Origin of the sequence: Ferruginibacter sp. (assembly GCF_014377975.1) — a bacterium.
Taxonomy (GTDB): Bacteria; Bacteroidota; Bacteroidia; order Chitinophagales; family Chitinophagaceae; genus Ferruginibacter.
Map to the genome: position 1 here is coordinate 1 of NZ_JACMOO010000089.1, position 52,260 is coordinate 52,260.

At 38.1% G+C, this 52,260-nt stretch carries 48 protein-coding genes; 39 read left to right on the forward strand and 9 right to left on the reverse strand.

What is annotated here, in order from left to right; translation table 11 throughout:
• Positions 1-353 precede the first annotated feature (353 nt).
• The 14 genes from H7254_RS04975 to H7254_RS05040 all read left to right on the forward strand — a co-directional run bounded on the left by H7254_RS04975 (position 354) and on the right by H7254_RS05040 (position 13,320).
• Complete coding sequence (locus H7254_RS04975) at positions 354-1,964, forward strand: hypothetical protein (protein ID WP_301931939.1); 1,611 nt, start codon at positions 354-356, stop codon at positions 1,962-1,964.
• A gap of 169 nt (positions 1,965-2,133) precedes the next feature.
• A complete protein-coding gene (locus H7254_RS04980; RefSeq protein ID WP_301931940.1) occupies positions 2,134-2,937 on the forward strand; it encodes an outer membrane protein assembly factor BamD in 804 nt (267 codons plus the stop codon).
• On the forward strand, positions 2,934-3,275 hold the full coding sequence (locus H7254_RS04985) for a DNA-directed RNA polymerase subunit omega (RefSeq protein ID WP_301920803.1): 342 nt from the start codon (positions 2,934-2,936) through the stop codon (positions 3,273-3,275). Before H7254_RS04980 ends, H7254_RS04985 begins: the two co-directional genes overlap by 4 nt.
• A 72-nt stretch (positions 3,276-3,347) precedes the next feature.
• Positions 3,348-4,532 (forward strand): bifunctional phosphopantothenoylcysteine decarboxylase/phosphopantothenate--cysteine ligase CoaBC, encoded by a 1,185-nt coding sequence (gene coaBC, locus H7254_RS04990; RefSeq protein WP_301931941.1) that lies wholly within the window; start codon positions 3,348-3,350, stop codon positions 4,530-4,532.
• Positions 4,533-4,554: 22 nt separating this feature from the next.
• Positions 4,555-5,457, forward strand: a complete 903-nt coding sequence (locus H7254_RS04995) for a DUF4835 family protein (protein WP_301931942.1) — start codon at positions 4,555-4,557, stop codon at positions 5,455-5,457.
• Entirely contained in the window at positions 5,457-5,951 is a 495-nt protein-coding gene (locus H7254_RS05000; protein WP_301931943.1) for a DUF4296 domain-containing protein, read from the forward strand. The genes H7254_RS04995 and H7254_RS05000 overlap by 1 nt, the downstream gene beginning before the upstream one ends.
• Positions 5,952-5,966: 15 nt before the next feature.
• Complete coding sequence (locus H7254_RS05005) at positions 5,967-6,668, forward strand: CoA transferase subunit A (RefSeq protein ID WP_301920807.1); 702 nt, start codon at positions 5,967-5,969, stop codon at positions 6,666-6,668.
• A gap of 94 nt (positions 6,669-6,762) precedes the next feature.
• Entirely contained in the window at positions 6,763-7,416 is a 654-nt protein-coding gene (locus H7254_RS05010; protein WP_301931944.1) for a 3-oxoacid CoA-transferase subunit B, read from the forward strand.
• Positions 7,417-7,588: 172 nt separating this feature from the next.
• Entirely contained in the window at positions 7,589-8,881 is a 1,293-nt protein-coding gene (locus H7254_RS05015) for an aminopeptidase P family protein (RefSeq protein WP_301931945.1), read from the forward strand.
• 7 nt (positions 8,882-8,888) lie between these two features.
• Positions 8,889-9,659 carry a phosphatidylcholine/phosphatidylserine synthase gene (locus H7254_RS05020; protein ID WP_301931946.1) on the forward strand — a complete coding sequence of 257 codons (771 nt, stop codon included), beginning with the start codon at positions 8,889-8,891 and terminating at the stop codon, positions 9,657-9,659.
• Entirely contained in the window at positions 9,656-9,901 is a 246-nt protein-coding gene (purS, locus tag H7254_RS05025; protein WP_301931947.1) for a phosphoribosylformylglycinamidine synthase subunit PurS, read from the forward strand. Before H7254_RS05020 ends, purS begins: the two co-directional genes overlap by 4 nt.
• Positions 9,902-9,998: 97 nt before the next feature.
• Positions 9,999-10,664, forward strand: coding sequence for a 16S rRNA (cytidine(1402)-2'-O)-methyltransferase (rsmI, locus tag H7254_RS05030; protein WP_301931948.1), 666 nt, complete (start codon positions 9,999-10,001; stop codon positions 10,662-10,664).
• Positions 10,665-10,841: 177 nt separating this feature from the next.
• Entirely contained in the window at positions 10,842-12,767 is a 1,926-nt protein-coding gene (locus H7254_RS05035; RefSeq protein ID WP_301931949.1) for a M1 family metallopeptidase, read from the forward strand.
• Between the two features lie 28 nt (positions 12,768-12,795).
• Positions 12,796-13,320 carry a GNAT family N-acetyltransferase gene (locus H7254_RS05040; RefSeq protein ID WP_301931950.1) on the forward strand — a complete coding sequence of 175 codons (525 nt, stop codon included), beginning with the start codon at positions 12,796-12,798 and terminating at the stop codon, positions 13,318-13,320.
• Between the two features lie 55 nt (positions 13,321-13,375).
• On the opposite strand, the gene H7254_RS05045 is transcribed toward H7254_RS05040, so the two are convergent.
• From H7254_RS05045 to H7254_RS05060, 4 genes are all read right to left on the reverse strand, one after another.
• On the reverse strand, positions 13,376-14,011 hold the full coding sequence (locus H7254_RS05045) for a response regulator transcription factor (protein ID WP_301931951.1): 636 nt from the start codon (positions 14,009-14,011) through the stop codon (positions 13,376-13,378).
• A gap of 124 nt (positions 14,012-14,135) precedes the next feature.
• Positions 14,136-14,750, reverse strand: a complete 615-nt coding sequence (rsmG, locus tag H7254_RS05050; RefSeq protein WP_301931952.1) for a 16S rRNA (guanine(527)-N(7))-methyltransferase RsmG — start codon at positions 14,748-14,750, stop codon at positions 14,136-14,138.
• 105 nt (positions 14,751-14,855) lie between these two features.
• Entirely contained in the window at positions 14,856-15,989 is a 1,134-nt protein-coding gene (locus tag H7254_RS05055) for a glycosyltransferase (RefSeq protein WP_301931953.1), read from the reverse strand.
• 621 nt (positions 15,990-16,610) lie between these two features.
• Entirely contained in the window at positions 16,611-19,103 is a 2,493-nt protein-coding gene (locus tag H7254_RS05060) for a TonB-dependent receptor (protein ID WP_301931954.1), read from the reverse strand.
• Positions 19,104-19,185: 82 nt separating this feature from the next.
• Here H7254_RS05060 and H7254_RS05065 point away from each other — a divergent pair, with 82 nt between their 5' ends.
• A complete protein-coding gene (locus H7254_RS05065) occupies positions 19,186-20,049 on the forward strand; it encodes a hypothetical protein (RefSeq protein WP_301931955.1) in 864 nt (287 codons plus the stop codon).
• Here H7254_RS05065 and rpe read toward each other — a convergent pair.
• The 3 genes from rpe to H7254_RS05080 form a co-directional block, all read right to left on the reverse strand.
• Positions 20,042-20,689: a ribulose-phosphate 3-epimerase gene (gene rpe, locus H7254_RS05070; protein ID WP_301931956.1), complete on the reverse strand. Its 648-nt coding sequence runs from the start codon at positions 20,687-20,689 to the stop codon at positions 20,042-20,044. The genes H7254_RS05065 and rpe overlap by 8 nt on opposite strands.
• A gap of 188 nt (positions 20,690-20,877) precedes the next feature.
• Positions 20,878-21,666, reverse strand: a complete 789-nt coding sequence (locus H7254_RS05075) for a lipopolysaccharide assembly protein LapB (protein ID WP_301931957.1) — start codon at positions 21,664-21,666, stop codon at positions 20,878-20,880.
• 345 nt (positions 21,667-22,011) lie between these two features.
• A complete protein-coding gene (locus H7254_RS05080; RefSeq protein ID WP_301920822.1) occupies positions 22,012-22,503 on the reverse strand; it encodes a metallophosphoesterase in 492 nt (163 codons plus the stop codon).
• Between the two features lie 163 nt (positions 22,504-22,666).
• Between H7254_RS05080 and H7254_RS05085 the strand changes: the two genes are divergently transcribed.
• Both H7254_RS05085 and H7254_RS05090 read left to right on the forward strand, forming a co-directional pair.
• Positions 22,667-23,824, forward strand: a complete 1,158-nt coding sequence (locus tag H7254_RS05085) for a homogentisate 1,2-dioxygenase (RefSeq protein ID WP_301931958.1) — start codon at positions 22,667-22,669, stop codon at positions 23,822-23,824.
• A gap of 238 nt (positions 23,825-24,062) precedes the next feature.
• Positions 24,063-24,470 carry a hypothetical protein gene (locus H7254_RS05090; RefSeq protein ID WP_301920824.1) on the forward strand — a complete coding sequence of 136 codons (408 nt, stop codon included), beginning with the start codon at positions 24,063-24,065 and terminating at the stop codon, positions 24,468-24,470.
• A 66-nt stretch (positions 24,471-24,536) separates the two neighbouring features.
• On the opposite strand, the gene H7254_RS05095 is transcribed toward H7254_RS05090, so the two are convergent.
• Positions 24,537-25,217: a hypothetical protein gene (locus tag H7254_RS05095; protein WP_301931959.1), complete on the reverse strand. Its 681-nt coding sequence runs from the start codon at positions 25,215-25,217 to the stop codon at positions 24,537-24,539.
• Between the two features lie 88 nt (positions 25,218-25,305).
• Here H7254_RS05095 and infA point away from each other — a divergent pair, with 88 nt between their 5' ends.
• The 9 genes from infA (at position 25,306) to H7254_RS05140 (ending at position 30,999) form a co-directional block, all read left to right on the forward strand.
• On the forward strand, positions 25,306-25,524 hold the full coding sequence (gene infA / locus H7254_RS05100; protein WP_229760653.1) for a translation initiation factor IF-1: 219 nt from the start codon (positions 25,306-25,308) through the stop codon (positions 25,522-25,524).
• Between the two features lie 28 nt (positions 25,525-25,552).
• Entirely contained in the window at positions 25,553-25,669 is a 117-nt protein-coding gene (gene rpmJ, locus H7254_RS05105) for a 50S ribosomal protein L36 (RefSeq protein WP_290335922.1), read from the forward strand.
• A gap of 37 nt (positions 25,670-25,706) precedes the next feature.
• Entirely contained in the window at positions 25,707-26,087 is a 381-nt protein-coding gene (rpsM, locus tag H7254_RS05110) for a 30S ribosomal protein S13 (RefSeq protein ID WP_301920826.1), read from the forward strand.
• Positions 26,088-26,240: 153 nt separating this feature from the next.
• On the forward strand, positions 26,241-26,648 hold the full coding sequence (rpsK, locus tag H7254_RS05115; protein WP_301920827.1) for a 30S ribosomal protein S11: 408 nt from the start codon (positions 26,241-26,243) through the stop codon (positions 26,646-26,648).
• A gap of 153 nt (positions 26,649-26,801) precedes the next feature.
• Entirely contained in the window at positions 26,802-27,407 is a 606-nt protein-coding gene (gene rpsD / locus H7254_RS05120) for a 30S ribosomal protein S4 (protein WP_301920828.1), read from the forward strand.
• A 108-nt stretch (positions 27,408-27,515) separates the two neighbouring features.
• The gene (locus tag H7254_RS05125) at positions 27,516-28,511 is read left to right on the forward strand and encodes a DNA-directed RNA polymerase subunit alpha (RefSeq protein WP_301920829.1); all 996 of its coding nucleotides are present in this window, start codon (positions 27,516-27,518) and stop codon (positions 28,509-28,511) included.
• 136 nt (positions 28,512-28,647) lie between these two features.
• Positions 28,648-29,187, forward strand: a complete 540-nt coding sequence (rplQ, locus tag H7254_RS05130) for a 50S ribosomal protein L17 (RefSeq protein WP_301931960.1) — start codon at positions 28,648-28,650, stop codon at positions 29,185-29,187.
• A gap of 170 nt (positions 29,188-29,357) precedes the next feature.
• Positions 29,358-30,464, forward strand: coding sequence for a glutamine-hydrolyzing carbamoyl-phosphate synthase small subunit (gene carA, locus H7254_RS05135; protein ID WP_301931961.1), 1,107 nt, complete (start codon positions 29,358-29,360; stop codon positions 30,462-30,464).
• A 121-nt stretch (positions 30,465-30,585) separates the two neighbouring features.
• Positions 30,586-30,999, forward strand: coding sequence for a type II 3-dehydroquinate dehydratase (locus H7254_RS05140; RefSeq protein WP_301931962.1), 414 nt, complete (start codon positions 30,586-30,588; stop codon positions 30,997-30,999).
• A 2-nt stretch (positions 31,000-31,001) separates the two neighbouring features.
• On the opposite strand, the gene H7254_RS05145 is transcribed toward H7254_RS05140, so the two are convergent.
• Entirely contained in the window at positions 31,002-32,549 is a 1,548-nt protein-coding gene (locus tag H7254_RS05145) for a hypothetical protein (RefSeq protein WP_301931963.1), read from the reverse strand.
• Between the two features lie 202 nt (positions 32,550-32,751).
• Here H7254_RS05145 and H7254_RS05150 point away from each other — a divergent pair, with 202 nt between their 5' ends.
• From H7254_RS05150 to H7254_RS05210, 13 genes are all read left to right on the forward strand, one after another.
• The gene (locus H7254_RS05150; protein ID WP_301931964.1) at positions 32,752-33,918 is read left to right on the forward strand and encodes a 2-isopropylmalate synthase; all 1,167 of its coding nucleotides are present in this window, start codon (positions 32,752-32,754) and stop codon (positions 33,916-33,918) included.
• A gap of 142 nt (positions 33,919-34,060) precedes the next feature.
• Positions 34,061-35,176 (forward strand): 3-isopropylmalate dehydrogenase, encoded by a 1,116-nt coding sequence (gene leuB, locus H7254_RS05155; protein WP_301931965.1) that lies wholly within the window; start codon positions 34,061-34,063, stop codon positions 35,174-35,176.
• 329 nt (positions 35,177-35,505) lie between these two features.
• The gene (gene ilvD, locus H7254_RS05160; RefSeq protein WP_301920836.1) at positions 35,506-37,185 is read left to right on the forward strand and encodes a dihydroxy-acid dehydratase; all 1,680 of its coding nucleotides are present in this window, start codon (positions 35,506-35,508) and stop codon (positions 37,183-37,185) included.
• 10 nt (positions 37,186-37,195) lie between these two features.
• Complete coding sequence (locus H7254_RS05165; RefSeq protein WP_301931966.1) at positions 37,196-37,693, forward strand: DinB family protein; 498 nt, start codon at positions 37,196-37,198, stop codon at positions 37,691-37,693.
• A gap of 83 nt (positions 37,694-37,776) precedes the next feature.
• A complete protein-coding gene (gene ilvB, locus H7254_RS05170) occupies positions 37,777-39,516 on the forward strand; it encodes a biosynthetic-type acetolactate synthase large subunit (RefSeq protein ID WP_301931967.1) in 1,740 nt (579 codons plus the stop codon).
• Between the two features lie 19 nt (positions 39,517-39,535).
• Positions 39,536-40,009, forward strand: a complete 474-nt coding sequence (locus H7254_RS05175) for a DinB family protein (RefSeq protein WP_301931968.1) — start codon at positions 39,536-39,538, stop codon at positions 40,007-40,009.
• Complete coding sequence (locus H7254_RS05180; protein ID WP_301931969.1) at positions 40,009-40,782, forward strand: trans-aconitate 2-methyltransferase; 774 nt, start codon at positions 40,009-40,011, stop codon at positions 40,780-40,782. Before H7254_RS05175 ends, H7254_RS05180 begins: the two co-directional genes overlap by 1 nt.
• Before the next feature lie 37 nt (positions 40,783-40,819).
• Complete coding sequence (gene ilvN, locus H7254_RS05185) at positions 40,820-41,407, forward strand: acetolactate synthase small subunit (protein ID WP_301931970.1); 588 nt, start codon at positions 40,820-40,822, stop codon at positions 41,405-41,407.
• 142 nt (positions 41,408-41,549) lie between these two features.
• Positions 41,550-43,034 carry a ketol-acid reductoisomerase gene (gene ilvC / locus H7254_RS05190; RefSeq protein ID WP_301931971.1) on the forward strand — a complete coding sequence of 495 codons (1,485 nt, stop codon included), beginning with the start codon at positions 41,550-41,552 and terminating at the stop codon, positions 43,032-43,034.
• A gap of 24 nt (positions 43,035-43,058) precedes the next feature.
• On the forward strand, positions 43,059-44,480 hold the full coding sequence (gene ilvA / locus H7254_RS05195) for a threonine ammonia-lyase (protein WP_301931972.1): 1,422 nt from the start codon (positions 43,059-43,061) through the stop codon (positions 44,478-44,480).
• A 75-nt stretch (positions 44,481-44,555) separates the two neighbouring features.
• Positions 44,556-49,139 carry a glutamate synthase large subunit gene (gltB, locus tag H7254_RS05200; protein WP_301931973.1) on the forward strand — a complete coding sequence of 1,528 codons (4,584 nt, stop codon included), beginning with the start codon at positions 44,556-44,558 and terminating at the stop codon, positions 49,137-49,139.
• Positions 49,140-49,187: 48 nt separating this feature from the next.
• Positions 49,188-50,663 carry a glutamate synthase subunit beta gene (locus tag H7254_RS05205; protein ID WP_301920845.1) on the forward strand — a complete coding sequence of 492 codons (1,476 nt, stop codon included), beginning with the start codon at positions 49,188-49,190 and terminating at the stop codon, positions 50,661-50,663.
• Between the two features lie 272 nt (positions 50,664-50,935).
• Positions 50,936-52,260 (forward strand): ammonium transporter (locus H7254_RS05210; protein WP_301931974.1); only part of this gene is annotated, 1,325 nt, incomplete at its 3' end.

Sequence of the window (52,260 nt, forward strand, 5' to 3'; positions counted from 1 at the left end):
GGTGTTTGACTTTTGACAGATTCAGCAAACTTTTTTTCAAAAGTATTCAGCTCCTCACCTATGATGTTTTTTATAAATTCCATTTTCAAAAAATACGGCAATATAGTGCAGTAAGCAACGGCTTCAAAGTAATTATTTTTCAGGAGCAGAATATTGTTTTATTTAAAATCCTGAATTATTTTCAATCAAAGCAGTAAAATAATAAATATTAAAATTGTAATTTGCAAAGTATATTATAATACTAAGGGGTTAATAACTTAAATATATCTTAAAAAAATTTGGTTATTAATTCTCATTATCTAATTTTGTATGTGAAAGCTTTTAAATTTTAGAATTTTAATAATCAATAAGTTATGGCAAACAAAAAGTACAAATTAATTTTAGGGCTCATTACCTTAATGACAACTACATCTTTTGCGCAAATGGGATCAGGATATAGTGTGTTTGATTCATCGGTAATTTCTGCGAAGAAACAACCGCAGCAAAATGAATTCTTAAATAACACTTACAATTTTCCGGCAAAACCACGCAACATGCTTGAAGTGGGTGTTTCGCTTGGCAGTATGGCAATAAACGGTGATGTAGATGCAAGAATACCAAGATTAGGTTTTGAAGCGCATGTGAGAAAAGCATTAGGATATGTTTTCTCTTTAAGATTGCAGTATGTAAATGGATCGCCAGAAGGATTGAACTGGAAACCATCCTATAATTATGGACATAATACGGCATTGACGTCTACTGCCAACGGCGGTAGTCTTACTCCTACCCAGGCATACAAGCCGGGTGTAGATCCAGTTTTTTATAATTATAAAACTCATATCCAGGATTTAGGAATTCAGGGAATTTTTACCTTGAACAATATCCGTTTTCACAAGCAAAAAACAGGGGTTACTGTATATGCCGGCGGCGGTGTTAGTGCAACCTGGTTTAATGTAAAGATCAATGCACTGGATGCTTCGGGTAATAATTACTCAACACTTTTTAATAGTATAGCCAATGGAGGTGATATTACTTACAGCAATAGAAGAAATATTATTAAAAGGTTAAAAGAAGGTATGGATAATACCTACGAAACAGTAGGAGAATCTGAAGGAGGAATCAGCCGCCCAAAATTTGGTAAAAACACATTGATGCCCTCTGGTAACTTACTTGCTGGTGTAGCATTTAAATTAAGCAACCGGGTTAATCTGGCATTGGAAGATCGTCAAACCTTTATTAAGACCGATTTATTGGATGGTCAGCGCTGGCAAGAGCATCCTGCCGGCGATGCTGCATTAACATCGGATTTCGATTCTTATAACTATTTATCACTAGGTATTAATTTTAACCTGGGTGGTAAATCGGTTGAGCCTTTGTGGTGGCTGAACCCATTGGATTATGCCTACAGCGAAATCAACAATCCAAAGCACATGAAATTGCCTAAGCCTATTTTGGATGATACAGATGGCGATGGTGTAACGGATCAATTTGACAGAGAGCCCAATACGCCCGCCGGTTGTCCTGTGGATACTCACGGAGTAACAAGAGATACTGACGGTGATGGTGTTCCTGATTGTAAGGATAAGCAATTGATTACTCCTACAGAATGTCAGCCGGTAGACGCAGACGGTGTTGGTAAATGTCCTGATCCTGCATGTTGTAAAGCAATAGCAGATAGTATGGTATCTAAAAATGCATGTGCGGGTGATTATCCAAGCCTGTCTTTGAAAACAGCTTCTTTATCAGCAGATACAAAAGCCTTACTTGCAAGTGTTGCTACTAAATTAAAAGATAAACCAAATTGTACTATTACAATTACAGCGTATCCTGCAGCGTCAAAAAAAGAACAATCTTTGGCCGACAAAAAGCTGGATGCTGTTAAAAAGTACCTGGTAGAAAAACTAGGCATTAGCGGCGACAGAGTGAACGTTGATAAAGTAATTGGCGGTGGAGACTCTAACACAATTGACATTAAGTCAAATTAATTAATAATATTTATTGTTTAAAAAAGACCCTTCCAGCAAGAAGGGTCTTTTAACGTAAATAAAGAATAGAAATGGTTGACCGGTTTATCAAAATCTTAACGGACTCTTTTTTGCCATTTGATAATTACAACTGATTTTTGACTTAAAATCATTAATTTCGTACTTGTTTATGAATTTTATAAAAGTATTTTTATCAGCAGCCATTTTGATAGCATCATTTTCATCTTGTAGTAAGTATGCGAAAGTGATGAAAAGTAAAGACACTGAATATAAGCTAACTATGGCTGATAAGTTTTTTTCAGAAAAAAAATATCGTATGGCTCAGCAATTATATGAGGAATTGTATCCTGTATACAAGGGGACTGATAAATTTGAAGAATTGTATTATAAAGATGCTTATTGTTTTTATTATTTAAAAGAATACAAGGATGCAGAGAACTTCTTTAAAGGCTTTTTAGAAGTTTTTCCTAACAGCAGCAAATCAGAAGAAGTTGATTATATGCATGCATTGTGTTTTTATAAACAAGTATCTAAAGTTGAATTGGATCAGACAAATACCTCTAAGTCGATTGGAGTAATGCAAACGTTTATAAATTCACATCCGGGATCATCCAAAATCAAAGAAGCAACCGAAATAATTGATAAAAACAGGATTAGGCTGGAAATGAAAGAAGTAAGGGCTGCAGATTTATATTATAAAGTGGGCCAATACCGGGCAGCAGCTTTATGTTATAGTAATTTATTGGGAGATTATCCAGAATCTTTAAATGGCGATTTGTACAAATTAAAATCGTTGGTTTCTTATTATAAATTTGCTAAGCTTAGCGTAGTTGATAAACAAACAGAAAGATTTACAAAGGTGGTTACGGAGTTTCAGGATTTTGCTGACCGGTTTCCTCAAAGTACGCACTTAAAAGAAGCACAGGAATATAATAATTTAAGTTTAAATAAAATTAAAGAAATACAATTATGAGTAAACTAAGACGCCAGCTCAGTTCCAGTACAAGTAATGTAGTAGAACCAAAAAATCTTTTTGATTTTAAGCAAAAAACAGGTAACCTGTATCAATCTATTGCAATCATAGCAAAACGGGCTAACCAGATCAATATTGCAATAAAAGAAGAGTTGCATAACAAACTGGAAGAATTTGCAAGCCATACAGACAGCCTGGAAGAAATACACGAAAATAAGGAGCAGATAGAAATATCAAAGGCGTATGAGAGAATGCCCAATCCGGCATTACTTGCGTCGCAGGAATTTATGGAAGATAAAATTTATTTCCGTAAAAATGAGGAGGATTTATTTAGTTAATTTTTAGTTTTATTTAATCAATGTTAAACAAGAAGTTTTATTTTTAAGGACGGCAAAAGCCGTCTTTTTTTTATGTTGCAAAATAAAAAAATACTATTAGGCATATCGGGTAGCATTGCTGCTTATAAAACGGCTGTATTGGTGCGCTTATTAATTAAAGCAGGTGCAGCCGTAAAAGTAGTAATGACTCCTGCTGCTAAAGATTTTGTTTCTCCATTAACCTTGTCAACCTTATCTAAAAATCAGGTATTGTCCGATCTTTCCAATAACGATTCCTGGAGTAATCATGTGATGCTGGGCAGATGGGCAGATGTAATGTTAATAGCTCCTTTGAGTTGTAATTCTCTGGCAAAAATGGCACATGGTATTTGCGATAATTTATTAACTGCTGTTTATCTTTCTTCAACATGCCCCGTTATTGTTGCTCCGGCAATGGATGAAGACATGTGGCTTCATCCTGCTGTACAAAATAACCTGCAAATAATACAGCAATTCGGCAACCAGGTTATACCTGTTGAAAATGGTGAACTGGCCAGCGGGTTAACCGGAGACGGAAGAATGGCGGAGCCGGAAACGATCCTCAGTAAACTAGAAGATTTTTTTTTATACACCAAGGAATTAGCGGGTAAAAAAGTATTGGTTACTGCGGGTCCAACTTATGAAGCGCTTGATCCGGTGCGGTTTATAGGTAACCATTCCTCTGGTAAAATGGGTATTGCCATTGCAACTGAATTTCAAAAAAGAGGTGCAACCGTTACGCTTGTTTTAGGACCATCAGCCATAGCTGCACCTGCAGGTATGAAGGTAGTACATGTACAATCTGCAAATGAAATGTTTACTGCCTGTACAACAGTTTTTGATAAAATGGACATAGCAGTCATGAGTGCCGCAGTGGCAGATTATACGCCGGTTACAGTTACGGAAGAAAAAATAAAAAAGTCGGACGATTTTTTTTCTGTAGAATTTAAAAAAACAAAAGATATTTTAAAACACCTTGGCACTGTTAAAAAAGAAGGACAGATACTGGTTGGTTTTGCTTTGGAAACCCACGATGAAATAAATAATGCGCTAAAAAAACTGGTTGATAAAAATGCGGATTTAATTATATTGAATTCTTTAAATGACACTGGGGCTGGTTTTGGAACCGACACTAACAAAATTACTATTTTTGATAAAAATGGCGGGGAACATCAGTTTGAAACTAAGTTAAAAACAGCGGTAGCTGCTGATATTGTTAATACCATTATCCGTTTGTAATATGCATTATACTAAATTAAAATTGCTGTTATTTTTTGTACTGTTTGCGAATACTGCAGGTGCGCAGGAATTAAATGCAAGGGTAACTGTTAACAGCAGCAGGGTAGGAACTACTGTAAATAAAAGTACTTTTCAAACCTTGCAAACTGCATTAAATACTTTTTTAAATAACCATAAATGGACAACGGATAATTTTTTAGTAAATGAAAAAATTGATTGTAATTTTTTATTAAATCTGCAGCCGGGTACCGATGCAAATGTGTACACAGCTTCTCTTACTATACAGGCAGGCAGACCTATTTTTAATTCATCCTATTTATCTCCCATTATTAATTACCAGGATGCGGATATAACTTTTAAATATGTAGAGTTTCAACAACTGGAGTTTAATGAAAACAGGGTTTCCGGCTCAGACGGACTGGTATCTAACCTAACGGCTGTATTTGCTTATTATGCTTACATGATTATAGCATTTGATTACGATTCTTATTCCCAACGGGGCGGTGTTCCTTATTTTTTAAAGGCGCAGAATATCGTAAATAATGCACCTGAGGCAAGGGGTATTTCTGGCTGGAAAGCATTTGACGGCAGCCGCAACCGTTACTGGCTGGTAGAAAACATGCAAAACAGCCGTTATGCAATTATGCATGATATTTATTATGGCTATTATAGAAAAGCTGCCGATAAAATGGTTGAAAATGAAACCTCTGCAAGGGCAGAAATGCTAAATGTTCTTAACCTGCTAAGTAATTTTAATGCTGACAATACCAATACAATGATCAACCAGTTTTTCTTTCAGGGAAAAGCGAATGAGCTGATTAAATTTTTTGCAAAAGCTCCTCCACAGGATAAAGCGAGGGCATCTGAGTTATTACAAAAAATGGATATTACCAATGCAAACAGGTATAAAGACGAATTAAAATAATGAAAATAGCTACAATTATTATATCGATGATTGGCATGGCGGGTTGCGCAAATAAGGATGGGTTACCATCCGGTATTTTACGGGCAAATCAGATGCAGGCTGTGCTTTGGGATGTAATCCGCGCCGAAACCTATACAGCTCAATACATAAAAAAAGATAGTCTGAAAAATGCAGATTTGGAAAATGCAAAACTTCAGCAGCAGATTTTTGCCACACACAATATAAGCCGGGAAGATTTTTATGATAGTTATCAGTACTATAATAAACATACAGAACTGATGCGTATACTACTTGACAGTATCACTACCAGGGGCGAAAGAGAAAGATATACAACACTCTACAGTAAAAGAAGTGAGGTAAAAACCTTTTCATTGATGCCGCTGCCACCGGAGCCTCCTGTACTGCCAATACCAACATTTAAACCAATAACAGTTCCAATAACTGACTCAACACAAAAATCAACTCATAAGTTCTTACCTGTGCCGGTACCTTAATAAACGATTTTATTTATGAATAAAGTATATGCAAATGCAAGCGCAGCACTAACAGATATGTTTGATGGAGCCACAGCAATGTTTGGCGGTTTTGGTTTGTGCGGCATTCCTGAAAATTGTATAGCAGCCATTGTACAAAAGGGTACAAAAAACTTAACCTGTATCGCCAACAATGCAGGCGTAGATGATTTTGGCATTGGTTTACTGTTGCAAAGAAAGCAGGTAAAAAAAATGATCTCTTCTTATGTAGGTGAAAATGCGGAATTTGAAAGGCAATTACTAAGCGGCGAACTGGAAGTAGAACTTATACCACAGGGAACTTTGGCTACCAGGTGCCTGGCTGCTGGTTATGGAATGCCCGCCATATTTACACCAGCAGGAGTAGGTACAGAAGTTGCAACCGGCAAGGAAGTAAGATCATTCAATAACAAAGAATATTTATTGGAATATGCTTTTGATGCTGATTTTGCTTTTGTAAAAGCCTGGAAAGGCGATACAGAAGGTAACCTTATCTATAAAGAAACAGCCCGTAATTTTAACCCGGTAATGGCAATGGCAGGTAAAGTAACTATTGCCGAAGTAGAAGAATTAGTGGCTGCCGGTGAACTGGATCCCAACCAGATTCATACGCCCGGCATTTATATTCACCGTATTTTTAAAGGGGTTAATTATGAAAAAAGAATTGAACAACGAACAGTAAGAAAATTACCCGCATAGCCATATACTGGCATCTTTTTTCATTACTGTTTTAATATGGTTTTAAATTTTGTGAAGTAATCATTAACCAATCTCACATCGGCAAATTAAATGTATGCTTGATAAAAACCAGATAGCGCAACGGTTGGCAAAAGAATTAAAAGATGGATTCTATGTTAATCTTGGCATTGGTATTCCAACTCTGGTAGCCAATTATATTCCTGCGGGCATAAAGGTAGTACTGCAAAGTGAAAATGGTTTGCTCGGCATGGGGCCTTTTCCTTTTGAAGGTGAAGAAGATCCGGATTTAATTAATGCAGGTAAACAAACAATCACTACCGTGCCAGGGTCTTCATTTTTTGACAGTGCCATGAGCTTTGGAATGATCAGGGCCGGCAAGGTTAATCTTACTATTTTGGGCGCTATGGAAGTAAGCGATACCGGTGATATTGCCAACTGGAAAATACCAGGTAAAATGGTAAAAGGTATGGGCGGCGCAATGGATCTTGTTGCAAGCGCGAAAAATATTATTGTTGCAATGATGCATACCAATCCAAAGGGCGAATCGAAACTACTGCCTCGTTGTATGTTACCACTCACTGGTATTGGTTGTGTAAAAAAGATAGTAACTGATTTGGCCGTGTTGGATGTAACAAGGGAGGGCTTTAAATTACTGGAAAGGGCACCCGGCGTTAGTGTAGATGAGATTGTTGCAAAAACTGCCGGCAGGCTGGTTGTGGAAGGTGAAATACAGGAAATGCAATTTTGATAGCGTTCAATATTTACACGCATCACTTTTAATAAGCCTTCCCTTCAACGAAGTGGCATTTTTTATTTTTAGTAATTCATCCTTGTTATTTTGTTTCTAAAAGTATTAGCAGTAAACAGCATTTTTATGCAAGGTTTTAAAAATGTATATTGCAACTGCTAAAAAAATATTCATGAAATATCTTCCTTTAAACGCCGGCATATTTATCCAGAACAGAAAACGTTTTGTTGAAAGAATGGAAAAAAACGGCATTGCGGTTTTTAACAGCAATGATGAGCTGCCTTCCAACGGCGACGCCGTATATCGCTTTAAACAAAATGCAGACTTGGTGTGGCTAACAGGCATTGAACAGGAAGACACCATGCTGGTATTATTTCCGGACAATCCTGATCCAAAATATAGGGAAGTGTTGGTGTTGGTAAGGCCAAATGAATTGAAAGAAAAATGGGATGGGCACAGGTTGAGAGTGAAAGAAGCAACAGAAATCTCCGGCATTACCACAATAGTCTGGCTGGATGTATTGGATGGTTTGTTACAACCCTGGATTCATCTTGCCACTACCATTTATTTAAACACCAATGAGAATGACCGTAAAGCCAATCTGGTACCGGTTAGAGATTACCGCTATGCAGAAATGATGAGGGCACGTTACCCTTTGCACCAATACAAGCGCAGTGCAGTTATATTAAAAGAACTGAGGGCTGTTAAAACAATATTGGAAGTAGAAGTTATACAAAAGGCCATCGACATTACCGATGCTGCCTTCAGGCACTTGCTCCGCTTTATTAAGCCAGGTGTAATGGAATATGAAATAGAAGCGGAGATCGTTCATTCTTTTTTATCGCAAAGGGCAACCGGGGAAGCTTATGGATCAATCATTGCCTGTGGCGACAGGGCAAGAACGTTGCATTACGTAGAAAATAACCAAGAGTGTAAAGACGGTGAAATGATACTGATGGATTTTGGTGCAGGCTATGGAAATTACTGTGCTGATTTAACCAGAACTGTACCAGTAAATGGCAAGTTTTCCAAAAGACAAAAAGAAGTCTATAACGCCTGTTTGCAATTACATCAATATTGCGCCGGTATTTTAAAGCCCGGTATCAGCATCATGGATTATACTGAAAAAGCAGGGGATGAAGCTACCGCCATTTTCCAAAAAATCGGGCTTTTAAATAAGGCAGATGTAAAGAATGAGGACCCGGATAACAAAGCTTACCGTAAATATTTATACCACGGCATCTCTCATCATTTAGGCATTGATGTACATGACCTTGGTACCCGTACGGAACCTGTAAAAGCCGGTATGATGTTTACCATTGAACCAGGTATTTACATTGAAGAAGAACAAATGGGCGTTAGGATAGAAAATAATTTCTGGATCACAAAAAGTGGTAATAAAGACCTGATGAAAAATATTCCAATAACGGTTGATGAAATTGAATCATTGATGAAAAAGAGATAACTAAAAAATGAAAAGACACATTTCCAATTTATTTACACTGCTCAATTTATTTTTTGGCTGCATAGCTATTGTTTTTGCATTGCAAAATGGCATAGACATTATCTATACAAAAGAAGGAGAGCAGTTTATAAAACTGAAAGAAAATATTTGCCTGGCTTCTTTGTTTATTGCAATAGCAGCTGTAGTAGACTTTCTGGATGGTTTTGTGGCAAGAGCACTCAACATTTGTTCCGAGATGGGAAAGCAATTAGATTCACTGGCCGATATGGTAAGCTTTGGTGTTGCACCCGGAATAATTTTATACCAGTTTTTAAGGATGGGATTTATAAAAGATGCAGATGGAATAGATGCTTCAACGCTGGTATTGCTTCCTGCATTCATTTTTACCTGTGCCGGGGCTTACCGGCTGGCCAGGTTTAATCTTGATACAACACAGGCTTATGGGTTTAAAGGAGTACCTATACCGGCAGCAGGCCTGGTGGTGGCTTCACTGCCTTTAATTTATTGGTACAGCAATTCAGATGTTATTTATAACCTGATATTAAACAAATGGTTTTTATATGCAATCATCATTTTATTAAGCTGGCTGATGGTAAGTAAACTGCCCATTATGGCCATGAAATTTAAAGATTACAGTATAAAAAATAATATGCCTAAAATAATATTGGCAGCAATTACTATACTTTCTGCCGTTTTATTAAAATGGCTTGCAGTACCGGTTATTTTCATTGCGTACATTATTTTATCTTTGGCAATTAAAAGTAAAACTACAACATGATATTCACAGCACAGGTAAAAGTAATGCCCTTAAAAGAATTGTTAGATCCCCAGGGCAAAGCCGTAATGGGAGGCCTCGCAAACCTGGGCTTACACGGCATACAGGACGTTCGGATAGGTAAAAATATTACCCTCCAGATTGAAGCCGACAGCGCAGTAACTGCAACAAAAATAGCCGAAGAAGCCGCCAGAAAGTTACTAGCCAACCAGGTAATGGAAATGTTTGAAATAACAATCAACTAATTAGAAAATGTGAAAGTTTAAAAATGTAAAAATGGATCCGGACGGGGTCCGATCATTTTCATATTTTCTAATTGTAGAATTTTCGAATTTTCAAATTATGCTTTACATCGTTCCTACACCAATCGGTAACCTGGGGGATATTACCTTCAGGGCAATAGAAGTTTTAAAATCGGTTGATTTAATATTGGCAGAAGATACCCGTACATCGGCTGTATTGTTACAGCATTACCAGATTCACAAACCACTCACTCCTTATCACCAGCACAACGAGCATAAAATTATTCATCATTTGGCAGAACAATTGCAGGGTGGTAAAACAATGGCATTGCTTACAGACGCCGGTACGCCCGGTATTAGCGATCCGGCTTTTTTATTGGTAAGAGAATGTGTAAAGAACGATATAAAGGTAGAATGCCTTCCGGGGGCAACGGCTTTTGTGCCTGCATTGGTAAACAGTGGTTTACCCCTCAGCAGCTTTTGTTTTGAAGGATTTTTACCTTTAAAAAAAGGCAGGCAAACATTTTTAAAAAAGATGGCTCAGGAAGAACGTACCATGGTTTTTTACGAAAGCCCGGTGCGGCTGGTAAAAACTTTAAACGACTTTGTGGAATACTTTGGAGCAGAACGCCCCTGTTGTGTTAGCCGGGAACTCACCAAAAAATTTGAAGAAAATAAAAGAGGCACTTTGCAACAGGTGCATGATCATTTTAATGCAAAACCCGTAAAAGGTGAAATAGTGATTGTGGTTCAGGGCATAGCTTGAACATGGCTGTTTAGCTGTTTAAATTTTATTTTAATAATGGTACAGCAGTACATCTAAAACCATAAATGATAATGAGTTGTTTACTCATTAGGTATAGTCTTTTTGTTTAAGAAGGCCTGAACATTAAAAAGGCCAATAATACTAAACGGATCAAGCATTTTAAAAATCCAAATTAATATGAATAAGTGTTTCATTTTTATTTTTTTATTATCCGCAGTTTGTCAGCTATCCTTTGCACAATCAGACAGATGGCAACAGCGTGTTAAATATACCATGAATGTGGATGTAGATGCCGTTACCAATCGTTTTACGGGCCAACAAAAATTAGTGTATACTAATAACTCGCCCGATATATTGAAGAAGGTTTTTTATCATCTTTACTTCAACGCCTTTCAGCCCAACAGTAGTATGGATGTTCGCAGCCAGGAGTTAGGAAAAACGATTATAAACGGAAAGCCCGACTGGGATAGCAGGGTAAAAGACCGCATCAGCAAATTAAACGATAACGAAATTGGCTATCAGAAAATTATTTCATTAAAAATGAACGGCATTGCCCAGCCATTTAAATACCATGAAACCATTTTGGAAGTTGACCTTACAAAGACCATCCCCCCAAAAGCAAACGTAGTTTTTGATATGGAGTTTGAGGCACAAATACCTTTGCAGATACGCAGGAGCGGAAGGGATAACCCTGCTACCGGTGTGCGGTACAGCATGAGCCAGTGGTATCCAAAATTGTGTGAATACGATTACGAGGGCTGGCATCCCACGCCCTATGTTGCCCGGGAATTTTATGGTGTGTGGGGCGATTTTGATGTTACCATACATATTGATAAAAGTTATAAATTAGGCGGTAGCGGAGTACTGGTAAATGCGGGTGAAATTGGATGGGGCTATGATGTACCAGGTTCTGAACTGAAGCCAACGGTTAAGGCTAAACGTAGTTGGCATTTTATAGCAAACAATGTACATGATTTTGTATGGGCCGCAGATCCGGATTACAAACATCTGGTGCGTAAAATCCCCAATGGCGGCCCTGTCATCAACGTTATTTACAATTATAAGGACAACGATGCAGCAAACGATGCCGCCTGGGAAACAGTAGCAGATGGGGCTGTAACTGTATTGCCCTTTATTGAAAGTAAATTTGGTAAATATCCTTATCCGCAATATTCATTTATACAAGGGGGCGACGGCGGTATGGAGTATCCAATGGCAACACTGATTAGCGGCCCGGGACTGGGTACTGTTTTTCACGAGTGGATGCATAGCTGGTACCAGATGATGCTGGGCACCAACGAAAGCATGTATGCGTGGATGGACGAAGGCTTCACTGAATACGCCGCCGACCTGGTAGCAGGATACTACAGGGATAAAGTGAGCAGGGTAAAAAACGCCTCCAATCCAGCTTATATTAAAGCGCTTGATTCTGCGGCTGCATTACTGCCGCTGGAACATGCCGCCAATTACAGATCTTATTATTTTATTGCCAAAAGTGATTGGGAAGAACCACTGACAACGCATGCAGATCATTTTAATACCAACGTAGGATACAGCGTAGCAGCTTACAGTAAAGGCTGCGTGTTTATGGAGCAACTGGGATATATTACCGGTGCTGCCACAAGAGATAAAATACTGCTGGAATATTATAAACAGTGGCGGTTTAAGCACCCCAATGCAAGTGATTTTATAAAACTGGCTGAAGATGTAAGCGGTATAAAATTAGACTGGTACAAAGAATACTGGTGCAGTACAACCAAAAAAATAGACTACTCCATTGATAGTTTGTGGGAAGAAAACGGGGTTTCAAAAATCAGGTTAAAAAGAATTGGGCAAATGCCCATGCCTATTGATTTGCAGCTTAGTTTTAAAGATGGAACAACCGAACTGCATTATGTGCCTCTTAACCTGATGTTTGGTGAAAAGCCTGCAGAAAATAATGCATCCAACAGGATAGTGCACGAAGAATGGAGGTGGACACATCCAACGTATATAGTTGAATTTAAACACCGGCTGATAGATTTAAAAAAAGTAGAAATTGATCCTACAAAAAGGATGGCAGATACCGATCAGAAAAATAATATTTTAGAATTAAACTGGTAAATTTTTAACGAATACCGAAGTTATTATTATGGAAATTACCATCAGGAGAATATTGCTGCAGGATGCACCGGTACTGGCCCAAATGTCGAGGCAAACATTTTATGATACTTTTACGGGTACTTGTACAGAACCAGATATGCAGCTATTTCTGGAGCACTATTATAACCTTACCCAGGTGCAGCAGGAATTAGACAATGCAGCGAATTTATTTTTTTTTGCAGAAGTAAATGGTGAACCGGTTGGCTATATCCGCTTTATGGAAGATTATAGTGGCTGGCCGCTTGTACAGCAATGGAAAGCGCTTGAATTAAAAAGATTGTATGTGTTAAAAGAATTTCATGGTAAAAAAATAGCTCAGGAGTTGATGGATTATTTTATTGAGTACGCAACAAAAAATAAATACGCATGTGTGTGGTTAGGTGTTTGGGAACATAATATGCGGGCTCAGAAATTTTATGCTAAATACGGCTTCGTAAATTCTGGCTATACACATGATTTCCCTATTGGTGATACGCCACAGACAGATTGGTGGTTTTGGAGATTTTTACAATAAAAAATACCCTTTTTTTAAGAAGGTTGTGGTGGTTGTAACAAGGCATATTTTTCAGTCATCTTCCAAAATATTTATTTACTGCCTGTATGCGGTTTCCTACATGCAGTTTCTCGTAAATATGGTAAACATGTTTGCGAACTGTTTGCGGACTGATAAACAATTCCTCTCCAATTTCCTTGTACAGCAAGCCTTTTGATAAAGCAGTCAGTATTTCAATTTCTCTTTTTGATAATACATCCAATGAATCGCTGGATACAGTAAAAGCAGGTTTATTTTTAAAGGCTGCAACAACTTTGCTCGCAATCTGGCTGCTCATAGGTGCTCCTCCTTCGCTTAATTCTTTAATAGAACTGAGTAATTTATCCGGCGTAGTTTTTTTAAGTATGTAACCATTGGCACCTGCGCTTAAAGCCTCAAAAATTTTTTCATCTTCTTCATAAACCGTACACATCATGAACAAAATTTGAGGATATTTTTCTTTTAAAATTTTAACGCATTCTATACCACTAATACCGCCCAGGCTAATGTCCATCAAAACAACTGAAGGGTTTAAAGTAGGTATTTTAATTAAGGCTTCTTCCCCATTGATGCAGGAGCCTGCCAGGGTGTATCCTTCGGCCATAGTTATAATTTGTTCCAGTGCCTGCCGGATATCATTGTTATCTTCAACTATTGCTACTGATATATCCATAGGTTACAAAGGTTGCTAAAAAATGATACAATCCAATACCCTAAAGTGGTAGTTTTTTACGAGTATGGGAGTTTTACTATAAATAGATTATACCCTGTAAAGGATGTTCTGACAAGAGCTTTTATTACAGCGGAATATGAAGCAAAAATTTTTCTGTAAAAAACGCCCCGGTAAAAATTTTTTCAACTTCCCATATCCTCGGCCTGCAGTTACTTTCAGATATTTCTTTTGTAAGATCACCTCCCTTAAGGCAAATGAGTCCATTAGGTGATACACCTTTTTTTAGCAATGGTTTAGCCCACCACCACAAATCTTTTATGGGAGCAACGGCCCTGGATACCACCACATCAAATTTTCTGTTCTTAATATCTTCGGCTCTGGTGTGCTGGGTTGACAGATTTTGCAGACCGATGGCCGCAGCAATTTCGCTGGCTACTTTCAATTTTTTATTAATGCTGTCCACCAGGTGAAATTGAGTATCCGGAAAAAAGATTGCCAGGGGAATACCGGGAAATCCGCCACCACTGCCAAGGTCCATTATTTCGCTCCCTTTTTTAAATTCAAATTGCGTTGCTATCACCAGCGAATGCAGTACATGATGTTCATAAAAATTTTCCATGTCTTTACGGGAAATCACATTTATTTTTTCATTCCATTCTTTGTACAAATCTTTTAAGGCTGCAAATTGCTGCAATTGTATATCCGTAAAATCAGTGAAATATTTAGTGAGTATTTCCATACAAAGGAGGATTAGTTATTAAATTTTTGTTGGCTGAAATATACACCGCCAATAATATAATTTCTATCATTTAAAAAAGTCCTTATTTTATTTAAGACATACCCGTTAATTCCAGGATGCTCCTGGTTTTTTAATTAATGCAACCGAAAATATCAGGTAATAAAAAAACATCCAGATATCTAAAAATACAAACCACGGATAGAGGTCCTGTTCCTGTAATTTTTTCATAGCCGGGTAAAATACCAATGCTTGTATTACTAACCGTATTGCAAATACCAGTAAGGTAAGTTGCCAGTTAAAAAATAAAAAACTGATTACAAGCAGTGGGAAAAATACAAAATGGGTAAAAGAATAAAGGCCTAATAAAAATTGGTGTAATGGCTTATAATACTTGCTGGTGGTGTAATGACGGGCTTTTTGTTTCTTCCATTTTGCCCAGGTGTTTACCGGTTCACTAAAGGTAAAAGCATCAGCATCAATATTTATTTTTGTATTATTTTTTGTTGCTGCAGTATTTATAAAAAGATCATCATCGCCGCTGGGAATATTGTTGTGCGACGAAAACCCTTTGTGCCTGAAAAAAATTGCTTTTTTATAACTTAAGTTTCTACCCACGCCCATGTAAGGAATTCCAGCCAGTGCATAACTAAAGTATTGTAGTGCGGTATGAAATGTTTCCCATCTTACTAATTTATTTAAAAGTCCCCTTTTTTTATTATAAGCACCATATCCCAAAACAATCTCAGTACCGTCATCATAGGTTTGCTGCATATTGTTGATCCAGTTTTCTGAAGCAGGCACACAGTCGGCATCGGTCAATAATACAATTTCGTATTTTGCTGTTTTAATACCAATACTTAAGGGAAATTTTTTTCCGGTAATCATTTTTGCTTCCTGCTTCAATTCAATCACGTGCAACTGCTTAAAAGTTTTCTGAAACTCTTCCAGCAGATATTTGCTATCATCAAAAGAATTGTCATCTACCACAATTATTTCGTGGGATGTTGGGTATTGTTGTACCAGCGAGCCGGGAAGATTTTTAGCTAGGTTGGCAGCTTCGTCCCTTGCACAAATAATAACAGATACCGGATGTGTTTGTGATATTGTTTTTGAAGACGCCCTGTAAAAACTTAACCTGGTAAAAAAAAACAGGTAGTAAAAAAGCTGAATTAAAGTAATGGCGCAAAAAACTATAAAAATAATGCCATGCCAGTGCATTAAGAATTGGTTAAGGTTCATACTGGCAAAAGTAACAATAAAAATTTTTGTTGAATGAAGAGGATTCGGTCAGGTCAAAAGCATTTGAATTTTCACATGGGTGAAAACATATCCCTGTAAAATAAATTACGAAATTATTAGTAACAAATGTCTGATGTCTGTCACCTGTTTTATACTTCTCAAAATCCAGTCTGGATTATTTGATATTTGCGGTATTATTCTACAGTTTTGCAACAGTATTGCAAAGCAAACATATATACATTTACCATCCGCTATAACCTGCAAGCAGCAATAAACATCCAGCTTTCTGCTTCTTTACCAGAAAAAATATTTTTTTAAAAACAATTCGCAAGCAACTTTTTTCACTTAAATGTTGTTGAATCTTTCGGATTGTACTATACTTTGAACGATTTTTTACTGATGTAACTTTTATGCAAATAACCCATTTGCCGGAAGAGTATAAGAATAAATATTCCAGGAAAAACAATTATCTCAATTTCTGCAAAGTAAAAGTTCTTTCGATAATCTATTTTTTTCAACCAATTATTTTAGCCAGTAGCCAGAGTGCTGCTATAATGGATAAAAGAAAAAGTACCCAACTGATCCGGTATGCCAGCCATTTTCTATAAGTTTCAGACGCCATCAAAACCGGCCTACAATTTTAAAGTTTACCAGTCTTGGGGTAAGCCTGTTGGGTATGCTGTACACGGTGTTGCTAAAATCTTTTATCAGTTGATAACTGATGGTGTTGGGCCGGTCAATTAAATTAAATACTTCAAAACTGGCCCAGATATTTTCAAAATCTTTAAACGGGCTATGGCTTCTACGTTTATTTTTTTCGCTTAAAAAGAGGGCGCTAAAGCCAATATCAACCCTTAAATACGGATCAATGATAAGGGCATTTCTATACCTTGTACTGTTGGGAATATTGTACGGCATGTTGCTGCCATAGATCATATTCAGATGCACTTTGAAATTTTTGTTGGTAGATAAATAGTCCTGTAAAAATAATCCTACGGTGATCAACCGGTCTGTTGGACGCCTTACCCAGCCTACATCCTGGCGTATGCTATCCACCGGTATCCGATCATGTGTTTTTGAAGTGATGGGTTCTCCGGCGGCATTTAAATATTTGTAATAATGATCGCCTACGATGTTTTCTTTGCTCCGCATCAGCCCAATGCTCAGCCAGCTTTCTGCATCTTTTACCAGCTCGCCATACAACCGGGTTTCCACTCCGTAAGCATAAGCTTTAGCATTATTTTCACCTGAGTAGCGGATACGGACATTATCAATATCATAAGGAATTACATCCTGTAAATTTTTATAGTAAGCTTCTGCAGTGATGCGGAATGGTCGTTCGCCTGATATGAAATTGTAATCCATACCTGCCACTACCTGGTAACTTTTTTGAGATTTTATACCTTTATTTAAACTGCCATCATACCTTCTTAATTCCCTGTAAAAGGGTGGCTGATCGTAAATGCCGGCAGCCAGTTTAAACACCATATCTTTTTTCCAGCTGGGTTTAACACTGACCTGCGCACGTGGGCTGATTAATAATTCTTTATTGAGCGAATTGTAATTATATCGCACTCCCCCCTGGAGCGAAATATCTCTTTTGCTATTTATAAAATTAATATTGTCCTGCACATAGCCACTGTATTTTTGTATGGTTAGGTTAGCAGAAGAATTTAAAAAAGAACTGAGGTTATTGTTAGTAACAGGTAAGGAATAACCAGCACTGTCCTGATAGTCCCATTCAAATAATTTGTCTGTAATCTTTGTTTGTTCAATGCTGTTGCCAAATTGTATAAAATGTTTACCCTTGTCAATGCTTCCTTTTATACCAGCATTCCATACCGAAATATCTAACTTATTGCGGCCATAATTCTGATAAAAACCGGCACCCAGCGGATTAACAATTTGTCCGTAGGTACTGCTGGTATTATCAAAGTTGCGGTCACCAAATAAGTAAGTACTGCCGATATCAAAATTTTCATTTTCTTTATTTTCAAAATGGCTCAGCATCCATTTTATCTGTACTTTTTTATTGGGTTGATGTACTGCCGTTAAGCCAATGAGGCTTGTATTGTAACCATCTTTTTCCTGGCCATTAAAAAATATATCCAGCCCAAGATTGGCAGTAAAAAGCGGCGAGAAAACCGAGGTTGTTTTTTGAGCCGATTGTGGTATCAATGTAAATTTTGTGGCAGAAAAATTTCCCAGTATTTCCAGCTGCCATTTTTCATTGAGCTTATAAGTAAGGTATCCTTGTATATCGGTGGAAGATGGAATATAGGAACCCTGCGTTTGCTGACTGCTTAATAAATTGCGATTGCTTTTATTACGAACACCCACCAGGTAAGTTAGTTTTTCTTTTTTGGCTGAGCCTTCCAGATGCATGCCTTGTTCAAGCAAACTGATATATGCAGAGCCTCCAAAAGTTTTTGGTTTTTTATATTGAATATCCAGCACACTACTTATTTTATCGCCATACTTTGCCTGAAAACCGCCATTGTAAAAATTAACATTCCTTGCCAGTTCGGGGTTAATAAAACTAAGCCCTTCCTGCTGGCCGCTGCGTACCAGGTAAGGACGAAAAATTTCAAAGTCATTGAGGTAGATCAGGTTCTCATCATAATTACCGCCCCGTACATTGTATTGTGAAGTAAGTTCGTTATTGCTACCCACCAGTATCTTTATCAATCCCTCTATACCGCCGGTAGTGCTGGGCAACACAATGGCGTTTTTAGGATTTATTTTAGTTAATCCCAGCTCTTTTCGTTCCCGGTCGTTGGTTACTACAACAGTCATCAATGTCTTGCCGTCTCTTTGTAAACGAACGGTAATCCGTTCTTCTTCATTATCGCTTAAATAAAAATTTTTCTGTTTTTCTGCGTAACCGATATTTGAAAAAACAAGGGCGATTGATTTTGCCGCGGTAACTTTTATGCGAAAGAAACCACTGTCGTTTGTAACAATACCGGTGGTTTTACCCAACACCACTACCGATACTTTTGCCAACGGGTTTTCATTTTCGTCAATTACCTGGCCGCTTACAAAAGCAATTTTTTTTTGGGCTGATGCAGTTAAAAAAAACAGGGCTAATACCAGGGAGGTAAGTACTCTCATTGCGTGAAGATAAATATTTTATGTTTTAATAAAGATGCTGGTAAAAATTTGATTGCTTCTGAGTATTTTTGAAAAAAAGAATTTGAAGAATATAACACTTATTGCATTTTTATTGCTGCATATTTTTTGTGGATGTAATAATAGCAATAATAAAAAAGGATCAAAAGTGGCAGTAATTGACAGCGGTTCCAACACGCTGGTAAATTTGTCTGCAGGCAACAGTTTACCACAGTTACTTTGCCAAAACTGGGAAAATAAAGAAGATGTGGATGATGGCATATTAAATTATATCAGTGGTAGTAACGCTGATCTGGAAATTCCTTTTCATAGTTATTGTTTTTTTGAAAATGGTTTAATGGTTCAAAATCCCCGTGATAATTTGAAGATGGGTAAATGGACTTTGGACGAAAAAACAAAACTGATTCACCTTATTTTTGATGATGGTATCCAAAAAAATATTGGGTTAAATGGTATTGGTGTTAAAAGCCTGCTGTTAAAAACGGGAAAAGAAAAGCCGGTAAAATATGTAGCGGATGGTAAAAAGCATATAACTCTTTTGGATGATCCTTTTTATCCGGCTAATAATAAATGGAGAATAAAGTCTGCACATTCGGAAACAACCGGCGAATTAAAAAGCCGCATTATTCAATGTGTTCTTTTTTACAATAAATTTTTACAGGATAATGCCGATCGCAGGGCAACCCGTATTTCTTTTTACGGACTACCTACTTGTTTTAAATGGTACAAAGGAGGCATATCAATTACCAATAAAGATAAGATGGGCCAAAAATGGATTGATTGTTTTTACAATAAAGAGCAGGCCATACAAGGCCAGCAAATGCTGGAAAATGTTATTGAAAAGAAATACAAATGGAACCGGAACGAGCCCAATTGGGTTCATCAATCCGCTGATGTTTTGTTACAGATTGCAGATTCACTTAAATAGCTTTTAATGCTGCAATGGTTGCAACAGGATCAGCAGCTTTAAAAACAGTGCTGCCTGCTACCAGCACATCTGCACCTGCATCAATAATAAGCTTTGCATTTTCCAATGTTACCCCGCCATCAATTTCAATGGTAACATTCAGTAATTGTTCATCAATCATTTCCCGCATTCTTTTAATTTTATTGATAGTATGCGGAATAAAAGACTGTCCGCCAAAACCAGGGTTTACACTCATCAGCAACACGATATCAATATCCTGCAAAATGTCTTTTAACAATTCAACCGGAGTATGCGGATTCAATGCCACACCCGCTTTCATGCCCATGCTTTTTATTTGCTGAATGTTGCGGTGTAAATGGGTACAGGCCTCATAATGTACCGTTAAAATATCAGCGCCGGCCTCTTTAAAAGCCTGGGCATAGCGTTCCGGTTCTTCAATCATTAAATGCACATCGCATATTTTTTTCGTTGTCTTTCTAAAAAAATTTACCAGCATGGGGCCGTAACTGATGTTGGGCACAAAGCGCCCGTCCATTATGTCCAGGTGAAACCAGTCTGCCTGGCTTTCATTCAGCATATCACATGCATTTTGTAACTGTAAAAAATCTGCAGCAAGAAGGGAAGGAGCAATAAGAGCCATATTTGTGATGTTATGTGTTAGGTGTTTGATGTTTGATGTTTGATTTTTGATGTTTGATGTTATTGTATAGCAAAGTTAAGGGCATCGAAATTAAATTAAACACACACTTGACAGTTAACAAAACGTATAAATACTTTAAAAAGGATTTACTAAATTTCGGGGCTTCATTATTTATTATTAATTATTAATTATTTCACCCTTGCCAACGCCTTTTTCGCTTCCGAATATTCAGGGTCAATCAGCACTGCTGCTTTATAATTCATAATTGCTTCCTGCGGCTGGTTTAACTTTTCATAACATCTTCCAAGCCAGTAATAGCCCTCTTCAAAGGAGCTTTGCAGTGCCACCGCTTTATTCAGCGATTGAATGGCTTCTTTATATTTGGCAAGATGATAAAGGCATTTGGCTTTTTCTTTATAAGCATCGGTGTAAGTATAATCAATTGTCAGACAGGTGTCAAAAAATGGAATTGCTTTTTCGTACTCTGAGCTGTAGGAATAATAAAGCCCCTCAATGAACAAGGCTTGTTTTTCTGCTTTGGCATTGGGATTGTGCAAAAGCGCATCCGCCATTGCAAGGGCTGATATGTTCTTTGTTTGTGCATAAAGTGCTCCCAGGGAGATTATGTATTTGGGCTGCGCATCAATGGTGAATGCTTTTTTAAAATCTTTAATCGCATTGATTGTATCCGAATTTTCAAAATGCAATTGCCCTTTTATATCCCAAAGTCTTGCGTTGATTGAATCTTTTTGGATAGCTTTTTCTGTTTCTGCAATGGCCTGTTTAAAATTACTGCTGTCTCTAAAATATTGTATCAGGTTTTCCGTTAGCAACATTGAATCAGGGTATTGACTGATGGCATTTCTTAACTGTTGTTCCTCTGCGGGCATTGATGCCTTATCCGCATTAGTAGCCGCATTGTTACAGGCCATACAACAAATGCACACGGTAATAAATACGATAAAAATATTTTTCATTTTTAAATGGTTGGTTTGCAAAATTAGGGGCTTGAAAAACAGGTCGGTAACAATTTTTTAGCAGGCAATAAAACCTGCTATTTTCTTTAGGTAATTATTTATGAAAAAGATAGAAGTATTCTTATTTCCCGTGCCATCGGTTGCAGTATTTTTTATAAGTGCCTGTCATTATAAAAAATCAATTCTTTTTTTTGCAGGTAAATAATGTTAAGATCATTTAATGTAATGGTGAAACTAATTTTGCCTTTGTACAACAATTGAGCTTAGGTGGTGGTGATACAGCAGCCTGTTTTAATTTTATTAATAATTACTTACCACTCTTAACTTATAATTCATAACTCATAATTATTTAAGCAGTTCAATCACTTCGCATTCTTTCATCTCTTTGCCATCAATGGTAAAACGTATCAGCGTTCTTACTTTATGCCAGCCTTGTTTGCCTGCGGCACCAGGGTTCATGTGCAAACAGTTTATTTTGTCATCGTACATTACTTTTAAAATATGCGAATGACCGCTGATGAATAACTGCGGCTGGTGAATCAGTAACTCTTTTTTTGTCTCCGGATTGTACCCCGGCGGATAACCACCAATATGCCTTATCATTACTTTTACCTCTTCACACATAAAAACCAATTGCTCCGGATAAATGATTCTGATATCATTGCCATCAATGTTACCATAAACGGCTCTCAATGGCTTAAATGCTTTTAACTGATCTGCAATTGAAGAAGTTCCAAAGTCGCCGGCATGCCATATTTCATCACAGGTTTTAAAATGCTCCGCCACAGTTTCATCCAGGTAATTGTGCGTGTCTGATATAAGTCCTATTCTTGTCAAATTAAATGATTTTAAAGATGTAAATTTGATATTAAGATTGCACAATACAAAATAAGGCAAGCCATTTTTATACCAATCCGCTGATACCCTGTAACAACAGAGCGTTGATCATTCGCCGGCAGTCGTTACAGTCTTAATCATCCATTATAAATTAATTAAAACGATGCCACATTATCATACTTTAGGCAAGATTCCTCACAAACGTCACACACAGTTCCGCAAACCGGATGGTAGCTTATATGCCGAACAGTTATTTTCAACGGAAGGTTTCAGCAATGATTATTCATTGTTGTACCATAATCATCCGCCCACACAAATTATCCGCACAGATAAGCCTGTAAATGTGCAACCTGAAATTGCAGAAGAAAAAATGCTGCAACACCGCAGCCTTGAAGGGTTTAAAATACCACCCGAAAAAGATTTCCTGCATAGCCGTAAGCCAGTGCTGGTGAACAATGATTGCCACATCATTTTGGCTGCGCCGCAACTAAACATGGGGAGTTATTTTTATAAAAATGCCGATGCTGACGAACTGATTTTTATACATGAAGGCAGTGGTGTTTTACAAACCATGTATGGCGAAATTAATTTTGGCTATGGTGATTATTTGGTAATACCCAGGGGTACTATTTACCAGATACATTTTTCAGAAACAAATAACCGCCTGCTGATTGTAGAATCGTTTAGCCCTATCCGGTATCCTAAAAAATACCTGAGTCCCTATGGACAATTGCTGGAGCATTCGCCCTATTGCGAAAGGGATATCCGTGTTCCAAAAAATTTACAAACGCATGATGAAACAGGCGACTTCCTGATTAAAACAAAAAAGAAAGGAATGCTTTATGGTATACACTATCTGCATCATCCTTTTGATGTGGTTGGTTGGGATGGATGTTGTTACCCTTATGCTTTTTCCATTCACGATTTTGAACCCATCACGGGCAGGGTGCACCAGCCTCCTCCTGTGCACCAGACTTTTGAGGCGCATAATTTTGTAGTATGTTCTTTTGTGCCGCGGTTGTTTGATTATCATCCGGATTCAATTCCTGCACCCTATAATCATAGCAATATCGACAGTGATGAAGTGCTGTACTATGTGGATGGCGATTTTATGAGCCGCAAACATGTTACCCGTGGAATGATTAACCTGCATCCCGGCGGCATTCCTCATGGGCCGCATCCCGGCGCAGTACAAAAAAGTATTGGTGCCAAACAAACCAATGAGCTGGCTGTAATGATAGATACTTTTCATCCTTTGCAATTAACCACCACTGCCCTTGAAATTGAAAATGAAGGATACGTAATGAGCTGGGCAGAATGATGCTGTATGATTTTAAGGAATATAAATTCATAGACAACCATTTTAATTTTTGCAATTTATTTATACACCCGGGCGGGGATATACTCAAGTACCACGCAAGTTGCAGCTGCTGTTATGAAATAAGGGAAGGGTTCGTTTAAGGGGTGATAAAAATTTCAATGGAAGTTTTATTTGCCAAGAGATGTGTTTTAATTTCCAAAAAGTGCTAAATTGTTTTTAAATAAAAAAACAATTTGCCATGATTAAATTTCAAGACATTAAAATAGGCGATTATTTAATGGCCGATAACGACGGGGATACTTTACAGGGTGAAGTAACTAACCTGAACGGGGATGAAAAACAGGTTTGTGTAGATACCGGTACGCAGGAGTTTTGGTTTGAGACCAGTCAATTGAAACCCATACCGCTTGATGATGAACAACTAACCAGACTTAAATTTACCCGGCAGGAAAATGAAGATGGTACTGTAAAATACCTGAAAGGCGCTTTTAGAATATTGATCCACTCTAAAGGGAATTTCTCACCATTGGGAATATGGTACCGGGATGAGCGAAGGCATATTATACAACCATTAAGTGTTCACCAATTACAAAATCATTATTTCGAAATGACAAAAGTGCATTTGAATGATAAGGCATTTGAGTAAAATAATTAATTGCAGTTAAAAAACCTGGTTGTTAACCAGGTTTTTTAATATCCTAAAACAGAGAGATTACCTAAGGTCAGATGACTTTAGAATAGTTTGCTGATCAGTATCACTTACTATGCCGCTGTAATTTATATTTATCTTATTGCTGGACTGAATCAATCCGTATTTTTTTGCATAAAAACTTTGTACATCGCTGGTAACAGCACCTGCGGGCAGAGGAACCCCTAACACCGATACAGAAAGGGATGAAGTAACATGCACCACATCAGTATAAACTATAGCATTTACTGTTTTACTAATTCCTTTTTGTGTAATGGTATTTACAATGGTGATTGTTAACGGAAAACCAGTTGCCATTACTGCGTAACTCTGGCTCCAGGATGTATTTACAGCAGCATTGTCTTTTAAATAAATATTTTCAATGGCGTTGCTGCTTAATGTTGCAGGAAGGGTTTGGAAATTGTAATAATCACTGCCGGAAAGAAAATAATATTCATTTGCACTGCCGCTGCTGTTGCTAAAAACATGATAGGTTTTACCATTGATTGTGCTGTCCCTGCTGGTAGAAGTAAGGGTATAACTGGTTGTTAGAGACGTTAGGTTATTGAGTACTTCATAATTCCAGCTGCTGTTTGCGGCAAAATTCATATATTTACTACTCTCCGTTACCGGTGACGTACTGTTTTTCTTACAGGATGAAATTATGCTGCAAACAGCCAATAAAGCAAAAATGAACTTTTTCATGTGTGAAATATTAGTTTTAAAAAGGTAAATATCTGATTATTTTAATAATAATTAAAATAATCCTCTTATCTTTGCGCTCCCAAAATATATGGCAAAGCAAGCACTCATTAAACAAGATGGTACAATTTTAGAAGCGCTTAGCAATGCTATGTTCAAAGTTAAGCTGGAAAACGGACACGAGATATTAGCTACAATCTCAGGTAAAATGCGGATGCACTACATCAGGATTTTACCGGGAGATAAGGTGGGCGTGGAAATGAGCCCGTATGATTTAACAAGGGGAAGAATAATTTTCAGGTATAAATAACAGGCATTAATAAATAAAAATTAACAAGATGAAGGTTAAAGCTTCCATTAAAAAGAGAAGTGTTGATTGCAAAATCGTACGGAGAAAAGGGGTACTATTTGTGATCAATAAAAAGAATCCACGTTTTAAACAAAGACAGGGATAAAACAAACTAATCAACACACTCACAAATTAATAGAATTATGGCTCGTATTGCCGGTATAGATTTACCAAAAAACAAAAGAGGCGAAATCGGACTTACCTACATCTTTGGTATTGGTCGTTCTACTGCTCAATATATTTTAGACAAAGCTTCAATAAGCTACGATAAAAAAGTAAATGAGTGGAATGATGATGAACAAACTGCCATACGTAATGTAATTAACGCAGAGTTTAAAACGGAAGGCGCTTTACGCAGCGAAGTACAGATGAACATTAAGCGTTTGCTTGATATTGCCTGCTACCGTGGTTTGCGTCATCGTAAAGGATTGCCCTTACGTGGTCAGCGTACCCGTACCAATAGCCGTACCCGTAAAGGAAAACGGAAAACAGTTGCCGGCAAAAAGAAAGTAGCTAAAAAATAATTAACAGATACCAGGTAGTACTACCTGGTATACGTTTTTATAGACTTACATACAATTGAACAAACGCCGGATAGCTTTAAGTCTGCAGGAGGGTTGGTTCGGTTCTGGTAAAACAGGAATTTATTTTTAAAAAGATTACCTATTTAAAGTATTATGGCAAAAGCACAAAAGCAGCAAAGCACAAAAGCAGCCGCAAAAAAAAGAGTTGTAAAAGTAGATAGTTATGGAGATGCGCACATTGTTGCAAGTTTTAATAATATCATTATTAGTTTAACCAACAAAAACGGACAGGTTATTTCTTGGTCAAGTGCTGGTAAAATGGGTTTTAAAGGAAGCAAAAAAAATACCCCTTATGCAGCCCAGATGGCTGGAGCCGATGCAGCTAAAGTAGCGATGGATGCAGGTTTAAAACGTGTAGATGTATTTGTAAAAGGGCCCGGTTCCGGCCGTGAAGGTGCCATCCGGTCATTATCACAATCAGGTATTGAGATTAATATGATTAAAGATGTAACTCCTTTGCCACACAACGGTTGTCGTCCTCCAAAGAAAAGAAGAGTATAACACATGCCGGATGTTGGATTTACTGATACTGTATATAACACCGGTCATCAAAAATCAACCATCAGACATTCGAACATATTTTATAACCGGATTCAACATTCATTTTACGATTTTTTAATGTTGCATCGTCACTAAAAAATCACACTTATAATTATGGCAAGGTACACTGGCCCCAAAACAAAGATCTCCAGAATTTTCGGAGAGCCTATTACCGGAAACGGAAAATGGTTAACTAAAAACAGTAACCCTCCCGGGATGCACGGTGCAACCCGTAAACGCAAAACTTTAGGCGAATATGCTTTGCAGTTGCGTGAAAAACAAAAAGCAAAATACACGTATGGTTTGCTTGAAAAACAGTTTCGCAAAACATTTGATGAAGCTGCAAGGCGTAAAGGTGTAACAGGCGAGAACCTGATTAAATTACTGGAAGCCCGTTTGGATAATGTTGTTTTTCGTATGGGCATAGCTCCAAGCCGCCAGGCTGCACGCCAGTTGGTAAGTCACAAACACATCACAGTTAACGGTGATGTATTAAACGTACCTTCTTATTCAATGAAACCAGGCGAAACCGTTGGTTTAAAAAATAAGAGTGCAGTTAATACTTCTATCACTGGTAACGTTCGTGGAAAAAATACTAAATTTAGCTGGATCGACTTTAACGAAACAGAATTAAAAGGTACTTTTATTGCTTATCCTGAAAGAGAAAGCGTTCCTGAGAATATTAAGGAACAATTGATTGTGGAATTGTATAGTAAGTAATAAGATAGAAGTAGAAATTCAAAAATCAGAAACAAATAGTTTTTATTTTTAAATTTTAACTTTTTTCTCTATCGCATAAATTTTAAACATTTAAACAACAAAATACAAATGGCCATTTTAAATTTTGTTAAGCCCGATAAAATTGTTCTGCAAAAAGCAAATGACTTCGAAGCACAATTTGAATTTCGTCCGCTTGAACCTGGTTATGGTGTAACTATTGGTAACGCTCTTCGCAGGGTTTTATTAAACTCTCTGGAAGGTTATGCAATTATTGGTATCAACATAGTTGGTGCTGATCATGAGTTTGCAACCATTAAAGGTATTACTGAAGACGTTACGGAAATAATCCTTAACCTCAAGCAGGTACGTTTTAAAAAGAAAGTTGAACATGAAGTTAGCAGTGAGAAAATCACGCTTTCTATCAAAAATAAAACAGAGCTTACTGCAGGTAATATAGGTGAAGCTTCGTTGTCTTTTGAAGTAATGAATCCTGAACTGTTGCTTTGTGTAATGGATAGCAGCGCCAAACTGGATATCGAAATCACTATTGGTAAAGGCCGTGGTTATGTTCCTGCAGAAGACAACCAGGATAAGAGCACTCATTTCGGATATATTGCCGTAGATGCGATTTATACTCCTATCAAAAACGTAAAATATACCATCGAAAATACCCGTGTTGAACAACGCACGGATTTTGAAAAACTGATCATGGAAGTGGTTACCGATGGTACTATCCATCCTGAAGAAGCTGTTAAACAGGCAAGTCGTATTTTGATTCAGCATTTGATGATCATTACTGATGAAAATATCACTTTTGATACCAAAGAAGATAAGAAGGAAGACCTGGTGGACGAGCAAACTTTACAACTACGCAAAGTATTGAAAACACCTTTGGAAGATCTGGATCTTTCTGTAAGAGCCTTTAATTGTTTGAAAGCTGCTAAGATTAATTCATTGAGTGAACTGGTTCAGTACGAGCAGGAGGACCTGATGAAATTCAGAAATTTTGGACAAAAATCTTTGAGCGAAATTGAACAGGTACTGATTGAAAGAGGTTTGGGTTTTGGAATGGATTTAAGCAAACTAAAACTGGATGATGAATAAATTAATTTGAAAATGTGAGGATGGCTCAATTGCGCCGGCATTTCATTTTCAAATTTTCTAATTATACAATTAAGTAATTATTAACACCAGGTTATAAATCCTGACACGGTATAACCTAATTTAAAACACACACGTCATGCGTCACGGAGATAAGAATAACAATTTAAGCAGAACAGCTTCTCATAGAAAAGCTTTGCTGATGAACCTTGGTTGCCAGTTGATTACTTTTAAAAGAATCACTACTACCTTAGCAAAAGCAAAGGCTTTGCGTACCTATATTGAGCCACTGATTACCAAAACAAAACATACAGCCACTAAAGAAATAATTATGCACAATCACCGCATTGTGTTTAGTTACCTGAACGATAAGGCTGCTGTAAAAGAATTGTTTACAGTGGTAGCTCCTAAAATAGCAAGTCGGCCAGGCGGTTATACCCGTATCATTAAATTAGGTACAAGAACAGGAGACAACGCTGAAGTAGCGATGATTGAACTGGTAGATTTCAATGAAATTTATGGTAACAGTATTTCAAAAATTGCTGCAGCAGAACCAGCTAAAAAAACAAGGCGCAGCGGTGGTGGTGCCAAAAAGATAACTGCCGATACTTCCGCAGTGGATGAAGCGGTTGAAGTTAAGGAAGAAGCCACGGAAGACAAACCAACTCCTGAAGCGTAAATGATTCTATAGAAATTATATATAGCTCCGATATTTTTATCGGAGTTTTTTTATGAGGTTGCGGGAATGTTTGTTTCAAATAATTAAATAGATCAATAAATTAAACTGTGTAAAAATTAATTATAAAATTATTCAGCGAATCCTTTTCTTTGCAAAACTTTAGAAAAATAATGGGAGCAACAACAGATAAAAAATCAGCTATTTTATTATTGAAAGATGGAACCGTTTTTTACGGTAAGGCCTTTGGTAAAATAGGAACTACCACAGGAGAAATTTGTTTTAATACGGGCATGACGGGTTACCAGGAAGTTTTTACAGATCCAAGTTATTACGGCCAGGTATTGATCATGAACAATGTTCATGTGGGCAACTATGGTATAAAGAATACGGATGTGGAGAGTGATGGAGTAAAAGTAAAAGGGATCATCGGCAGAAACCTGGAAGAAAAATATTCCCGGTTTATGGCAGACGAATCTTTACAACAATACTTTGAACAACAACAAATTGTTGCCATTGATGATGTAGATACCAGGGCGTTGGTAGCACATGTGCGTGTACAGGGCGCTATGAACTGTATCATTTCTTCTGATATAACCGACCTTGCAATATTGCAGGCTGAGTTAGATAAAGTACCATCTATGGACGGGCTGGAACTTGCTTCGGTTGTTTCTACAAAAGAACCGTATTTTGCGGGTGACCCCGATAGTAAAATTAGAGTAGCTGTTTTGGATTATGGTATCAAAAAAAATATCCTGAATTGCCTGGTTGAAAGAGGAGCGTATGTAAAAGTACACAATGCTAAAGCCAGCTTTGAAGAACTTGAATCGTTTAAGCCTCACGGTTATTTTATCAGCAACGGCCCCGGAGATCCTGCTCCGATGGATTATGCGGTTAAAACAATTAAACAGATATTGGCACTGGATAAACCATTGTTTGGTATTTGTCTTGGGCACCAATTGCTGGCATTGGCCAATGATATACCCACTTTTAAAATGCATCACGGACATAGAGGATTGAATCACCCGGTAAAAAATATCATCAGTGGTAAAAGTGAAATCACTACACAGAACCATGGCTTTGGTGTAAACCCTGATGCAGTAAGAGCTTCGGAAAAGGTAGAAATTACGCATCTTAACCTGAATGATAATTCTATTGAAGGCATTCGCATGAAAAATAAACCGGCTTTTTCAGTGCAATATCATCCGGAAGCTACTCCAGGGCCGCACGACAGCAGGTATTTGTTTGATGAGTTTATTGATTCGATCATTAAAAATTAATTCTTAATTGATAAAATCCCTGCAGCGTATTTTTCGGTTCCTTTAGTCAATTCATTAAATGTTTTAATTCGTGTAATTCGCGTATTAAAATTCGTCTAAGTATAGGCTTAAAATCAACGTCATGAACATCGCCATTATCAACGGTCCTAATTTAAACCTGTTAGGTACAAGAGAGCCTGCCATTTATGGTAACCAGACTTTTGAAAAGTATTTTGACGAATTGAAAACTACCTTTCCGTTGATAGCATTTCATTATTTTCAAAGCAATGTGGAAGGAGAGCTGATTAACGAAATACAACGTATTGGCTTTACGTTTGATGGCATTATTTTTAACCCTGGTGGTTACACACATACTTCTGTTGCTTTGGGAGATGCCATTGCATCCATTACAACACCGGTGATAGAAGTTCATATTTCCAATATATTTGGCCGGGAGGAATTTAGAAAATTATCCCATATTTCTGCCAAGGCAAAAGGAGTCATCAGCGGCCTTGGATTAAAGGGATATGCACTGGCTGTAAATTATTTTCTATAAAATCAGTTAATTCGTTTGCCGGCAAACTTCCGCTTTAATACATCTTGTACAGGAATATTTTCCAGTTTACTTTCCAGCCATGAAATTATATCCAGGTAAATAAAGGCCCTGGTTTCAAATCGGTTATCTTGTAATTTTTTTAATTTCACCAGTAATTTTTCTAATTCAGGCTTAATGGTTTTTACCGACAACTGAAAAGATTTTCGAATAAATTTAAAGATTTCCTCCTCCACTACACTAAGGTTTTGCATCTTCGCCATAAAGCGGTAAACAGATTTTATCAGCGAATCCAGAATTTCATCATTGCCCAATTCATAGTGAGCAATCAGGTGCAGTAAACGGCTGTAACATTGCAGGTCAGTGCGCAGGTCAACCTTCCAGTTGATGATCTTATTTAAATAATCAATGGCTTTTTCGTAATCACTACTGCCAAAATACAGGCAGGCAATTTTATAATCAAATACCAGAATGCGGTGCCTGTCCATGTATATTTCATACTCTTTAATTTTAGCTTCAATTTCAGGAACTAATTGTAAACCTTCTGTAAAACTTCCTTCTAAAAAATGTTTGTTAAGGGTAGAAATAGTGAGGTACACAAAGCACAGTATGCGGTTATTTACATTTTTCAGCACTATTTCACTATTACAAAAAACGGCAAATTGTTCCAGTGTTACCTGTAATTTTTTATGATTGGCGAGGTCAAAGTGGCTCCCCATCAGGTTATGCATGCCTTTTATATAATGTCCTGTTTCTATGGAGATCATATAAGGCTCTTTCTCAAAAAGGGTTACCCACTTTTGAGTGTAGCGGTAATACTGCAAAAAGTCCTGGCGGATAAAAGCATTCCAGCAATAACTTTGGTAGAGGTATAATTTTTCGTAAAAATACCTGCATTGCGAGGTCTTATCGCCAAGATTATCTACAAAAAAATTTTGCACGGCAGCATCGTCTTTTTCATTGCGGCTGTGACCATTTTGTATATACAAACTGTACAACTGGAGCGACAGGTTTGATAGTTCAGAAGTAAGTGTTAAACTGTTATTTACAACCACACTTTCTTTGCTCAATTGTTCAGCCCTGTTTTGAATACTTCGGGTGATGTACAATGATTCAATACTTTTTTCAAAAAACAATATCTGCTCAAGATAGGTAAACTGGTTATTGGCTTTTGCCAGGTCTTTGGCTTTATCCAATACTTTCAGGCTTTGCAGGTAAAGACCCTTATTGTATAAAATACGGGCATAATCCATCTGTTCGTTCAGTTGAATATCAATATTGGTTTCATCGTTAATCAACCGCAGACTGCTCAATATCTGTTTGTATAAATGCGCCTTCAGGTTGCTTAATTGTTGTTTTTTAATCGTATCATTTTTTCTTAATAACAAGGCTTCATCATAGTCCTCCATTTTATCAAGGGCATCAAACAATTGTACTATTTTTAATTCTTCCCCGGATGAATTGCGGTTAGCATACAGCTTGAAATTCCGCTTTTCACTTTTTTCAAGTGATTTAATTAATTGAAATAAAGTATCTGTACTCCTGTTGGGCATCGTAATTTAATTTCTTTAAAACGCTTACTGGTTAAGCATTTGAATTGATAAAGCGTGTTTTATGAAGCGTAAAAAAGACAATATTATGTAAAAATTTCCCCACTTTGTTTTGTTATATTCGTTATTGGAGGCTAATAATTATTTAACTCCAGTCCCTGATACAAAAATAATTAAACCCGATCGCATTAAACAACCTATTTCTATGACCGATAATAAGATACACATATTCGATACAACGCTTCGCGACGGTGAGCAGGTGCCAGGCTGTAAACTTAATACCAAAGAAAAAGTTGAGTTGGCATTAAAACTGGAAGAATTGGGTGTTGATATTATCGAAGCGGGGTTTCCTATTTCTTCTCCCGGAGATTTTACTTCTGTCAATGAAATATCAAAGATCATAAAAAATGCATCGGTCTGTGGTCTTACACGTGCCGTGCAAAAAGATATAGAAGTGGCTGCAGAAGCTCTAAAATACGCAGTTCGTCCAAGAATTCATACCGGCATCGGAACTTCGGATTTGCATATAAAAGCAAAGTTTAACTCTACCCGGGAAGACATCTTACTTAGAGCCATTCAATGTGTAAAATGGGCTAAAAACTTTGTAGATGATGTGGAATTTTATGCGGAGGATGCAGGCCGTACCGGCAACGAATATCTTGCAAGGGTGGTGGAAGCGGTCATTAAGGCAGGTGCTACCGTTGTAAATATTCCGGATACAACTGGCTATTGCCTGCCACACCAGTATGGAGAGAAAATAGCCTATCTCGTTAACAATGTTCCTAATATCGATAAGGCAATTATTTCATGCCATTGTCATAATGATCTTGGGCTGGCTACTGCTAACTCAATAGCTGGAATAATAAATGGTGCAAGGCAAATTGAATGTACTATTAATGGCCTTGGCGAAAGAGCAGGTAACACTTCGCTTGAAGAAGTGGTGATGATTATTAAACAGCACAAAGACATGGGTTTTTATACAAATATTAATGCCAAACAATTAAATCCATTAAGTCAGTTGGTAGCAGAAACCATGCGTATGCCGGTTCAATGTAATAAAGCAATTGTGGGTAGTAATGCTTTCTCTCACTCATCCGGAATTCACCAGGATGGATTTTTAAAAGATGCATTGACGTACGAAATTATTAACCCTTCGGAAGTTGGAGCAGAAGAATCAAAGATTGTTTTAACGGCCAGAAGCGGACGCAGTGCGCTGGCCCATCGTTTTCAAAAATTAGGATACCAGTTTGACAGAAATGATATTGATGTGTTATACCAGGAATTTTTACTGATAGCAGATGGTAAAAAAGAAGTGATGAAAGAAGACCTTGAATCATTGGCAAAAGCGCATACGAAAGAACTTGCAGTATAAATATATAAGGCATGACTGTTTAATTTTTTTAATCAGCCGGCACTTAGTAATAAATTAATTGAACTCTTTTATAACAACTGTTTTGAGTGTTCATTGTTTTTGATAATCATTCACCAGCACAATATTTCTTTTAGAAATAAGCATGAAAAAAAAGATTGCAGTAATTACCGGGGATGGCGTGGGGCCGGAAGTAACACAACAAGCTGTAAAAGTGTTGGATGCAGTAGCTGAACATTTTAATCATACTTTCAATTATACGTACTGCCTGGCAGGCGCTGCAGCTATTGATGAAACCGGAGACCCGTTGCCGGAGGTAACCATTGAAGTTTGTTTAGCGAGCGACGCTATTTTATTTGGCGCCATTGGTCATCCGAAATATGATAACGACCCTACTGCAAAAGTGAGGCCAGAGCAGGGTTTGCTGAAGCTTAGGAAATCACTGCAATTGTTTGCTAATATTCGCCCGGTAACAACCTATCCATCATTGCATCATTTATCTCCTTTAAAAAGTAAATACATTGAAGGAGTTGATTTTATAATTTTTCGTGAATTAACCGGAGGTATTTATTTTGGTGAAAAGAAAACAAATGAAGACCAGACATGGGCATCGGATGATTGCAGTTATACCAAAGAAGAAGTAGAACGAATTGCGCACCTGGCTTTTCAGTCTGCACAAAAAAGAAGAAAAAAATTAACCCTGATAGATAAAGCAAACGTGCTGGAAACATCCAGGCTGTGGCGCAAAGTGGTAAAAGAAATTGCTCCGCAATACAAAGATGTACGACTTGATTTTTTATTTGTAGACAATGCCGCCATGCAAATTGTATTGAACCCCAAACAGTTTGATGTAATCTTAACGGATAATTTATTTGGTGATATTTTAAGCGATGAAGCAAGTGTAATTACCGGGTCGCTTGGATTGTTGCCTTCCGCATCTATTGGCAATTCCAATGCGTTGTTTGAACCTATTCATGGGTCCTATTCAAAAGCTGCCGGTAAAGATATTGCCAATCCTTTGGGTGCTATTTTATCTGTTGCTATGATGCTTGATTATTTTAATTTGAAAGAAGAAGCGCAATTAGTACGGGATGCGGTGGAATGGACGATTGAAAGTTTATTTGTATCAAAAGATATTGATCCTGTTAATTTCTATTTTACTTCTACCATTGGTGAACTCATTAGTGAATACATTGGTGGAAGAATCAGCGGCAGGGTGAATACGGAAAATATAGAATTAAGAAAGTCAACAATAATTTAGGTATGCTTTTAAAGTGATGTATTCAGTAGTACAGCAATCTAAAAATTATTTTTTCTCTTTCTAAATCCACTACAATAGTTCTTTGTTATTATAAAAAGCTTGGGTATCTTTGTTGTTCAACACCTGTTTATGTGTACAGCAAATTTATTAGATGGCATTAAAAATAAGGCAGTAATTATTATTGCGGTCATTGTCATTATTATACCTGTAGCATATGGAGGAGGATTTAATATGTAGTAAAATACTTATCATAAAAAAGCCCCGCCTCCAGAAGAGACGGGGTTTTTTGTTTTCAAAACCGGTTATAAATTTTGCAGAAAAAATAAAAAATGGAATTAAACAAATACAGTAAAACCATCACACAGGATGAAACACAGCCCGCAGCGCAAGCCATGTTATACGGGATAGGTTTAACGGAAGATGATTTGAAGAAAGCACAAATAGGTGTTTGCAGTATGGGCTATGATGGCAATACCTGTAACATGCATTTGAATGATTTGGCAAAACTGGTAAAACAAGGTGTATGGGATAGTGATTTGGTGGGATTGATTTTTAATACCATTGGCATCAGCGATGGCATCAGCAATGGAACCGATGGCATGCGTTATTCACTGGTAAGCCGTGATTTGATTGCGGATAGTATTGAAGCGGTTTGTGGTGGATTTTATTACGACGGGTTGATTGCATTGCCCGGCTGCGATAAGAATATGCCCGGTTCTATTATGGCGATGGGAAGGCTAAACCGCCCTTCGATTATGGTGTATGGCGGTACAATTGATCCGGGGCACTACAAAGGGCAGGATTTAAATATTATTTCAGCCTTCGAGGCATTGGGGCAAAAACTGGCAGGTACCATTACGCCGGAAGATTTTAAGGAAGTGGTTAAACATAGTTGCCCTGGCGCTGGTGCCTGTGGTGGTATGTACACTGCCAACACCATGGCCAGCGCCATTGAAGCACTCGGTATGAGTTTGCCTTATTCATCCAGTAATCCTGCATTGAGTGAAGAAAAGAAACGGGAATGTCTGGACGCAGGCAAGGCGATAAAAATTTTACTCGAAAAAAATATCCGGCCAAAAGATATCATGACAAAAAATGCATTTGAAAATGCAATTGTTACTGTGATGATTTTTGGGGGAAGTACCAACGCAGTGCTGCATTTAATTGCGATGGCGAAGAGTGTGGATGTAAATTTAACACAGGATGATTTTCAACGCATCAGCGATAAAACCCCTGTGCTGGCGGATTTTAAGCCAAGCGGAAAATATTTAATGCAGGAGTTACATGCGCATGGGGGTGTACCTGCAGTAATGAAATATTTGTTGCAAAAAGGTTTATTGCACGGCGATTGCCTTACGGTAACGGGTAAAACAATTGCAGAAAATTTAGTTAGTGTGCCGGATTTGAATTTTGAAACACAAAAGATTATCTATCCTTTGGAGCAACCTTTGAAAAAAACGGGGCACCTGCAGATATTGTATGGCAATTTAGCAGAAAAAGGAAGTGTGGCAAAAATTAGTGGTAAAGAAGGCGAGCGTTTTGAAGGGCCGGCAAGAGTGTTTAATGGAGAGAAAGATTTGGTAGCAGGTATTGCAAGTGGCAGGGTTAAAAAAGGCGATGTGGTAGTAATAAGAAATGAAGGCCCTAAAGGTGCGCCTGGTATGCCTGAAATGTTGAAACCAACCTCGGCTATTATGGGTGCGGGATTGGGAAAAGATGTAGCGTTGATTACCGATGGCCGGTTTAGCGGAGGTTCTCATGGCTTTGTAGTTGGCCATATAACACCAGAAGCATTTGATGGTGGATTGATTGCATTGGTAGAGGAAGACGATATTATTGAGATTGATGTTGCATCAAAAAAGATCACTTTAAAAGTAAGTGAGGATCTGATAAAAGTACGCAGAAGCAAATGGAAACAGCCGGCATTAAAAGAAACAAAAGGGGTGCTGTTTAAATATGCGATGTGTGTGAAAGATGCATCTCAAGGCTGTGTTACAGATGAAGCCTAAATATTTGAATATGACAAAAGCGTTTTTAATAGAATTTGCGGATTATAATAGTTGGGCAAACGGTATCGTATGTGATTGGTTACATCAAATCAGCGACCAACAATGGGAGCATGAAGTAGTTAGCAGTTTTAGTAGTATACAGACTACGGTGTTGCATATTATCAGTGCAGAGTATATCTGGCTTCAGCGAATGAATATGGTTGAAAATACAGAATGGCTGGCAGATACTTACAAAGGCACCAGAGCACAATTAATTGTTATGTGGATACAAGCTTCCGAAAAGCTGAAGAAATTTGCACTTGACTTTAATGAAAATAATCTGCCGGTGAAGTTTAATTTCAGGCTTCGGAACAAAGAGCTGGAGACCTTGCCTTTTTATCAGGTATTTGCTCACGTTTTTAATCATTCAACATATCACCGTGGACAGTTGATAATGATGTTGAGGCAGGTGGGTTTTACACAAGTGAGATCAACTGATATGTTGGAATTTTTTAGAAATTTAAAATAAAGTTTTACAGGCCTGGATAGAATAAGACAAAACAAAGGCTTAATTGTATTTAAGGTCTGGTAACAAAGATAAAAAATCATCGTATGGAAGAAATACTTGAATTAGTAAAGGACAAGATTGAAATAAAAACCACTAAAAATATTTCGGGTAGTGTAGCCGTTCTGGAAGCTTTTGTAGCCGAAGGTGTGGAAACAATTTTTGGTTATCCGGGCGGAGCCATCATGCCTATTTATGATGCCTTGTATGATTATCATGATAAGTTAAAACACATTCTGGTTCGCCATGAGCAGGGGGGCATTCATGCCGGACAAGGATATGCACGTGCTTCCGGAAAAACCGGGGTGGTATTTGCTACCAGCGGTCCAGGAGCTACTAACCTGGTAACAGGGTTGGCCGATGCTATGATTGATAGCACACCATTGGTTTGCATTACAGGCCAGGTGTATGCACATTTACTCGGCACAGATGCATTTCAGGAAGTTGATGTAATAAATATTACCACGCCCGTTACTAAATGGAATTATCAGGTAACTGATGCCACGGAAATTCCTTCGGTGTTAGCAAAAGCTTTTTATATTGCATCCACTGGCAGGCCCGGTCCGGTATTGATTGATATTACCAAAAATGCACAGTTGCAAAAATTTGACTTTGAGGGTTACACAAAGTGCACACATATCCGCAGTTACCGGCCTAAACCAATCGTTAGAAAAGAGTATGTGGAAGAAGCTGCCAAACTGATTAATGAAGCAAAAAAACCGTTTGTGCTTTTTGGCCAGGGTGTTATATTAGGTAAGGCCGAAAAAGAGTTTAAAGCATTCATAGAAAAAGGTGGATTACCTGCAGCATGGACCCTGCTTGGTTTAAGCGCACTGCCAACAGACCATCCGCAAAATGTAGGTATGCTCGGCATGCATGGTAATTATGGTCCCAATGTTTTAACAAACGAATGCGATGTATTGATAGCAGTTGGAATGCGCTTTGATGACAGGGTTACCGGACGTTTAGATAAATACGCTAAACAGGCTAAGGTAATTCACCTGGATATTGATCCAGCGGAAATAGATAAAAATGTAAAATCAACGGTGCCTGTATGGGGCGATTGTAAAGAAACATTGCCGATGCTGACGAAGTTAATTGAGGCAAAAAATCACCAGGAATGGCTTGCAAGATTTAATGAATTTACCCAAAAAGAAATTGAAGTTGTAATAAAGAATGAACTAAACCCCACCTCGGGTGAACTAACGATGGGTGAAGTAATTAAAATATTAAATGAACTTACCAACGGTGATGCCATCATTGTTACAGACGTGGGCCAGCACCAGATGGTTACCTGCCGCTATGCAAAGTTTAATGAAACAAAAAGCAATATAACTTCTGGCGGGGCCGGCACAATGGGCTTTGCATTACCTGCCGCCATCGGTGCTAAATTTGGAGCGCCGCATCGTACAGTTGTAGCCGTTATTGGTGATGGTGGTGTACAAATGACCATACAGGAATTGGGCACTATTATGCAAACAGGTACTAATGTAAAAATAATGATTTTGAACAACCAGTTTTTGGGAATGGTGCGGCAGTGGCAACAATTATTTCACGATAAACGCTATTCTTTTGTTGATATTGAAAGTCCGGATTATGTAATGGTAGCAAAGGGTTATCGCATTGAAGGTCAACGTGTGAGTGAAAGGGAGAATTTACAGGCAGCAGTAAAAACAATGCTGGATCACAACGGAGCCTACTTGCTGGAAGTAATGGTAGGTAAGGAAAACAATGTGTTTCCCATGGTACCGCAAGGTTGCAGTGTTGCAGAAATAAGATTAAGTTAAACATATACAATTAAGTAAAATGGTAATTGAAAAAGATAAAAGTATTGAAACCGTTCAGGCCACAAGAACGCTGTTTCTGGCACTTATGGATAGCTTATCAATTGATAAGTTAAATGAAATTCCGGAAGGCTTTAACAACAATATTATCTGGAACTTTGGGCATGTAATTGTAAGCCAGCAAATACTCTGCTACAAATTGGCTGGTCTTCCTTTAAAGATAGACGAAGCATATATTTCAAAATATTCCAAAGGCACCAAACCTGCATCTTTTATTGATGAAAATGAGTGGGTATTTTTAAAACAACAATCCACTCACCTGTTGGAGGAATTGATTACCGACATAGAAAATGGACTGTTAGATAATTATACCAGCTATACCACAAGTTTTGGTATACCCTTAAACAGTATTGAAGACGCGGTGAAATTTTTAACCATGCACGAAGGCTTGCATTTAGGGTATGCCATGGCGCTTAAAAGAATTGTAAATAAGTAATGAACATACCTGCTATACATACCAAATGGAATGCTAATCTCTATGATGACAAGCATTCTTTTGTCTTCAGATATGGCGAAGACCTGGTGGATATTTTAAATCCGCAGGCAGGCGAACGCATATTGGATATAGGCTGCGGTACCGGTTACCTTACAAGTGTAATCTCGGCTGCAGGCGCTACTGTGGTGGGTATTGATACTTCTGTGGAAATGATTTCAAAAGCCAAAGCGCAATATCCTGAGCTGGAATTTAAGGTGCAGTCTGCCAGTGAATTTTATTTTGATCAACACTTTAATGCCATCTTTTCAAATGCAGTCCTGCACTGGGTATTACAAAAGGAAATGGCAATTGACTGTATGTACCGCAATCTCAAAAAGAGCGGACGTTTGGTACTTGAATTTGGCGGTAAGCAAAACGTAGCAAAGATTATAACTGCCTTACAAAACAGTTTGATAAAATATGGCTATTCTGAAAATGCAGCAATTCAGTTGTGGTATTTTCCATCTGTTAGTGAATATACAGGCCTGCTTGAAAAAAGGGGTTTCAGGGTAACATATGCAGCACATTTTAACAGGGAAACAAAATTGGAGGATACTAAAAATAGTATTAAAGACTGGATTAAAATGTTCGGCAGTGCATTCTTAAAAGGTATTGATAATGCTGTGGTCGAAAATATATTAACTGACGTGCAGGAAACACTTCAACCAACGCATTTTAGAAACGGCGAATGGTTTGCCGATTATAAAAGACTAAGAATAATTGCTATCAAATAAATTTTTTATCATCGGATAATACCGCAACAGGATAAATATGAAACAGGAATTTACAATCACCGTTTACACTGAAAACCAGATTGGTTTATTGAACCGCATTGCTATTATTTTTTCCAGGCGAAAAATAAATATTGATAGTATGAATACATCGCCATCTGAAATTGAAAATATTCACCGCTTCACTATTTTGATAGACGAAACAGAAGAAGTAGTAAGAAAAGTGTGTCGCCAGATTGAAAAACAAGTGGAAGTTTTAAAGGTTTATTTCAATACCAATGATGAAGTGGTATGGCAGGAAATGGCATTGTACAAAGTATCAACAGATGAAGTAGCAGAAAAAGTAAAAGTGGAAAGGTTATTAAGGGAATGTGGTGCAAGGGTAGTAGCTATTCGCAAAGATTTTACGGTGTTTGAAACAACGGGCCATAGAGAGGAAACCGACCGGTTAATAAAAGAACTAGAACCTTTTGGTTTGATAGAATTTGTTCGTAGCGCAAGAATTGCCATCATTAAGGAAAGCCATGGCTTTCATGAAAAACTGAAAGAATTTGAGCAAAAAGAACCTGGTGAAGAAGTTATAGAAAATGAATTTTTAAACCAACAGCAGGAAGTGTTTAGTATGTAGCCTGATTGGCCCAATAAAATGGGAACCTCTTTAAAGCAAATTACTGTATTAAGTGAAAACTTGATATTTACCCAAATAAAAAATAAACCTCAATTCATAACAAATCTCATTGCTGACTGGCAGGAGAAAAAACAAACTATCAATGGCTAATTATTTTAACACATTATCGCTTAGAGAAAAATTGAATCAATTAGGTGTATGTGAGTTTATGGACAAAAGTGAATTTGCAGATGGTGTAAATGAACTGAAAGGAAAAAAAATAGTGATAGTGGGTTGTGGAGCACAGGGTTTAAACCAGGGTTTAAACATGCGGGATAGCGGGCTTGATATTTCATACACATTAAGGCAGGAAGCCATTGATGCAAAAAGGCAATCCTGGAAAAGTGCCACTGAAAATGGGTTTTCCGTAGGCACTTACGAAGCATTGATTCCAACAGCTGACCTGGTAATAAATTTAACACCGGATAAACAACATACTGCAGTAGTAACAGCCATTATGCCATTGATGAAAAAAGGGGCTGTTTTATCTTATTCTCACGGTTTTAATATTGTAGAAGAAGGTATGCAGATACGCAAAGATATTACCGTGATAATGGTAGCCCCCAAATGTCCGGGTACAGAAGTCAGGGAAGAATATAAAAGAGGTTTTGGTGTTCCCACACTAATTGCGGTACATCCTGAAAATAATCCTGAAGAAAAAGGCTGGGCTTATGCAAAAGCCTACGCGGTTGCAACAGGCGGAAACAAGGCAGGAGTTTTAAAATCATCCTTTGTTGCCGAGGTTAAAAGCGACCTGATGGGCGAACAAACTATTCTTTGTGGTTTACTGCAAACAGGTTCTATCCTCAGTTTTGATAAAATGATAGAAAAAGGAGTTGATAAAGCCTATGCCGCTAAATTAATTCAATATGGCTGGGAGGTAGTTACCGAAGCGTTGAAACAAGGCGGTATTACCGCAATGATGGATAGGTTGTCAAACCCTGCAAAAATTAAGGCGTTTGAAATTTCGGAACAAATGAAAGATATTATGCGTCCGCTGTTCCAGAAACACCAGGATGATATTATGAGCGGGGAATTTTCTAAAACAATGATGGAAGACTGGGCCAATGGCGATAAGAATTTGTTGACCTGGAGAGCTGCTACCGGGGAAACTGCTTTTGAAAAAACAGCACCCACCGTTTATAAAATTACCGAGCAGGAATATTTTGATAACGGATTATTACTGGTGGCATTTGTTAGGGCTGGTGTTGAACTGGCATTTGAAACAATGGTTGAATCAGGAATTAAAGAAGAATCTGCTTACTATGAATCATTGCATGAAACGCCACTGATAGCCAATACAATTGCACGTAAAAAATTATTCGAAATGAACCGGGTAATTTCTGATACTGCTGAATACGGTTGTTATTTATTTGATCATGCATGCAAACCATTGCTGGCAGATTTTATGAAAACGGTTGATACCAATCTTATCGGTAAAAATTTTAACGATGGTGTTGAGGCAGGTGTCGATAATAAAGTGATCATTGCTGTAAATGAAATCATCCGCTACCATCCGATTGAATCAGTTGGTGCAGAATTAAGACAAGCTATGACGGAGATGAAGACGATTAATACGGTGGCTTAAACCTCCATTCCTTAAAAAAAGTAATTGAAGGGAATCCTTTATTTTAAAGAAGAAAATTTAATAAAAGTTATAGAATTAATGCAGACAGTGTTAAAAGATAATAGTCTTACAAATTCGCTTGGGTCCAAACACAATGGGACGCAGGCGGATTTTGCACCCACCCTAAATAACTACCGGGAAAAGGTAGCTCCTTTTTTATCGGGTGGGTCTGCAGGCAAATTGGATATCCCTGTTGCTGCAGAAAGGTTGAAAAGTATTATTACCAGAACACCACTATCTTTTAATGCAAACCTTTCTAAAAAATATGCATGTAATATTTTTTTAAAAAGAGAAGATTTGCAGGTGGTGCGTTCTTATAAATTACGGGGTGCTTATAATATGATGAGTAGTTTGCCGCCGCAGCAATTACAAAAAGGGGTAGTTTGTGCCAGTGCCGGAAACCATGCACAAGGCTTTGCATACAGTTGCAAAAAACTACAGGTAAAAGGAATGGTATTTATGCCGGTGGTAACGCCCAATCAAAAAATCAGTCAAACAAAAATGTTTGGGGAAGATTGCATTGAGGTTAAACTGGTGGGTGATACCTTTGATGATTGTGCCGTTGCTGCAAAAAAATATACGCTTAAAAATGAGATGACTTTTATTCCTCCATTTGATGACTATAAAATTATTGAAGGCCAGGGTACAGTGGGATTGGAAATACTCGAAGACCAGCCACAGATAGATTATTTATTTTTGCCGGTAGGTGGCGGCGGCTTAAGTGCCGGGGTTGGAAGCTATTTTAAAACCAATTCGGCACAAACCATTTTAATTGGCGTTGAACCTGAAGGAGCTCCGGCAATGTATGAATCTTTTAAAGCCGGCAAACCTGTAATACTGGATAGTATTGATCGTTTTGTGGACGGAGCTGCTGTAAAAACACCCGGTGATATTACCTTTGCAATGTGTAAAGAGGTATTGCGTGAAATTCATTTGGTGCCGGAAGGAAAAGTTTGCACCACTATTTTAAAATTGTATGGAGAAGATGCTATTGTTGCAGAACCTGCCGGTGTGCTGTCTATTGCCGCTCTGGATGATTATGCAGACCAGATAAAAGGTAAAAATGTAGTATGTGTGTTGAGCGGCGGAAATAATGATATTGACCGTATGCAGGAAATAAAAGAACGTTCACTGCAATACGAAGGATTAAAACATTATTTTCTGATCAGGTTTGCACAAAGGCCGGGTGCACTAAAGGAATTCGTAAATTTTGTGTTGGGCGAAAATGATGATATCACCCGCTTTGAATATATGCAAAAACACAATAAAGAAACAGGTCCCGCCCTGGTAGGCATTGAATTAAAATCTAAAGATGATTACCAGGTGCTGTTACAAAATTTGAATAAATATCAGATCAACTTTACAGAACTTAAAAAGGACGATAACCTGTACGGGTACCTGGTATAACTGATAAACGATGCTGCTGCCAAAATGAATTCATTGTTAAATGAGTTGCTATTTTTTAAAAATAAATTTCGATAGATGAATAACACTGGAACTACTAAAACGTCTCCTATTAACGCAAAACCTATTTCCGCTACAGCCAACGGAAGCGGAGGCTTATACGATCCACGGTTTGAACATGATGCATGTGGTATTGGATTTGTCGCCAATATCAAAGGCAACAAAAGTCACCAGCACATTTCTGATGCATTAACCATTTTGGAAAATATGGAACATCGCGGAGCTTGTGGTTGCGAAACCAATACAGGTGACGGCGCAGGTATTTTTATCCAGATACCACATGAATTCTTCTTTGATGAATGTGTAAAATTAGGTGTGCATTTACCTGCATTTGGGAAGTATGGCGTAGGAGTAATATTTTTTCCTAAAGAAATTAAATTAAGGGAAGAGTGCAGGGATATTTTTAACAGGGCAGCAGAAAAACTGGGCCTTGAAATATTAACCTATCGAAGTGTTCCTGTAAACACAACAGGTATCGGCCCTACAGCATTATCTGTAGAACCAGTAATGGAGCATGTTTTTATAGCATGTCCGGATCATATCACCAATGCACTGGATTTTGAAAGAAAATTATTTGTACTGCGTAATTACACCAGTCATACCATTACTAATACCGTAAGGCAGGATGCAATTGGTTTTTACATTGCTTCTCTTTCTTATAAAACAATCGTGTATAAAGGTCAGCTTACCAGCCGCCAGGTACGCAATTATTTTCCCGACTTAAATAATAAAAGAGTGGTATCGGCTTTTGGCCTGGTACACTCCCGCTTTGCAACCAATACTTTTCCTTCCTGGAAGTTAGCTCAGCCTTTCCGTTACATTGCACACAATGGCGAGATCAACACATTGCAGGGAAATCTTAACTGGTTAAAGGCAAGTGAAACAGGTTTTGTATCTCCCTATTTTAGTAAAGAAGAAATGGAAATGTTGCTGCCGGTAATTACCAGTATGCAATCCGATTCGGCCTGTCTTGATAATATGATTGAGTTGCTTACACTTACCGGAAGATCCCTGCCTCAAGTGATGATGATGCTGATACCCGAAGCATGGGATGGCGATGACAGGATGGACCCGGTTAGAAAAGCATTTTACGAATACCATGCTTCCATGATGGAACCTTGGGATGGCCCGGCTTCTATCTCTTTTACAGATGGAAAAATTATTGGAGCTACGCTTGATAGAAATGGTTTACGTCCTTCAAGGTATTGTGTTACAACCGATGACAGGGTTATCATGGCATCAGAAACAGGTGCATTGCCTGTTGATCCTTCCATCATAAAAGAAAACGGAAGATTGCAGCCTGGTAAAATGTTTGTGGTAGATATGGAACAGGGCCGCATCATCAGCGATGAAGAATTGAAAAGAGGCATCTGCTCGCAGAAACCGTATGGCGAGTGGTTGAATAAATATAAAATCAGGTTAGAAGAATTGCCCGAACCACGGGTTATGTTTACGCACCTGGAAAGCGACCAGGTTTTTAAATACCAGAAAGCATTTGGTTATACAACAGAAGATCTGGACACTATCATAGCTCCAATGGCACTCGATGGCAAAGAGCCGATTGGCTCAATGGGTACCGACGTTCCCCTGGCAGTTCTAAGCGATCAGCCGCAGCATCTAAGCTCTTACTTTAAACAATTATTTGCGCAGGTTACCAATCCGCCAATCGATCCAATACGGGAAAGACTGGTAATGTCGTTGGCAACATTTGTAGGCAATAATGGTAATTTATTAAATGAAGATCCTTTGGCATGCCATACCGTAGCATTGCAACATCCTGTACTATCCAATTTTGAGCTGGAAAAAATAAGAAGTATTGATACCGGTGTTTTTCAGGCTAAAACTTTGCAAATGTATTATCGTGCAGATGGTAAGCCGGATAGTATGCAAAAAGCATTGGCAAGAATTTGCCGCTATGCGGTAGATGCAGCCGAAGATGGTTTTGAAGTATTGATATTAACAGACCGTTCGATAGATTCCGATCATGCGCCTATCCCTTCTTTACTGGCAACTGCCGCGGTGCATCATCATCTTATCCGCAAAGGTTTAAGAGGAAGCGTAGGTTTGGTAGTAGAAGCGGGAGATGTTTGGGAGGTACATCACTTTGCCTGCCTGTTGGGTTTTGGTGCTACAGCCATCAATCCATACCTGGCCTTATCCAGTATCAGGGATATGAAATTGAATGGTAAACTGGTAACCGATCTGGATGCAGATTATTTAAAAAAGAATTACACCAAAGCGGTGAATGATGGCTTGTTGAAAGTGTTTTCTAAAATGGGTATTTCCACCCTGCAATCTTACCAGGGCGCACAGATATTTGAAATCATTGGTTTAAACAGATCCGTTGTAGATAAATATTTCACGGGTGCTATTTCCCGCATTGAGGGCATGGGGCTGGATGAAATTGCTAAAGAGAATCTGGCTAAACATGCGTTTGCATTTAGCAAAAAAGAAATACCGGTAGATCGTTTACCAGTAGGTGGATTGTACCAGTGGAAACGCAAAGGTGAATTTCATTTATTCAATCCGCAAACCATCCACCTGTTGCAATACTCAACAAGGATGAATGATTATCCAACATTTAAAAAATATTCGAAACTGGTGAACGACCAGGGAGAGAAGGCCTGTACCCTGCGCAGTTTGTTTCAGTTCAATTACCATCGTGCACCGGTTTCAATTGATGAAGTAGAACCGGCAGAAGGTATCTGGAAACGCTTCGCTACAGGCGCCATGAGCTTTGGATCTATTTCTCATGAGGCACATAGTACACTTGCGATTGCCATGAACCGTCTGGGAGGTAAAAGCAATACGGGTGAAGGAGGAGAAGATGAAATGCGTTTTGAACCGTTACCCAACGGCGACTCCATGCGAAGTGCCATCAAGCAGGTAGCGTCTGCAAGGTTTGGCGTAACCAGTTATTATTTAACTCAGGCAGATGAACTGCAAATAAAAATGGCGCAAGGTGCCAAGCCAGGTGAAGGTGGACAATTGCCCGGCCATAAAGTAGACGACTGGATTGGACGGGTACGCCATGCAACACCAGGGGTTGGATTAATTTCACCGCCGCCACACCATGATATCTATTCTATTGAAGATTTAGCACAATTGATATTTGATTTAAAGAATGCCAATAGAACTGCCCGTATCAATGTAAAACTGGTATCAAAAGCCGGTGTAGGTACTATTGCCGCAGGCGTTGCCAAAGCAAAAGCTGATGTGGTATTAATAGCGGGTAACGACGGCGGTACCGGTGCTTCACCGATTAGTTCTATCAAACATGCAGGTCTGCCATGGGAACTGGGATTGGCAGAAGCTCACCAGACACTGGTAAAAAATAAATTAAGAAGCCGTGTTGTTTTACAAACTGACGGACAATTAAAAACTGGCCGTGACATTGCCATCGCAACTTTACTGGGTGCGGAAGAGTGGGGCGTTGCTACTGCAGCATTGGTTACCGAAGGATGCATTATGATGCGGAAATGTCATTTAAATACCTGCCCTGTTGGAGTTGCTACACAAGACCCGCAATTGCGTGACCGCTTTACTGGTGATGCCGATCATGTTGTTAACCTGTTTAAATTTTTAACAGAAGAATTGAGGGAAATTATGGCGCAGCTTGGGTTTAAAACCATCAATGAAATGGTAGGCCAGGTAGATTGTCTGGAAACAAGACCCGATATTACACATTGGAAATACAGCAAGCTGGACCTGTCGCCTGTTTTGTATAAAGAGCCTGCATCTATCTATACAGGTTTGTATAATAAAGAAAGTCAGGATCATGAATTGGAAAATGTACTTGACTGGAAATTACTGGAAGCTGCAAAACCTGCATTGGATCAACAGCAAAAAGTAACCGCTTCTTTTAATATAAAAAATATCGACAGAACAACAGGAACAATTTTATCCAACGAGATATCAAAAAAATATAAGGCTGCAGGTTTACCCGATGATACAATACACTTTAAATTTACCGGTACTGCCGGACAAAGTTTTGGAGCCTTTAATACCAAAGGTGTTACCATGGAACTGGAAGGCGATGCGAATGATTATTTTGGTAAAGGATTAAGTGGAGCGAAACTAATTGTGTATCCATCTTCCAAAGCAAACTTTGTTCCTGAAGATAATATCATTATTGGTAATGTTGCTTTTTACGGCGCAACCTCCGGCGAGGCATATATCCGCGGTAAGGCAGGCGAACGGTTTGCTGTCAGAAATTCAGGCGCAACAGCAGTTGTAGAAGGTGTAGGCGATCATGGATGCGAATATATGACCGGCGGAAAGGTAGTAGTTTTAGGAAATACAGGCAGAAATTTTGCAGCAGGTATGAGTGGTGGTATTGCGTATGTGTATGATGTAAAAGGCAATTTTGATCTTAACTGCAATCATGAAATGGTTGATCTTGATCCGGTAAGTGAGACAGATAAAGTTGAATTATATCAGTTAATCAGCAAGCATTTTAATTATACAAAAAGTACGGTAGCAAGGTTTGTAATGGATGATTTTGATAACCAGTTGAAAAATTTTGTAAAAGTATTTCCAAAGGATTATAAAAAAGTTTTGGCAAAAATTACAACGGCAGCCATAGAGGGGAAAATTAAATAAAGATAAAAGGGAGAAAGAAATTAATTAATCGAAAAACAAATTAATACAATGGGCAAACCAACGGGTTTTTTAGAATTTACAAGAGAGCTTCCTGCCAAGCGCCCCGCTCAGGAACGTGTACACGATTATAAGGAATTTATTGAAAGGTTTCCCGACGAAAAGTTGAACCAGCAATCAGGCAGGTGTATGAATTGCGGTGTACCTTTTTGCCACAGCGGTTGCCCGCTTGGAAATGTGATACCAGAGTTCAATGATGCAGTGTACCGCAAAAGCTGGAAAGAAGCATACGATATTCTTTCGTCCACCAATAATTTCCCCGAGTTTACCGGACGAATTTGTCCGGCACCCTGCGAAACCTCCTGCGTGTTAGGTATCAATCAGCCAGCAATAACGATTGAAGAAATTGAAAAGCATATCATTGAAATAGCATTTGATAAAGGCTTTGTAAAGCCACATAAACAAATTTACCGTTCCGGTAAAAAGGTGGCAGTTGTAGGAAGTGGCCCGGCAGGATTGGCTGCGGCAGCTCAACTAAACCTTGCCGGTCATGCGGTTACTGTTTTTGAAAGAGATGATGCACCCGGTGGTTTATTAAGGTATGGCATTCCCGATTTTAAATTGGAAAAATGGGTAATTGACAGAAGGGTAAAACTGATGGAAGAAGAAGGTATTGTTTTTAAGTGCAATGCTCATGTAGGTGTAAATATTAGTATTAGTGATTTACTGAGAGAATACCAGGCCATCGTTTTATCCGGAGGCTCTACAGTACCAAGGGATTTACCAATTCCAGGAAGACAGTTAAAGGGAGTGCATTTTGCGATGGAATTTTTGAAACAACAAAATAACAGAGTCGCAAAAAAAACAGTTACAGAAAAAGATATTTTAGCTACAGGAAAAAATGTAATCGTTATTGGTGGTGGCGATACAGGAAGTGATTGCGTAGGTACCAGCAACCGGCACGGTGCAGTATCAATAACTCAGTTTGAATTATTACCTAAACCTCCGGATGCAAGAAATAATGTAATGCCATGGCCAACCTACCCGATGTTATTAAAAACCACTTCTTCTCATGAAGAAGGTTGCGAAAGGCATTGGGCAGTTGCTACTAAAGAATTTATCGGTGACCAGGATGGAAATTTAAAAGCCTTAATATTAGTTGATCTTGAATGGAAAGTAGTGGACCAACGACCTGCACAATTTGTGGAAATTAAAGGAAGCGAAAGAAAAGTTCCCTGCGAACTGGCTTTGCTTGCCATGGGTTTTGTGCATCCCCAACACGAGGGATTGATTAAGGAACTGGAACTGGAACTGGATGAAAGAGGAAATGTAAGGGCATCTGAAAAAAATTATCAGTCAAATATTGGTAAGATATTTACTGCCGGCGATATGCGCCGCGGACAGTCGCTGGTAGTTTGGGCTATTAAAGAAGGTAGAGATTGTGCAGAAAAAGTAGATGAATTTTTAGTTGGAAATTCCTTATTGGAAACTGCAGATGGAAATATGATTGCCCGTTACCTGGTATAATAAATTTTAATTTAATTTTTTCAGGCCCTTTGTTAATTCAAAGGGCCTGTTTTGTTTAGGTTTTTGATATTAGTTTTGTAATAATCTAGCAGTTATGGATAGATATTTATAATATATATAATTAATGTATTTAGATTCTGGAATTTATCTTAGATTATTGATAAAATGTTAAGAATTTAGTTCATTTTTTAGGGATTTAATTAGGAATTTGACTTAACATTGTATAAATAACTAAATATATAACTATGTTTAATATTAAAACCTAAAAAGTTATGAAGAAAGTCGGAATTAAAGAAGTGTTACCCTTCTTTGCACTTACAGCAGTTGCCATTGGTAGTTTATTTTTTCCAACAGCAGAAGTTTACGCTGATACATCGAAGTATGTAACTGGTGATATTACCTGGGTATTGATAGCAACCGCGTTGGTATTTTTAATGACGCCTGGCCTGGCATTTTTTTATGGCGGCATGGTTAACCGGAAAAACGTGTTAAGCACCATGATCAAAAGTTTTGTTGCTGCTGGTATCGTTACCGTATTATGGCTTACAGTTGGTTATGGAATGTCTTTTGGAACCAGTATAAACGGTATTATCGGAAATCCGATGTCCCATTTGTTTTATAAAAATGTGGTTTCCAGCGCTCCATGGGTTGGAGCCCCCACTATTCCGTTAACGCTGTTTTCAATATTTCAGTTGATGTTTGCTATTATTACCCCAGCATTGGTGGTGGGTGCAGTAGCTGAGCGGGTTAAATTTACTTCTTACGCTTTATTTATAGTGCTGTTTTGTTTATTTATATATTTTCCTGTTTGTCACTGGGCCTGGCATCCAAAAGGTTTTTTATTTAAAATGGGGGTGCTGGATTTTGCCGGTGGTACGGTGGTACACATTACTGCAGGGTGTGCGGCCCTCGCCGGTGCGTTGGTTTTAAAAAGAAGAAAATCACATATAGAAAATATTGAAAATCATCCTGCTAACGTACCCTATGTGCTGATAGGAACCGGTTTGCTTTGGTTTGGATGGTTTGGTTTTAATGCTGGCTCTGCCCTGGCAGCCAATACGCTGGCGGTATCAGCTTTTGCCACAACAAATATTGCAGCCGCTACTGCAGGTTTATCGTGGATGTTTTTTGACGTACTTAGGGGAAAAAAACCTTCCGTGCAGGGATTTTGTATTGGCGCAGTAGTTGGTTTAGTAGCTATCACGCCGGGTGCTGGTTATGTAGGCATTGCACATAGTGCATTTATTGGCTTTATTGCCGCAATCATTTCAAATCTGGCTGTTTCTTTACGTACAAGATCTAAAGTAGATGATACTTTAGACGTTTTTCCATGTCATGGAGTGGGAGGTATTGTTGGGATGTTATTAACGGGCGTATTTGCATCTCATGCAGTGAACAGCGGAGTTGGTTTGGATGCAACTGCCAATCATCAGGGCTTATTTTTTGGCGGCGACTTATTTTTTACCCAGTTTAAGGGAATGATCATCGTTGCCAGTTATAGTTTTGTGGTAGGGTGGCTTATTTTTAAATTCATCAATTTTATTAATCCGTTACGGGTTTCTGAAGATGAAGAAACTGCCGGGTTGGATGAGTCACA

What these genes read in the sequence shown, in the direction of transcription:
- rpsK (WP_301920827.1), top strand. Translation starts at nt 26,241, where the DNA reads ATGGCAAAAGCACAAAAGCAGCAAAGCACAAAAGCAGCCGCAAAAAAA.
- H7254_RS05040 (WP_301931950.1), top strand. Translation starts at nt 12,796, where the DNA reads ATGGAAATTACCATCAGGAGAATATTGCTGCAGGATGCACCGGTACTG.
- H7254_RS05015 (WP_301931945.1), top strand. Translation starts at nt 7,589, where the DNA reads ATGAAATATCTTCCTTTAAACGCCGGCATATTTATCCAGAACAGAAAA.
- rpsD (WP_301920828.1), top strand. Translation starts at nt 26,802, where the DNA reads ATGGCAAGGTACACTGGCCCCAAAACAAAGATCTCCAGAATTTTCGGA.
- rplQ (WP_301931960.1), top strand. Translation starts at nt 28,648, where the DNA reads ATGCGTCACGGAGATAAGAATAACAATTTAAGCAGAACAGCTTCTCAT.
- H7254_RS05165 (WP_301931966.1), top strand. Translation starts at nt 37,196, where the DNA reads ATGACAAAAGCGTTTTTAATAGAATTTGCGGATTATAATAGTTGGGCA.
- H7254_RS05000 (WP_301931943.1), top strand. Translation starts at nt 5,457, where the DNA reads ATGAAAATAGCTACAATTATTATATCGATGATTGGCATGGCGGGTTGC.
- H7254_RS04975 (WP_301931939.1), top strand. Translation starts at nt 354, where the DNA reads ATGGCAAACAAAAAGTACAAATTAATTTTAGGGCTCATTACCTTAATG.
- H7254_RS05150 (WP_301931964.1), top strand. Translation starts at nt 32,752, where the DNA reads ATGACCGATAATAAGATACACATATTCGATACAACGCTTCGCGACGGT.
- rpmJ (WP_290335922.1), top strand. Translation starts at nt 25,553, where the DNA reads ATGAAGGTTAAAGCTTCCATTAAAAAGAGAAGTGTTGATTGCAAAATC.
- H7254_RS05035 (WP_301931949.1), top strand. Translation starts at nt 10,842, where the DNA reads ATGAATAAGTGTTTCATTTTTATTTTTTTATTATCCGCAGTTTGTCAG.
- H7254_RS04980 (WP_301931940.1), top strand. Translation starts at nt 2,134, where the DNA reads ATGAATTTTATAAAAGTATTTTTATCAGCAGCCATTTTGATAGCATCA.
- ilvD (WP_301920836.1), top strand. Translation starts at nt 35,506, where the DNA reads ATGGAATTAAACAAATACAGTAAAACCATCACACAGGATGAAACACAG.
- H7254_RS04985 (WP_301920803.1), top strand. Translation starts at nt 2,934, where the DNA reads ATGAGTAAACTAAGACGCCAGCTCAGTTCCAGTACAAGTAATGTAGTA.
- leuB (WP_301931965.1), top strand. Translation starts at nt 34,061, where the DNA reads ATGAAAAAAAAGATTGCAGTAATTACCGGGGATGGCGTGGGGCCGGAA.
- ilvC (WP_301931971.1), top strand. Translation starts at nt 41,550, where the DNA reads ATGGCTAATTATTTTAACACATTATCGCTTAGAGAAAAATTGAATCAA.
- coaBC (WP_301931941.1), top strand. Translation starts at nt 3,348, where the DNA reads ATGTTGCAAAATAAAAAAATACTATTAGGCATATCGGGTAGCATTGCT.
- H7254_RS05140 (WP_301931962.1), top strand. Translation starts at nt 30,586, where the DNA reads ATGAACATCGCCATTATCAACGGTCCTAATTTAAACCTGTTAGGTACA.
- rpsM (WP_301920826.1), top strand. Translation starts at nt 25,707, where the DNA reads ATGGCTCGTATTGCCGGTATAGATTTACCAAAAAACAAAAGAGGCGAA.
- H7254_RS05205 (WP_301920845.1), top strand. Translation starts at nt 49,188, where the DNA reads ATGGGCAAACCAACGGGTTTTTTAGAATTTACAAGAGAGCTTCCTGCC.
- ilvB (WP_301931967.1), top strand. Translation starts at nt 37,777, where the DNA reads ATGGAAGAAATACTTGAATTAGTAAAGGACAAGATTGAAATAAAAACC.
- carA (WP_301931961.1), top strand. Translation starts at nt 29,358, where the DNA reads ATGGGAGCAACAACAGATAAAAAATCAGCTATTTTATTATTGAAAGAT.
- H7254_RS05180 (WP_301931969.1), top strand. Translation starts at nt 40,009, where the DNA reads ATGAACATACCTGCTATACATACCAAATGGAATGCTAATCTCTATGAT.
- rsmG (WP_301931952.1), bottom strand. Translation starts at nt 14,750, where the DNA reads ATGGAAATACTCACTAAATATTTCACTGATTTTACGGATATACAATTG.
- gltB (WP_301931973.1), top strand. Translation starts at nt 44,556, where the DNA reads ATGAATAACACTGGAACTACTAAAACGTCTCCTATTAACGCAAAACCT.
- H7254_RS05125 (WP_301920829.1), top strand. Translation starts at nt 27,516, where the DNA reads ATGGCCATTTTAAATTTTGTTAAGCCCGATAAAATTGTTCTGCAAAAA.
- H7254_RS05060 (WP_301931954.1), bottom strand. Translation starts at nt 19,103, where the DNA reads ATGAGAGTACTTACCTCCCTGGTATTAGCCCTGTTTTTTTTAACTGCA.
- ilvN (WP_301931970.1), top strand. Translation starts at nt 40,820, where the DNA reads ATGAAACAGGAATTTACAATCACCGTTTACACTGAAAACCAGATTGGT.
- H7254_RS05075 (WP_301931957.1), bottom strand. Translation starts at nt 21,666, where the DNA reads ATGAAAAATATTTTTATCGTATTTATTACCGTGTGCATTTGTTGTATG.
- rsmI (WP_301931948.1), top strand. Translation starts at nt 9,999, where the DNA reads ATGCTTTACATCGTTCCTACACCAATCGGTAACCTGGGGGATATTACC.
- H7254_RS05055 (WP_301931953.1), bottom strand. Translation starts at nt 15,989, where the DNA reads ATGAACCTTAACCAATTCTTAATGCACTGGCATGGCATTATTTTTATA.
- H7254_RS05085 (WP_301931958.1), top strand. Translation starts at nt 22,667, where the DNA reads ATGCCACATTATCATACTTTAGGCAAGATTCCTCACAAACGTCACACA.
- H7254_RS05045 (WP_301931951.1), bottom strand. Translation starts at nt 14,011, where the DNA reads ATGGATATATCAGTAGCAATAGTTGAAGATAACAATGATATCCGGCAG.
- H7254_RS05005 (WP_301920807.1), top strand. Translation starts at nt 5,967, where the DNA reads ATGAATAAAGTATATGCAAATGCAAGCGCAGCACTAACAGATATGTTT.
- infA (WP_229760653.1), top strand. Translation starts at nt 25,306, where the DNA reads ATGGCAAAGCAAGCACTCATTAAACAAGATGGTACAATTTTAGAAGCG.
- H7254_RS05090 (WP_301920824.1), top strand. Translation starts at nt 24,063, where the DNA reads ATGATTAAATTTCAAGACATTAAAATAGGCGATTATTTAATGGCCGAT.
- rpe (WP_301931956.1), bottom strand. Translation starts at nt 20,689, where the DNA reads ATGGCTCTTATTGCTCCTTCCCTTCTTGCTGCAGATTTTTTACAGTTA.
- H7254_RS05020 (WP_301931946.1), top strand. Translation starts at nt 8,889, where the DNA reads ATGAAAAGACACATTTCCAATTTATTTACACTGCTCAATTTATTTTTT.
- H7254_RS05145 (WP_301931963.1), bottom strand. Translation starts at nt 32,549, where the DNA reads ATGCCCAACAGGAGTACAGATACTTTATTTCAATTAATTAAATCACTT.
- purS (WP_301931947.1), top strand. Translation starts at nt 9,656, where the DNA reads ATGATATTCACAGCACAGGTAAAAGTAATGCCCTTAAAAGAATTGTTA.
- H7254_RS05095 (WP_301931959.1), bottom strand. Translation starts at nt 25,217, where the DNA reads ATGAAAAAGTTCATTTTTGCTTTATTGGCTGTTTGCAGCATAATTTCA.
- H7254_RS05175 (WP_301931968.1), top strand. Translation starts at nt 39,536, where the DNA reads ATGGTAATTGAAAAAGATAAAAGTATTGAAACCGTTCAGGCCACAAGA.
- H7254_RS05010 (WP_301931944.1), top strand. Translation starts at nt 6,763, where the DNA reads ATGCTTGATAAAAACCAGATAGCGCAACGGTTGGCAAAAGAATTAAAA.